50 protein-coding genes and 1 pseudogene (1 of these 51 running past the window's edge) are annotated in these 56,955 nt (G+C 62.7%); 18 read left to right on the forward strand and 33 right to left on the reverse strand.

Annotated elements, in window-relative coordinates:
• The 6 genes in view from GTP45_RS19235 to GTP45_RS19260 are tightly spaced (at most 41 nt apart) and all read right to left on the reverse strand, a layout consistent with a single transcriptional unit that may run on beyond the window.
• On the reverse strand, positions 1–5,271 hold the 5' portion of the coding sequence (locus tag GTP45_RS19235; protein ID WP_161015478.1) for a hybrid sensor histidine kinase/response regulator. 348 nt of this gene lie to the left of the window's left edge; 5,271 of the gene's 5,619 nt are visible here — the first part of the coding sequence; the start codon lies at positions 5,269–5,271; its stop codon lies beyond the left edge, outside the window.
• Positions 5,272–5,286: 15 nt separating this feature from the next.
• The gene (locus GTP45_RS19240) at positions 5,287–7,593 is read right to left on the reverse strand and encodes a methyl-accepting chemotaxis protein (protein WP_161015479.1); all 2,307 of its coding nucleotides are present in this window, start codon (positions 7,591–7,593) and stop codon (positions 5,287–5,289) included.
• A 41-nt stretch (positions 7,594–7,634) separates the two neighbouring features.
• Positions 7,635–8,141 carry a chemotaxis protein CheW gene (locus GTP45_RS19245; protein ID WP_161015480.1) on the reverse strand — a complete coding sequence of 169 codons (507 nt, stop codon included), beginning with the start codon at positions 8,139–8,141 and terminating at the stop codon, positions 7,635–7,637.
• Between the two features lie 2 nt (positions 8,142–8,143).
• Entirely contained in the window at positions 8,144–8,509 is a 366-nt protein-coding gene (locus tag GTP45_RS19250) for a response regulator transcription factor (RefSeq protein ID WP_161015481.1), read from the reverse strand.
• Positions 8,510–8,528: 19 nt separating this feature from the next.
• The gene (locus GTP45_RS19255) at positions 8,529–8,924 is read right to left on the reverse strand and encodes a response regulator (RefSeq protein ID WP_161015482.1); all 396 of its coding nucleotides are present in this window, start codon (positions 8,922–8,924) and stop codon (positions 8,529–8,531) included.
• A gap of 26 nt (positions 8,925–8,950) precedes the next feature.
• Positions 8,951–9,103 (reverse strand): rubredoxin, encoded by a 153-nt coding sequence (locus GTP45_RS19260; RefSeq protein WP_092275808.1) that lies wholly within the window; start codon positions 9,101–9,103, stop codon positions 8,951–8,953.
• Between the two features lie 95 nt (positions 9,104–9,198).
• Here GTP45_RS19260 and thiD point away from each other — a divergent pair, with 95 nt between their 5' ends.
• Together thiD and hemL are read left to right on the forward strand one after the other, a co-directional pair.
• Positions 9,199–10,038, forward strand: a complete 840-nt coding sequence (gene thiD, locus GTP45_RS19265) for a bifunctional hydroxymethylpyrimidine kinase/phosphomethylpyrimidine kinase (RefSeq protein ID WP_161015483.1) — start codon at positions 9,199–9,201, stop codon at positions 10,036–10,038.
• Positions 10,035–11,318, forward strand: coding sequence for a glutamate-1-semialdehyde 2,1-aminomutase (gene hemL / locus GTP45_RS19270; protein ID WP_161015484.1), 1,284 nt, complete (start codon positions 10,035–10,037; stop codon positions 11,316–11,318). Before thiD ends, hemL begins: the two co-directional genes overlap by 4 nt.
• Here hemL and GTP45_RS19275 read toward each other — a convergent pair.
• Both GTP45_RS19275 and GTP45_RS19280 read right to left on the reverse strand, forming a co-directional pair.
• A complete protein-coding gene (locus tag GTP45_RS19275) occupies positions 11,315–12,637 on the reverse strand; it encodes an ABC transporter ATP-binding protein (protein WP_161015485.1) in 1,323 nt (440 codons plus the stop codon). The two genes, hemL and GTP45_RS19275, sit on opposite strands and share 4 nt — an antisense overlap.
• 10 nt (positions 12,638–12,647) lie before the next feature.
• Positions 12,648–14,378 carry an ABC transporter permease gene (locus GTP45_RS19280; protein ID WP_161015486.1) on the reverse strand — a complete coding sequence of 577 codons (1,731 nt, stop codon included), beginning with the start codon at positions 14,376–14,378 and terminating at the stop codon, positions 12,648–12,650.
• 137 nt (positions 14,379–14,515) lie between these two features.
• On the opposite strand from GTP45_RS19280, the gene GTP45_RS19285 reads away from it, so the two are divergent.
• A complete protein-coding gene (locus GTP45_RS19285) occupies positions 14,516–15,019 on the forward strand; it encodes a hypothetical protein (protein ID WP_161015487.1) in 504 nt (167 codons plus the stop codon).
• Here the strand turns inward: GTP45_RS19285 and corA are convergent, their stop codons facing one another.
• The 9 genes from corA to mpl are packed head-to-tail and all read right to left on the reverse strand — an operon-like array spanning position 15,020 to position 23,786.
• A complete protein-coding gene (gene corA / locus GTP45_RS19290) occupies positions 15,020–15,988 on the reverse strand; it encodes a magnesium/cobalt transporter CorA (RefSeq protein ID WP_161015488.1) in 969 nt (322 codons plus the stop codon).
• Between the two features lie 50 nt (positions 15,989–16,038).
• Positions 16,039–16,743 (reverse strand): monofunctional biosynthetic peptidoglycan transglycosylase, encoded by a 705-nt coding sequence (gene mtgA / locus GTP45_RS19295; protein ID WP_161015489.1) that lies wholly within the window; start codon positions 16,741–16,743, stop codon positions 16,039–16,041.
• Entirely contained in the window at positions 16,740–17,558 is an 819-nt protein-coding gene (aroE, locus tag GTP45_RS19300; RefSeq protein ID WP_161015490.1) for a shikimate dehydrogenase, read from the reverse strand. The genes mtgA and aroE overlap by 4 nt, the downstream gene beginning before the upstream one ends.
• 4 nt (positions 17,559–17,562) lie before the next feature.
• The gene (locus tag GTP45_RS19305) at positions 17,563–18,450 is read right to left on the reverse strand and encodes a TonB family protein (protein ID WP_371874478.1); all 888 of its coding nucleotides are present in this window, start codon (positions 18,448–18,450) and stop codon (positions 17,563–17,565) included.
• Between the two features lie 57 nt (positions 18,451–18,507).
• Positions 18,508–19,215 (reverse strand): DUF6445 family protein, encoded by a 708-nt coding sequence (locus GTP45_RS19310; protein ID WP_161015491.1) that lies wholly within the window; start codon positions 19,213–19,215, stop codon positions 18,508–18,510.
• The gene (locus GTP45_RS19315) at positions 19,215–21,248 is read right to left on the reverse strand and encodes a ribonuclease catalytic domain-containing protein (RefSeq protein ID WP_161015492.1); all 2,034 of its coding nucleotides are present in this window, start codon (positions 21,246–21,248) and stop codon (positions 19,215–19,217) included. Before GTP45_RS19315 ends, GTP45_RS19310 begins: the two co-directional genes overlap by 1 nt.
• A complete protein-coding gene (locus GTP45_RS19320) occupies positions 21,245–21,847 on the reverse strand; it encodes a chorismate--pyruvate lyase family protein (RefSeq protein WP_161015493.1) in 603 nt (200 codons plus the stop codon). Before GTP45_RS19320 ends, GTP45_RS19315 begins: the two co-directional genes overlap by 4 nt.
• The gene (locus tag GTP45_RS19325) at positions 21,844–22,422 is read right to left on the reverse strand and encodes a YqiA/YcfP family alpha/beta fold hydrolase (protein ID WP_161015494.1); all 579 of its coding nucleotides are present in this window, start codon (positions 22,420–22,422) and stop codon (positions 21,844–21,846) included. The genes GTP45_RS19320 and GTP45_RS19325 overlap by 4 nt, the downstream gene beginning before the upstream one ends.
• Complete coding sequence (gene mpl / locus GTP45_RS19330) at positions 22,419–23,786, reverse strand: UDP-N-acetylmuramate:L-alanyl-gamma-D-glutamyl-meso-diaminopimelate ligase (protein WP_161015495.1); 1,368 nt, start codon at positions 23,784–23,786, stop codon at positions 22,419–22,421. The genes GTP45_RS19325 and mpl overlap by 4 nt, the downstream gene beginning before the upstream one ends.
• 78 nt (positions 23,787–23,864) lie before the next feature.
• Between mpl and GTP45_RS19335 the strand changes: the two genes are divergently transcribed.
• The 9 genes and pseudogenes from GTP45_RS19335 to GTP45_RS19370 all read left to right on the forward strand — a co-directional run bounded on the left by GTP45_RS19335 (position 23,865) and on the right by GTP45_RS19370 (position 31,103).
• A complete protein-coding gene (locus GTP45_RS19335; RefSeq protein WP_161015496.1) occupies positions 23,865–24,497 on the forward strand; it encodes a hypothetical protein in 633 nt (210 codons plus the stop codon).
• On the forward strand, positions 24,494–25,042 hold the full coding sequence (locus tag GTP45_RS19340) for a TlpA family protein disulfide reductase (RefSeq protein WP_161015497.1): 549 nt from the start codon (positions 24,494–24,496) through the stop codon (positions 25,040–25,042). The genes GTP45_RS19335 and GTP45_RS19340 overlap by 4 nt, the downstream gene beginning before the upstream one ends.
• Positions 25,043–25,126: 84 nt before the next feature.
• Complete coding sequence (aroQ, locus tag GTP45_RS19345) at positions 25,127–25,564, forward strand: type II 3-dehydroquinate dehydratase (RefSeq protein WP_161015498.1); 438 nt, start codon at positions 25,127–25,129, stop codon at positions 25,562–25,564.
• A gap of 53 nt (positions 25,565–25,617) precedes the next feature.
• The gene (accB, locus tag GTP45_RS19350; RefSeq protein WP_161015499.1) at positions 25,618–26,094 is read left to right on the forward strand and encodes an acetyl-CoA carboxylase biotin carboxyl carrier protein; all 477 of its coding nucleotides are present in this window, start codon (positions 25,618–25,620) and stop codon (positions 26,092–26,094) included.
• A 123-nt stretch (positions 26,095–26,217) separates the two neighbouring features.
• Positions 26,218–27,597 carry an acetyl-CoA carboxylase biotin carboxylase subunit gene (accC, locus tag GTP45_RS19355; RefSeq protein ID WP_161015500.1) on the forward strand — a complete coding sequence of 460 codons (1,380 nt, stop codon included), beginning with the start codon at positions 26,218–26,220 and terminating at the stop codon, positions 27,595–27,597.
• Positions 27,598–27,600: 3 nt separating this feature from the next.
• Entirely contained in the window at positions 27,601–28,533 is a 933-nt protein-coding gene (gene prmA, locus GTP45_RS19360; protein ID WP_161015501.1) for a 50S ribosomal protein L11 methyltransferase, read from the forward strand.
• 8 nt (positions 28,534–28,541) lie between these two features.
• Positions 28,542–28,610, forward strand: a pseudogene (locus GTP45_RS29335) (MJ0042-type zinc finger domain-containing protein); the annotation flags it as partial.
• 108 nt (positions 28,611–28,718) lie between these two features.
• Positions 28,719–30,155 (forward strand): DUF3426 domain-containing protein, encoded by a 1,437-nt coding sequence (locus GTP45_RS19365; RefSeq protein ID WP_174821662.1) that lies wholly within the window; start codon positions 28,719–28,721, stop codon positions 30,153–30,155.
• A 9-nt stretch (positions 30,156–30,164) separates the two neighbouring features.
• Positions 30,165–31,103: a carbohydrate kinase family protein gene (locus tag GTP45_RS19370; protein ID WP_161015503.1), complete on the forward strand. Its 939-nt coding sequence runs from the start codon at positions 30,165–30,167 to the stop codon at positions 31,101–31,103.
• A gap of 137 nt (positions 31,104–31,240) precedes the next feature.
• Here GTP45_RS19370 and GTP45_RS19375 read toward each other — a convergent pair whose 3' ends face one another.
• Positions 31,241–31,771: a YggT family protein gene (locus tag GTP45_RS19375; protein WP_443093285.1), complete on the reverse strand. Its 531-nt coding sequence runs from the start codon at positions 31,769–31,771 to the stop codon at positions 31,241–31,243.
• Positions 31,772–31,886: 115 nt separating this feature from the next.
• On the opposite strand from GTP45_RS19375, the gene GTP45_RS29045 reads away from it, so the two are divergent.
• Together GTP45_RS29045 and GTP45_RS28065 are read left to right on the forward strand one after the other, a co-directional pair.
• Complete coding sequence (locus GTP45_RS29045) at positions 31,887–32,012, forward strand: hypothetical protein (RefSeq protein ID WP_267876205.1); 126 nt, start codon at positions 31,887–31,889, stop codon at positions 32,010–32,012.
• A 104-nt stretch (positions 32,013–32,116) separates the two neighbouring features.
• On the forward strand, positions 32,117–33,334 hold the full coding sequence (locus GTP45_RS28065; RefSeq protein ID WP_166454670.1) for a hypothetical protein: 1,218 nt from the start codon (positions 32,117–32,119) through the stop codon (positions 33,332–33,334).
• Positions 33,335–33,847: 513 nt separating this feature from the next.
• Here GTP45_RS28065 and GTP45_RS19385 read toward each other — a convergent pair.
• Positions 33,848–34,318 (reverse strand): MarR family winged helix-turn-helix transcriptional regulator, encoded by a 471-nt coding sequence (locus GTP45_RS19385; RefSeq protein ID WP_166454671.1) that lies wholly within the window; start codon positions 34,316–34,318, stop codon positions 33,848–33,850.
• 84 nt (positions 34,319–34,402) lie between these two features.
• Here GTP45_RS19385 and GTP45_RS19390 point away from each other — a divergent pair, with 84 nt between their 5' ends.
• A complete protein-coding gene (locus tag GTP45_RS19390) occupies positions 34,403–35,860 on the forward strand; it encodes an FAD-dependent monooxygenase (protein ID WP_161015505.1) in 1,458 nt (485 codons plus the stop codon).
• Positions 35,861–36,069: 209 nt separating this feature from the next.
• Here GTP45_RS19390 and GTP45_RS19395 read toward each other — a convergent pair whose 3' ends face one another.
• From GTP45_RS19395 to GTP45_RS19450, 12 genes are all read right to left on the reverse strand, one after another.
• The gene (locus GTP45_RS19395; RefSeq protein ID WP_161015506.1) at positions 36,070–37,182 is read right to left on the reverse strand and encodes a ribonucleotide-diphosphate reductase subunit beta; all 1,113 of its coding nucleotides are present in this window, start codon (positions 37,180–37,182) and stop codon (positions 36,070–36,072) included.
• 71 nt (positions 37,183–37,253) lie between these two features.
• Complete coding sequence (locus GTP45_RS19400; protein ID WP_161015507.1) at positions 37,254–40,172, reverse strand: ribonucleoside-diphosphate reductase subunit alpha; 2,919 nt, start codon at positions 40,170–40,172, stop codon at positions 37,254–37,256.
• A gap of 171 nt (positions 40,173–40,343) precedes the next feature.
• The gene (ampD, locus tag GTP45_RS19405; RefSeq protein WP_371874479.1) at positions 40,344–40,970 is read right to left on the reverse strand and encodes a 1,6-anhydro-N-acetylmuramyl-L-alanine amidase AmpD; all 627 of its coding nucleotides are present in this window, start codon (positions 40,968–40,970) and stop codon (positions 40,344–40,346) included.
• A complete protein-coding gene (locus GTP45_RS28240) occupies positions 40,967–42,403 on the reverse strand; it encodes a sigma-54-dependent transcriptional regulator (RefSeq protein ID WP_161015508.1) in 1,437 nt (478 codons plus the stop codon). Before GTP45_RS28240 ends, ampD begins: the two co-directional genes overlap by 4 nt.
• Entirely contained in the window at positions 42,403–44,100 is a 1,698-nt protein-coding gene (locus GTP45_RS19415) for a sensor histidine kinase (protein ID WP_161015509.1), read from the reverse strand. Before GTP45_RS19415 ends, GTP45_RS28240 begins: the two co-directional genes overlap by 1 nt.
• 12 nt (positions 44,101–44,112) lie before the next feature.
• Complete coding sequence (locus GTP45_RS19420) at positions 44,113–44,415, reverse strand: PP0621 family protein (protein ID WP_161015510.1); 303 nt, start codon at positions 44,413–44,415, stop codon at positions 44,113–44,115.
• Positions 44,412–45,215 (reverse strand): cytochrome C assembly family protein, encoded by an 804-nt coding sequence (locus GTP45_RS19425; protein WP_161015511.1) that lies wholly within the window; start codon positions 45,213–45,215, stop codon positions 44,412–44,414. Before GTP45_RS19425 ends, GTP45_RS19420 begins: the two co-directional genes overlap by 4 nt.
• 21 nt (positions 45,216–45,236) lie before the next feature.
• Positions 45,237–46,028 carry an ABC transporter ATP-binding protein gene (locus GTP45_RS19430; protein WP_161015512.1) on the reverse strand — a complete coding sequence of 264 codons (792 nt, stop codon included), beginning with the start codon at positions 46,026–46,028 and terminating at the stop codon, positions 45,237–45,239.
• Entirely contained in the window at positions 46,028–46,861 is an 834-nt protein-coding gene (locus GTP45_RS19435; protein ID WP_161015513.1) for an ABC transporter permease, read from the reverse strand. Before GTP45_RS19435 ends, GTP45_RS19430 begins: the two co-directional genes overlap by 1 nt.
• Positions 46,861–47,835: an ABC transporter substrate-binding protein gene (locus tag GTP45_RS19440; protein WP_161015514.1), complete on the reverse strand. Its 975-nt coding sequence runs from the start codon at positions 47,833–47,835 to the stop codon at positions 46,861–46,863. Before GTP45_RS19440 ends, GTP45_RS19435 begins: the two co-directional genes overlap by 1 nt.
• 79 nt (positions 47,836–47,914) lie before the next feature.
• Positions 47,915–48,943 (reverse strand): M48 family metallopeptidase, encoded by a 1,029-nt coding sequence (locus tag GTP45_RS19445; protein ID WP_161015515.1) that lies wholly within the window; start codon positions 48,941–48,943, stop codon positions 47,915–47,917.
• On the reverse strand, positions 48,943–49,998 hold the full coding sequence (locus GTP45_RS19450) for a YjgN family protein (protein ID WP_161015516.1): 1,056 nt from the start codon (positions 49,996–49,998) through the stop codon (positions 48,943–48,945). Before GTP45_RS19450 ends, GTP45_RS19445 begins: the two co-directional genes overlap by 1 nt.
• A 160-nt stretch (positions 49,999–50,158) precedes the next feature.
• Here GTP45_RS19450 and GTP45_RS19455 point away from each other — a divergent pair, with 160 nt between their 5' ends.
• The 3 genes from GTP45_RS19455 to GTP45_RS19465 all read left to right on the forward strand — a co-directional run bounded on the left by GTP45_RS19455 (position 50,159) and on the right by GTP45_RS19465 (position 54,362).
• The gene (locus tag GTP45_RS19455) at positions 50,159–52,369 is read left to right on the forward strand and encodes an NHL repeat-containing protein (protein ID WP_161015517.1); all 2,211 of its coding nucleotides are present in this window, start codon (positions 50,159–50,161) and stop codon (positions 52,367–52,369) included.
• Positions 52,370–52,442: 73 nt separating this feature from the next.
• The gene (gene ffh / locus GTP45_RS19460) at positions 52,443–53,810 is read left to right on the forward strand and encodes a signal recognition particle protein (protein WP_161015518.1); all 1,368 of its coding nucleotides are present in this window, start codon (positions 52,443–52,445) and stop codon (positions 53,808–53,810) included.
• Positions 53,811–53,990: 180 nt separating this feature from the next.
• Complete coding sequence (locus GTP45_RS19465; RefSeq protein ID WP_161015519.1) at positions 53,991–54,362, forward strand: SWIB/MDM2 domain-containing protein; 372 nt, start codon at positions 53,991–53,993, stop codon at positions 54,360–54,362.
• Between the two features lie 67 nt (positions 54,363–54,429).
• Here the strand turns inward: GTP45_RS19465 and GTP45_RS19470 are convergent, their stop codons facing one another.
• Together GTP45_RS19470 and GTP45_RS19475 are read right to left on the reverse strand one after the other, a co-directional pair.
• The gene (locus GTP45_RS19470; RefSeq protein ID WP_161015520.1) at positions 54,430–55,035 is read right to left on the reverse strand and encodes a lytic transglycosylase domain-containing protein; all 606 of its coding nucleotides are present in this window, start codon (positions 55,033–55,035) and stop codon (positions 54,430–54,432) included.
• Entirely contained in the window at positions 55,035–56,771 is a 1,737-nt protein-coding gene (locus tag GTP45_RS19475) for a proline--tRNA ligase (RefSeq protein WP_161015521.1), read from the reverse strand. The genes GTP45_RS19470 and GTP45_RS19475 overlap by 1 nt, the downstream gene beginning before the upstream one ends.
• Positions 56,772–56,955 lie beyond the last annotated feature (184 nt).

Raw genomic sequence — 56,955 nt, forward strand, 5'->3', positions numbered from 1 at the left:
CACCATGATGGCGCGGCCCAGCGCCGCTTGCGCCACGCTGGCTGCCGGACTATCGGCTGCCGCCTGCGCGTACAGCGCCTTCACTTCCGGGTGATGCGCCAAGTGCTGCGCCAGCGCCACCGGGTTCAGAATCAGCACGATGTCGCCGCTGCCCAGCACCGTCGCTCCCGCAATCCCCACCATGCGCGACAACTGCGGGCCGATGTTTTTGATGACTACCTCGCGGTTGCCCAGTACTTCATCGACCTGAATCGCCAGCCGGTCATTGCCGTTCTTGAGCATCATCACCGGCGATGAGCGCTGCGCCTGCGGTTGCGCGGCGTCGCCCAACAGCGTTGGCAGGTACTGCATGCCGTTGCTGCGCGCTTCGGCCAGCGCGGCTTCTTTCATTTGCAGCACTTGTTCGACCAAGATGGCCGGCAGTGCATAAGTTTTTCCGCCTGCGGCCACCACCACAACCTGCGTCACAGCCAGCGTCAATGGCAGGCGGATGGTGAAGCGCGAACCTTTGCCAGGTTCCGAGTAGAGGTCTACGCGGCCGCCCAGCGATTGCGCTTCCGACTGCACCACGTCCATGCCGACGCCGCGTCCCGATAGTTCGGTCAGCGCTTCGGCGGTGGAGAAGCCCGGTTCGAAAATCAGGTCGGCGATTTGCTCGTCGGTGGCTTGCTCGTCTTGATCCATCAGGCCGACGCTGATGGCCTTGGCCTTGATGCGGTCTAGATCGAGACCGCCGCCGTCGTCGCTAAAGGCGATCACCACCTCGTTGCCCTCTTGCGCCACTTGCACCAGCAGTTCGCCGGTTTCGTTTTTACCGGCGGCGGTGCGGGCGTCGCGCGATTCCACGCCGTGGGCGATGGCGTTGCGCAGCAGGTGTTCGAACGGTGCGGCCATGCGTTCGAGGACGCTGCGGTCGAGTTCTACGTTGCTGCCCCGGATGTCGAGGTTGACGCGCTTGTCCACGTCTTTCGCGCTTTGGCGGGCGACGCGGAACAGGCGCTCGGAGATGCTGGCAAATGGCACCATGCGCACGCGCATCAGGTCACGTTGCAGGTCGCGCGTGAGGCGGGCTTGCTGCGTCAGGTCGGCGTGGGCGTTGTCGACGCTGCGGGTCAGGCTTTCGTGGAAGCTGGCCACATCGTTGACGCTTTCGGCCATCATGCGGGTGAGTTCCTGCAGGCGCGTGAAGCGGTCGAATTCCAGCGGGTCGAATTCGCGTTCGCTGGAGATGGCCATGCGCGAGGCGATTTGCGATTCGGCTTGCATTTCCACTTCGCGCAACTGGCGGCGCAAGCGGGCGAGGTTGTCGGAGAAGTCGGCCAGCGAGTTACGCAGTGTTTCAACTTCGTTTTCCAGCTTGGAGCGGGAGATCGAGACTTCGCCGGCTTGGGTTACCAGTCGGTCGAGGATGTCGGCACGGACGCGGACTAGTGGCGCTTTGACGCCGGCGTGCTGGTCGTCTACCGGCGGCTGGCCGGTTGGCGATGCGGTGGCTGCGCCGGCGCCTTGGGCGGGATCGCTGGCTGGCGAGAGCTGACTGGCGCCGCCGGTCTGGGTGGTGATGCTGTCGGCTGTGTCGGCGACGGCGGCTGCTTGTGCTGTTTCTGGATTTTGCAGTTGCTCGAACAGGAGCAGTGCGTGGTCGTAGTGGGCCAGCAGTTCATCGAAGGCATGCGGCGTGACCAAGCCGGCATGCACCATGTTTTCGATGTGGGTTTCGATTTCGTGGCAGTGCTGGCCGAGGCGCATCGCGCCGGCCATGCGCGCGCTGCCTTTTACGGTGTGCAGAAGGCGCAGCAGGCTTTGGGCGTGGGTGCTGTCGGTGGGCGTGTGCTGCCATGCACGCAGCGCTTCACCCACTTGCGGCAGCAGGTCGGCGCCTTCTTCGAGGAAGACTGGCAGCAGATCGGCGTCTAGTTCGTCGTTAAAGAGAGCGGGTGCGGCGGTGATGAGTTGCGATTCCGCTGGTGCCAGCGCGATGACTTCGGCGTCTGATTCCAAGAGCGGTTCGGCAGCGAAAGGCGCTGGCTCCTCGATTGGCGCGACTTCGGCGGCGACGGGCTGCGGCTCGTCGTCGGCTGGTTGCTCGGTGATGGGCGCGGGAGCAGGAGCTGGTTCTGGAGCTGGTTCTGGAGCCGGCGCTGGGGCGAGCGGTTCGGCGATTTTTAGCGGCGGCTCGGCGAAGGCGTCGTCGAAGGCGGCGTTGAATAGGTCGTCGATGCCGTCGTCAACGTGCACTTCCGGCTTTTTCTTCGACGGCGGCGCGACCGGCGCTTCGGACTCCGGCACAGTGCCGCTGATGGCGTTGTAGGTTTCGCGGAACAACTGATCGAGCGGCGATTCCTGTTCCACTGGCGGCGTGTTCAAGCCGTCCATGGTTTCCGCCACCAAGTCGTCCAGGCGCGATTCGATCTCGTTGCTGGCTGCTGGTGGCGTGATCATCAGCTCATCGCGCAGCGTTTGCAATGCGCCGATCAACTCCGGCTGCGCTGGCGACAGCTCGCCCGCTGCGAAGCTTTGCAGCATCTGGCGAATGCGCTGGACGGTGAAGTCCAGCAGATCGTGCTGCGCTTGATCCAGATGCGGTGCTGGCGGCAGCAAGACCTCCAGCGTGCCTTCCAGCGCCAGCGCCAGTTCGCGCAGGGCTTTGAAACCGACCGTGCCCGAGGTGCCGGCCAGCGTGTGCGACGCGGCCAGTGCGTCAGGATTCACCGGGCGACGCGGCTCGTGGCGCCATTCGCCGAAGTCTGTTTCCAGCTTGCGTACCAGGTCGTCGGATTCGTGCAGGTAGATGTTGTACAGCGGCAGAGGGATTTCCATGCCGCCGATCAGCTTCACGTTGTCGTCGCGCGGGACGGTCGGCGTGATGGTCGGGAATTCGATGACGTTGCCGTGTGCGACGAGTGACGGCAGGGCCGGTGCGGACGCAGGCGGCTCGTCGTCTACGTCGGCTTGCAGTGAAGGCGTTTCGACGGCCTCGCCGTCAGCGGCAAGATCGGCGCCAGACGGCGCGTCAGCGGGCGGCGCCGTGGCGGATTGCGTCGTCGGCGCGATGGCGGCGAGGTTTGGTTCGTCGCCGGCGGCGGTGGCTTGGGCGGCGGCGATGAGGGCTTCGGCGTTGCGGGTCGAAACGCCTGTAGCGACTAGCTCCGCTACCCATGCGCTCATTTCCTGCTCGGCGCCGTTCAGCAGTTCAAACAACGCATCGGTGGCCGGACGCTGCTCCGCCAGCCACACGTTCATCACCTTCTCAATCGCGTGGGCCGCATCGGCAAACTGGTTCAATCCCACCATGCGCCCACTGCCCTTCAGCGTGTGGAAGGAGCGCCGCAGCATGGTCAAGTTCTCTTCAGTGCGCGGCAACGGCAAGGTGCTGCCGACAAACTCCAGTACTTCCTTCGCCTCGGAGATGAAGATCTCCAGCAGTTCCTCCTCCACCGCAGCATCGCTGGCGGCAGGCGGCGGTGCTGCGGCCGGAATGGACACAGGCGCCGGCGCGGGCACCTGCTCTTCCAGCACCGGTATCGACTCCGATCCCGCCATCTTCTTGAACGGCACCGAACGGAAGCTGCCCTGCGCCGCATCGAACGCAAACCGCTCACGCGCACCAGCCGCGTTCTGCGCCAGCATGTCAACAAAGAAGCCCAGCGCACCAACGTTCTGCGCGATGTCATCCAGCGCCTTCGGCTCGTGCGATGGATCGCCTTCACCACGCGCCAATGCCTGCACAGCGCCCTTCACGTGCTGGGCCGCGTGCATTGCGTCCTCCTGATCCAGCACGGACAAGGCGCCCTGCAGTTGATGCAGCACCGGATCGAGCTCCAGCAGCGATGGGCGTTTGGACGGATCGGCGTAGTAATCGTCCAGCACCTTCTCTACTTGGCGCAGGCCGGTTTTCATTTCCATCGCCAGCGCGACAACGGTATCGTCCTGCTGCATCTGGTGCGCGAGGCCTTTTTGCCATTGGGCCGGCTCGGGTGGCGTTTCGCCGGAGACCAGCGCCAGCAAACGTGCGCCTATCGTGTCTGCATGTGCAGCGAAATCGTCAGGTAGGTGGCGGACGTGTTGCAGGCCGTGCTCCGCGAACAGCAAGGCGGTGGCCATCTCCAATGCCAGTTCTTCGCTGCGGCCGGCGGAAACGGCTTTGCGCGCGACGTCGGCCAGTTGACGCAGCAAGGCGCTTAGGGCATGCAGGTTGAGTTTCTCGCATTCGGCGGCGGTGTCGTGCAGTGCAGCGTTGAAGGCGGCGTCCAGGTCGGGATCGATTTCGGCGTTGGCGAGGCGGTCCCAGTTTGCCTTGGCCTGCACGATGCCGGCCTTGGCGCGTTCCAGTGCCTCGACGTCGATTTGGCCGTAGCGGCGCGTTTCGTAGTCTTGCGGCGCTAGACCGTCCAATGCGAACGCGGTGCGGACTTGCTGCACCGTCGGCGATGCGGAATCCACACCCGCAGTGGCGATGAAGAACAAGGCGTCGCGCAGCATGGCGTCCGGCTGCGCGGCCGTGCCTTGGCTCAGGCGGCGGATTTGCAGGTTGATGAGGCCAAACAGCTGTTTGACGTATAGGCCGCCGGGCAGCTGGCCGCCGGCCACCAGTTCGGCAAAGGCTTGCATCGCCAGCCAGAAGGCGCGCGCCTGGCCGTCCTGCTGCGCGTCAGCCACCAGTTTGATGGCGTCCAGCAGCGCGCCAGCATCGCCCGTGCCTTTCAAATAAGGCAGCAACGCGCGCTCGAAGCGCTGGCGCAAGGCGGCGTAGTCAGGCGCGGCATCGGTTGGCGCGGCATCGGCCAGCGGCAAGCTCACAGGCTGCGACAAATCGGGATAGAACAAATCGGCCGGATGGATGCGCTCCGTGCCCATCATCTCCTGCACCGCGCGGTAATACGGGAACAGTTTGGCCGGCTGCGACGGCGCGCCGCCCAACAGCGCCTCCAAATACTCGACCAGCGCCTGATACAGCTGGGCCACAGTCTGCACATGATCGGTACTGCACTTCAGCGTGCCGGCCTTGAAGCGGTCGAGCGCCGCCTCGGCCACCTCGGTCATCAGGCTCACGCCCTCCACGTCCACCATCTGCAACGCGCCGTGCGCCTGATGCAAATGCGACTTCGCATGTTGCAGCTGCGTGGCCTGATCTTCCGGCGCCCGTCCGCCCGCCTCAAACAGCGCGGTGCGCGAACGTGCCAGCGACTCGCGGATTTCCACCATCACCCACGACAAGGGCCCGGTGTCGAACTGCGATTGCTGTGGAGTCGAAAAATCAGTTGTGGTCATGCTTTATCTCGGTCTTTAAGCGATGCGGAATCGCGCCACGGAGTTCTTCAACTCCTGCGCCAGCACCGATAACTTGTGAATCGATTGTGCGGTTTGCTGCGTGCCGTCCTGCGCCTGCTCGGTCACGGCCAAAATATGCTGAATGTTTTGCGCCACGCCGGACGCCGACGTAGCCTGCTGCCCGGTCGCCTGTGCGATCCCGGAAATCAGCTCGGCCAAGCGGTTGGACACCTGCGAAATATCATGCAGCGCCGCGCCGGCCGCGTCGGACAGGCGTGCACCTTCGACCACGCCCTGCGTCGACTTCTCCATCGCCGCCACCGCATCGTGCGTGTCGGTCTGAATCGTGCGCACCAGCGCGCCGATCTGCTTGGCCGCTTCGGCAGAACGCTCCGCCAGTCGCTGCACCTCTTCCGCCACCACCGAGAAACCGCGCCCCGCTTCGCCGGCCGATGCAGCCTGGATCGCCGCGTTCAGCGCCAGCACGTTGGTCTGCTCGGTAATGTCGGAAATCAGCTCGGTAATCTCGCCAATTTCCTGCGACGATTCGCCCAGCCGCTTGATGCGCTTGGAGGTATCCTGAATTTGATCGCGGATCTCGTGCATGCCCTTGATGGCGTTTTCCACCGCAGTGGAACCCTGGCGCGCCGCCGCCACCGACTGCCGCGCCACATCAGCCGACTCGCTGGCCGAACGCGATACATCGGTAATCTCGTTAGCCATTTTCACCACGGTAGACGAAGCATCCTGGATCTCGCGCGACTGCTGCTGCGACGCCATGAGCAAATCGCTGGAGATGCTTTGCGCGTGGGTGGACGCCTTGGTCACCTGCTCGGCGGTCGCCGTCACCCGGCCCACCAGCCCGCGCAACTCCTCCACCGTGTAATTGACCGAATCGGCAATCGCGCCGGTGATGTCCTCGGACACCGTGGCCTGCACCGTCAAGTCGCCATCCGCCACTTCCTGCAACTCATTCATCAGGCGCAGAATCGCGGCCTGATTTTGATCGTTCATCGACTTGGCTTCTTCTTCCTTCTTTTGCGCCTGCTGGCGCATGGCGTCCGCTTCCTGGCGGCGGCGTTCCGCGCCACGCGTGCGGTTGTGCGAATCCATCAGCAGCACGCGGCCAATCGCCGCCGCCGTCACCAGCGTCAGCATGCCGCCCGCCACCATCAGCCAGAAGGTGATGTCGAGCGAATCCTGGTTCTCGCGGTAAGCCTGCTGCAATACGGTCAGGCGCTGGCGCAGCGCCTCGTTGTCGTTGAAGATCAGCTGCTCGGCCGCCTTGGCCGCGCTGAATTTATCGAGCTTTTCCAGCACCGCCGCCACCAGCTTCTGGTAAGCCTCGAACGCGGCTTGCAGCTCGGTGAACTTGGTGCGCAGATCCGGCTCGCGCACCGCCGCCAAGCCCTGTTGCGAACTGCCGTTAAGGAAGCCGTCCACAGTGTTGCGGAACACTGTAGTGTCGCGTCCCAGCTGGAACGCGGTCTCGGAACTGATGCCGCCCGCAGTGAGGAATTCAGCGGCGCTGCGGCTCATGCGCTGGGTCAGCATGGTCAGCTTGCCCAGCGCCGCGATCTCGCGCGCCGAAGCGCCGCGCTGCACTTTCAGATTGATGATGTCCTCGGTGCGCACCAGCAGGTCGGGCGACAGCTCATTGAGCTTTTGCAGCGTCTTGTCCATGCCGCTCAGGTCAGCCTTCAGCAGCAGGATGGTGCCGGCGGCGAGGTCGGTCGCCGTCCACTGCTTGCGCGCAGCCGCCACCACGACCGCGATGTCGGAACGCGGCTCGCCGATCGAGCGGCCTTGATACTGGCCGCCTCGCGTCATCAGGTTGATATCGTTACTGAGTTCCTTGCGGCTTTCCTCCAGCTGGCGAAAGCCCTCTACGCTGCCTTGCACCGCATTCGGCGCGGCCTTGCCGATACGCTGCGAGTGCATCAGCGCGTCGCTGGCGACCTGCGTTTGCGCCGAGCGGTTGGCGCTGTGGATGTTATTGAAGGCGACGGCCACCGCGCTCAGGCCAAGGCTGACCGCCAGCGCGGTCGATAGCACGCTCAGTTGGCGCTGCGCCGGCAGGTGGCCGATCAGCGGCAGTTTGAAACCGGGGCCGGTGTCGGCGGGAGCGGCGGCGCTGCGGCGGCGGCCCAGTGCATCGCGCAGGCGCAGCGGCGCTTCGTCGCCGTCGTCCGCGGCCGAGGGCGCAGGTTCCGGCGTGCCGCCGATGGCGGTGTGCAGGAACTGCGAATCGCCAAATTCTGAATTGGAGGCTGCATCAGGTGCGGCACTCCGGCTGCCGCGCGAGAAAATCTTAAAAGCCATACACCCTCTTCGGATTTAAGTGTTTGCTATCTGTCTGTTTGCTATACCAAGCCTACCTGCACAAAACGCGGTTCCTGCACCAGCTGCGCAAGATCGACGCGCAGCCATTGTTGTCCTTCGCTGTCGCGGAACTCATCGCCCGCCACCGCTTCCATCTCGGCCAGCTTGCGCAGGCCCAGTACACGTTCGACCAGCAGCGCGCAGTTAAAGCCCAGTCCCGGCGCAAAAGTAATCAGGCGGCGCTCAGCCGGTGCGCTGTCGCCGGCGCTGCGCTGCTGATAGCGCGCAAGGTCGATCACGCCGGTCAAATGGCCGCGAATATTCACCAGGCCGAGATACCAATCCTGCGTCAGCGGCACCGGCGTGGCCGCTTGCAGCGGCACGATCTCGCTGATCTGGGTCAGGTCGAGCAGGCACAAACGCCCGCCGATCATGACGCCGAGTTCCCGCCCGCCTTCGGCCGCACCGGTTTTGGCGGCCTGCATGCGCTCCAAAAGCTGCACCTGGTATTGGCGCAGGCGGCTGCGGCGTTCCGGGATCTCGCTCATCGTTAGCCGAGGGCCGCGATCTTGGCCAGCAGTTCGGCCGGATCCACCGGTTTCACCAGATAGTCCCTGGCGCCTTGGCGCAGCGCCCAAATGCGGTCGGTCTCCTGGCTTTTGCTGGAGCAGATGATGATCGGGATATCCTTCAATTCCGGGTCGCGGGCGATCGAGCGCGTGACCTGGAAGCCGTTCGCGCCCGGCATCACCACGTCCATCAGGATCAGCTGCGGCTTCTCGGCCTTGAGCTTTTCCAGCGCTTCTTCGCCGCTGACGGCGGCCGACACGGCGTAGCCGCTCTTGGTCAGGATGTCGCTCAAGTAGTAGCGCTCCGTGGCCGAATCGTCGACGATGAGAATTCTTTGTATGGCCATATTTCCCCCTGCGGCTCTCTTATTCTGGTGTGGCGACAGCGCCGCCGGTGTGTTCGCGCACGGCGTTCAACAGGCTGTCCTTGGTAAAAGGTTTGGTCAGATAGGCAACGGCGCCCACCATGCTGCCACGCGCGCGGTCGAACAAGCCGTCCTTCGACGACAGCATCAACACCGGCGTGGCATGGAATTTTGCACTCTTTTTAATCAGCGCGCAGGTTTGGTAGCCATCAAGACGCGGCATCAGGATGTCGCAGAAGATCAGCGCCGGATGGTGGTCGTTGATCTTGGCGAGGGCGTCGAAGCCGTCGTCGGCCAGTACCACCTGGTAGCCGGCCTGCGTTAAAAAGATCTCGGCCGAGCGACGAATCGTGCTGCTGTCGTCGATCACCATGATTTTCAGAGCAGTTGTCGTCATAGTCGCAAGGCCGGTTGGCGCCTCAATTAGATGGCTACCATCTCAAAATCGTCCTTGCGGGCGCCGCATTCCGGGCAGCTCCAGTTCATCGGGACGTCGGCCCAGCGGGTGCCCGGGGCGATGCCCTCGTCCGGCAGGCCGGCTTCTTCATCGTAGATCCAGCCGCAGATCAGGCACATCCAGGTCTGGAACTCCTGCGTTGTTTCGTTGCTACTCACGTTTTGCCACCCTCAATCAAGTAAAATGCCGAATTAGGTATCTTAATCTACACGCCGTGCAAAACCAAACTTCTCCGCTTATATTGAGCTTCGGCGCTGCCGATCCGGCCGGCGCCACCGGTGTCCAGGCCGATCTTGCGGCTTTTTCGGCCCTTTCGTGCACCGGCCTGGCCGTCACCACCGCGTTGCTGATCGGCGACAGCGCCCACGTCGAAGACATGCAGGATATCGACCCGGACTGGGTGGCCGATCAGGCCCGCCTGGTGCTGGAAGATATGACCATGGCCGCCTTCAAGGTCGGCGCCATCACCAATATTGAGCAGGTGGCGGCGATTGCCGAGATTCTGTCCGACTATCCCGATGCGCCGCTGATCCTCGATCCCTTCAGTTCCCGCCTGCCGCAGCCGTCCGACGACGATGCGGAAGAACTGCTGACCGCCATCCGCCAATTACTGGTGCCGCAGGCCACGCTGGTGATGCTGTCGCAGGTGGAGCTGGGCCGCTTGGCCGAAACGTGGCGCGAGAGCGGCGACGGCGGCGAAAGCGATGCAGAGACCGAGGCCACGCTGGAATCGGACGTCGAGCACTTGCTGGCCCTCGGCTGCGAATATGTGCTGGTCACCGGCACGCAGGCCGGCAACACGCTGGCCAACACCCTGTACGGCGCCGATGGCGTCATCAGCAGCGACGCGTGGCAGCACCTGGCCGGGCCGTTCATCGGCGCCGGCGGCACCCTGTCGGCCGCGCTGACCGCCTTCATGGCGCGCGGCGCCGAGGTGCCGGAAGCGGTAGCGGCCGCGCAGGAGTACACTGTCGGCGCGCTGGCCCACGCGCAGCGCTACGGCATGGGCAAGCTTGTGCCGAACCGTTTTTTCCATTTTGAGATGCCATCATGACTACTTCCAAGAACGACCAGCTGTTTGCACGCGCCCAGAAAACCACGCCGGGCGGCGTCAACTCGCCGGTGCGCGCCTTCCGCTCGGTGGGCGGCACGCCGCGCTTCATCACCCGCGCCGAAGGCCCGTACTTCTGGGACGCGGACGGCAAGCGTTACATCGATTACATCGGTTCATGGGGCCCGGCGATTGTCGGCCACGCCCATCCGCAGGTAGTGAAGGCGGTGCAGGATGCGGCCACGCGCGGCCTGTCGTTCGGCGCGCCGACCGAAGGCGAGATCGAGATGGCGGAAGAAATCGTCAAGCTGGTGCCGTCGCTGGAACAAGTGCGCCTGGTATCGTCGGGCACCGAGGCCACCATGAGCGCCCTGCGCCTGGCGCGCGGCGCCACGGGCCGCGACAAGATCGTGAAATTTGAAGGCTGTTACCACGGCCACGCCGATTCGCTGCTGGTGAAAGCGGGCAGCGGCCTGCTCACCTTCGGCAATCCAACGTCGGCCGGCGTGCCGGAGGACTTCGTCAAGCACACCTTGGTGCTGGACTATAACAACGTGGCGCAGATCGAAGAGGCGTTCGCCAACTTCGGCGACGAAATCGCCTGCGTGATCGTAGAGCCGGTGGCCGGCAATATGAACCTGATCAAAGGCACGCGCGAGTTCCTGCAAGCGCTGCGCGACCTGTGCACCAAACACGGTGCGTTGCTGATCTTCGATGAAGTGATGTGCGGCTTCCGCGTGGCGCTGGGCGGCGCGCAGGAACTGTACGGCATCAAGCCGGATCTGACGGCGCTGGGCAAAGTGATCGGCGGTGGTTTGCCGGTGGCGGCGTTCGGCGGCAGCACTGAGTTGATGAGCAAGATGTCGCCGGTAGGCGCGGTGTACCAGGCTGGCACGCTGTCGGGCAATCCAGTGGCGGTGGCGGCGGGCATGACCACCTTGAAGCTGATTCAGGAGCCGGGCTTCTACGACAAGCTGGCAGCATCGGCCAAACGTCTGGCGGACGGCTTGACCGCAGCGGCGAAAGACGCCGGCATCCCGTTCTGCGCTGATTCGGTGGGCGGCATGTTTGGCCTGTACTTCAGCGAGACGCCGCCAAACAACTACGCCGAAATGATGGCGGGGAACCGCGAGCGCTTCAACGTCTTCTTCCACCACATGCTGGATGAAGGCGTGTACTTTGCGCCGGCGGCGTTCGAGGCGGGCTTCGTCAGTGCGCAGCACAGCGACGAGGTGATCGACGAAACCATCGCCGCCGCCCGCCGCGTGTTCGCCAAGCTTTAATCTGCTTCTTCCTCATCCTCTTCCGAGCGCTGGATCACGCCGGTGTTGAAGTTGTATTCGAACAGGTCGCCGTAGCGGCCCCACTCGATGGCCACGCGCAGTGCGCGCTCGGCCTCTTCTTCACTGAGCGTGAAGCGCAGCAGTTTGAGGAACAAGTCTTCCGGCAGATCGCCCGATTTGTCCTGCTCCAAACCGTGGCAGATGTAGGCGATCAGCGGCACGTGCTCCAGCAGCTGCTTGCCAAACATCTCCTGGCGCTCGGCGTTTTCCGCTTTCACGTAACGCCCGCCCAGTTCCGTCAGCAGGATGTCGCCGTTGGTCAGATAGGCGAAGCCTAGCAGCAGCAAGGCATTCAGCACTTCCAGCAGTTCGGCGTCGGTCAGCTCGGTCTCTTCGGCGATCTTCGGCAGGTCGGCGCGGCCGTGGAATGGTTCTTCGGCCAGCAGCTCCAGGATACCTTCCATGTGCGCGATGTCCGCTTGCGGCAGGCGGTCGCCCAGTTGCAGCTTGACTTCACGCTCGCTGATCAAGCCACCACCGCCACCGCGACGGCCGGAGCTTGCGGTCATCAACTCGTACACCTTGTCGATCAACTGGCGCACTTCGGCGCTTTCCGCCTTGCGCGGTTGCGCCAAAGAGATCGGCAACTCGGCGCGCACGCGACCCGGATCACTGGCGAAGATCAGCACGCGGTCGGCCATCATCACCGCTTCCTCGATATTGTGCGAGACCACCAGAATCGCCTTGGTCGGAATCTGGCCAGACTGCCACAGTTCCAGAATCTCTTCGCGCAGGCGCTCGCCGGTCAGCACGTCCAACGCGGAGAAGGCTTCGTCCATCAGCAGCACTTCCGGCTCCATCACCAGCGCACGAGCGATGCCGACACGCTGGCGCATGCCGCCCGACAGCTCGCGCGGCAGCGCGCCCTCAAAGCCGGAAAGGCCGATCAAGTCGATCACCTTCTCGGCGCGGCGCGCGCGCTCTTCCGGCGGCATGCCTTGCGCTTCCAGCCCCAGTTCAACATTCTTCTGCACCGTCAGCCAAGGGAACAGCGCAAACGATTGGAAAACCATGCGGATACCGCGCGCGGTGCCGTACAAAGGCATGCCGCGATACAGCACCTGGCCTTCATCGGCCTGGATCAGGCCCGCCATAATGCGCAGCATGGTCGATTTGCCGGAACCGGATTGCCCCAGCAGCGCGACGATCTCGCCTTCGCGCAGGGTGAAGTCGACGCCTTCCAGCACCGAGCGCGCGGAGCCGTCTGCGCTGCGGAAGTGTTTGCCGACGGCTTTCAATTCAACGATAGGAGTGCTCATGATTCTGTTCCTAGAAATGCAGCCGGCTTTCGGCCATGGTGTACAAACGGCGCCAGACGAAGTGGTTAAAGCCCATCACGAAAATGCACATGATGCCGATGCCGAGCGCGATGCGCGGGAAGTCGCCGGCGGCAGTCATCTCGCCGATGTAGCTGCCGATGCCGTGCGCTTTCAAGGTGGTCGGCCCCCAGCTGACGATTTCCGCCACGATGGCGGCATTCCATGAGCCGCCCGACGCGGTAATCGCTCCCGTGACGAAGCTTGGGAAGATGGCCGGCAGCAGGTAGCGGCGCCATTTCAGCCAGCCGGTCAGCCCGAAGTTCTTGGCCGCGTGACGCAGTTCGGTCGGAATGGTGGATGCACCGGCGATCACGTTAAACAGCAAGTACCACTGCGTACCGAGGATCATCAGCGGCGACAGCCAGATGTCCGGGTTCAGGTGATAGCGCACGATGATGATCACCGCCACCGGGAATACCAGATTAGCCGGGAAGGCTGCCAGGAACTGCGCCACCGCCTGCGTGCGCGACGCCCAGCGCGGGTTCATGCCGATCCAGATCCCGACCGGCACCCAGATTATGGCGGCCAGCGCCAGCAGCACCACCACGCGGATCATGGTGTACACGCCCAGCACCACCACGTGTCCCACCTCGCTCCAACCAACCTCGGTGCGGATGAAATGCACCAGGCTCCAAAGCGCGTAGAACACCACGGCGGCAATCACCGCATCCCACACACGCTGCGGCACCAGCGACGGTTTGTCCTTGCGCGCGCGGATCGAGGTGCCATCGTGCGACAGCCGGAACACGGCGATGGAGCGCGACAGCTGGTGGCCGAACCATTCAACGATTTGCTGCGTGCGTTCGGTGCGGCGCAGCCATGTGAGCAGCCATGAAGTTTGGGCAGTGTCGCTGCCGGTTTCCTCGAAGCGGAATTTATCGGCCCACGCCAGCAGTGGGCGGAAGAACAGCTGGTCGTACAGCAGCACCGCGATCAGCATGGCAAAGATGGCCCAGCCGATGGCTTGCAGATTGCTCTGCTCAATCGCCAGCGCAATGTAGGAGCCCATGCCGGGCAGCTTGATCGTTTGGTTGGACACCACGATCGCTTCCGATGCCACCACGAAGAACCAGCCGCCGGACATGGACATCATCATATTCCACAGCAGGCCGGGCATGGCGAACGGCATCTCCAGGCGCCAGAAGCGCTGCCAGCCCGACAGCTGGAACACCTGCGCCGCTTCCGACAGTTCAGCCGGCACGGAGCGGAAGCCCTGGTAGGCCGAGAAAGCCATATTCCACGCCTGCGAGGTGAAGATCGCGAAGATGGCGGCACATTCCACGCCCAGCAGATTGCCGGGGAAGAGCGCGATAAACGCCGTCACGGTAATCGACAGGAAACCGAGAATCGGGATCGACTGCAGGATATCAAGCATCGGCACCATCACCTTTTCGGCGACGCGGTACTTGGTGGTCAGCGCGGCAAACACGCAGCTGAAAATCACCGACGCGCCCAGCGCGATGAACATGCGCAGCGTGGTGCGCAGCACGTAGTACGGCAAGTACCACGGGTCGAGCGTCATCGGCAGCGTTTGGCCGAGTTCATAGGGGCGCGCCATCTGCTGGCTGCCGTAGGCCATCAGCACGAAGAGCGCCAGCACGATGGGCAGCAGCGCCCAGTCCCAGCGGTTACCGCCGGCTTCCACCACTTGGCGGGGGAAAAATTGCCGTTTCTTGTTCATAGCTATTACTTTCTCTGGCGGCCAGAGCGGCCGGGAGGAGCGAAGGAGGGAGCGTTACCGCTGGCCGCCATTCTAATAGGTTAACGGCTACAAAATTATTACAGTCCTGAAAGTTACTTATTATATAATTGCCAGATATGAAACTGATTGCAGAGAAAAGGTCGAAGACCGACAAATACGACGTGCTGCGTTTTGTCCGCAATAACGGCATGTGCACCGACGCGCTGATGCCGCGTCAGGGCATCTTGCCGCATGACCTGGTGCATTACGTGGTGGAGTCTGCCCTGCCCTTGCGGCATGGCTTTTTAAGTCTGCTGGCGCGCGGCGCCGATGCGCAGTTCGTGATGGAATCGGTGCACGACAAGGCCAATCCGCACGTGGAGACCGAGGCAGTGCAGGCGGAAGCGATCGTGGAAGGCTTGCAGGCGCAGCTCTGGTCGGGCGCGTTCGATGAGGAAGCCTTCCTGGCCGGCGCCGCAGCAGCCTGCACCGCCCGCAACAAGCCGCCGTTCGACTTCGGCAAGCTGGCGCTCGACCTCAAGAGCATTCTCTACGACCGCGCCCTCGCCCTGCACCAGCAATGGCACAGCACCCCCTACTACAGCACCCTCTCGCTGGAATTCAGCCCGCAGCCGGTGTAATTATTTAAGCCAGCCGCGGTGGCGGAAGTAGAGGAAGGGGGCGATGGCGCTGGTGACCATCAGGCCCAGGGCGAAGGGGTAGCCCATCGACCATTCCAGTTCCGGGAACCAGCCCTTGAAGTTCATGCCGTAGATGGACGCGATCAGCGTCGGCGGCAGGAAGGCCACGCTGGCCACGGAGAAGATCTTGATGATCTTATTCTGGTTAATGTTGATGAAACCGACCGTGGCGTCCATCAGGAAGTTGATTTTATCGAACAGGAAGGACGTGTGGCCGTCCAGCGATTCGATATCGCGCAGAATCTGGCGCGCTTCTTCAAACTGCTCCGAGTTCAGCAGGCGGCCGCGCATCAGGAAGCTGACCGCGCGGCGGGTATCCATCATGTTGCGGCGGATACGGCCGTTTAAGTCTTCCTCGTGCGCGATGGCATTCAGCGCGGCGGCTGCGTCCTGGTCGGTGAAGGTTTCTTGCAGCACGCGGCCGCTGACTTCTTCCAGTTGCTGGTAGATGCCTTCCAGCGCGTCCGCCGAGTACTCGGCGTCGGTCGCGTACAGGTCCAGCAGCACGTCCATGTAATCGGCAATCGAGCCGGGACGCGAACGGGCGCGCATGCGCACCAGGCGGAACACCGGCAAATCGTCGGTATGCACCGAGAACAGGATTTTGCGCGCCAGGATGAAAGCCACGGTGACGATGCGCGATGGGCCATCCTCTTCCTCCAGCAGGAAGTCGGTGCGCAGGTGCAGGTCGCCGTTTTCCGCCTCGTAGTAGCGGGCCGAGGCTTCGATGTCTTTGACTTCGTCCTCGCCCGGCAGAATCACGCCGTAGATGTTGCGTACCCATGCGCGTTCTTCGTCCGTTGGGTCGGTCAGGTCGACCCAGACAGGCTCCGCTTTTTCCAAGTCTTCGCGCGTGTCGATAGGAACCTGGTTGAGCCGGCCATTCTGGAGAACGAAAACATTAATCATGGATACACGCGCCTTCTGGAAACAGCGCAAGTGTACCTGCAAAGCCCGGATTAAGGTAGATCGGCAGAGCCCATGCGGCGCAAAATCACACCGGTTCGGCGGGCCAGGTAGTTGGAATCGCGGTGTTTATCGAAATAGCGCGGATTTGGCAGCATCACGGCCAGTTTGGCGGCTTGCATGGCGCTCAAATTGGCCGCGCTGACGCCGTAATAATGGCGCGCCGCCGCCTCGGCCCCAAAGGTGCCGGTACCGAACTCCACCACGTTCAGGTAGATCTCGAAGATGCGCTCCTTGTCCATCAGCGATTCCAGCATGAAGGTGATGATCAGCTCCTCGCCCTTGCGCAAATAGCTGCGCGAACCGGACAGGAATAGATTCTTGGCCAGCTGCTGGGTAATGGTCGAACCGCCCGACACCACCTTTTTCTTCTTGTTGTTCTTCTCGTAGGCCTTTTGCAAGGCTTCCCAGTCGACGCCGTCGTGGTCGGAGAAGTTGGCGTCCTCGGAGGCGATGATGGCGCGCTTCAGGTTGTTCGAGATGCGGTTGTACGGCACCCACAGCTGCTGGATATTGGCCTTGGGATTCTTCTCGCGCAGCGCCGATTGCTGCTGGCGCATGAAGGCGGTCATGGATGGATTGTGATCCACCCACCACCAGATTTGCAGGAAGAAGTACAGCTGCACCGCCAGGAACAGCAGGATCGGGATAATGAAGATCCACTTCACCCAGCGCCATTTTCCAGTCGATTTGCTCATAGCTTGGCGCGCAGGTTGCTCAGCACGTCGGCCGTGGCCGGCTGCACGCCGCGCCACAGCTGGAAAGCCTCGGCGGCCTGCTCGACCAGCATGCCCAAACCGTCACGCAACTGTGCGCCGTGCTGGGCTGCGAACTGCAAAAATACAGTGGGAGAGGCTGCGTACATCATGTCCAGCGCCAAACAACCGGGCGCAAAAATCGATGGCGACACCGGCGGCACTTCCGCGCTCAGGCTGGCGGCCGTGCCGTTGATGATGATGTCGTACTCGCCCTCGATCTCGGCAAAGCCGCAAGCCGCGACCACGCCCTCGCCGCCCAGCGCGGCAAACTGCTCGACCAATTCCTCGGCCTTGGACACGGTGCGGTTGGCGATCACCAGCTTGGCCGGGCGATGTTCCAGGATAGGCAGCACCACGCCGCGCACCGCGCCGCCCGCGCCCAGCAGCAGCACGCGCTTGCCGGTAATAGTCACGCCGGCGTTGCTGACGATGTCCGCCACCAGGCCCGCGCCATCGGTGTTGTCGCCGATGATGCCCTCGTCGCTGAACACCAGCGTGTTGACCGCGCCGGCCGCGCGCGCGCGGATGGTCAGCGCCTGCGCCAGCTTGACCGCTTCCAGCTTGAACGGCACCGTCACGTTGGCGCCCTTGCCGCCCTCGGCGATGAAGGCGCGCACGGCGTCGGCAAAGCCGTCCAGCGGCGCCAAACGGCGCTCGTATTGCAGGTCTTGCCCCGTTTGCGCTGCGAACGCGGCATGGATTTCAGGCGATTTGCTGTGGGCAATCGGGTTGCCGAACACGCAGTAGCGATCCATATTGTTAACGTCCTCCGCCGTTCATATCGGCTTGTAATTTATCTTCGCGGGTGAATTTGAAGGTGGTGATGATGACCCACAAATCATCCTTTTCGCTGGACAGCATGTTGGGCGGGAAGCGGCCGAACGGCGCCGAACGGCGCACGATGCGCATCGCCGCCTCGTCCAGGGCCGGGTTGCCGGAGCTGCGCTCGACCTTGATGCCGCCTTCTTTTTCATAGATGGTGCCGTCCTGGAACACCGGGATCGACAGCATCAGCTGGCCATACAGCTTGCGCCCGTTCACGTTCGGGAAGTTCAGCGTACCGAAGTCCTCGATGCGCTTTTGCATGGTCTTGTAATAGCTGGCGTAGCCGGCCTCGCGCGTGCTAGGCGTGATGGTGGTTTTCTTCGGCCGCTTGTTTTGATCTTCGATGGTTTCGCTGATTTCCGCCACGCGGCGGGCGATGGCTTTGCTCGATTCCAGCAGGTCGGCGCCGGTTGGCGTTGGATCCGGCTTGGCTTTTTCCGTGATCGGCGGCGCGGCCACCGGCGAGGCAGAGTTCACCTGGGTCAGCAGGTTTTTCTGGCGTTCTTCCAGCTCGGCGATGCGGCGCTTGGTGGCCTTGACGCTGTCGCCCATCTCGGTCTTGCGCATGTCCGGCATCGGCGACTTGGAGCGGCCCTTGTCGACCGTGCCGCCGCCGTCCAGATTGGCTTGAGCGACGGCGTCAGCCTTGAGCGGAGCCTTGTTGTGCTTGGCGTTGACGAGGATGACTTCCAGCCCCGGATCGGTGGCCTGCACCGGCGCCGGCGTCGGCGCCACGAAGCGCATCGCCAGCAAAGCGCCATGCGCCATCAGCGAGATGGCGAGGGCGGTATATAGCAGGCGATTTTCCTTGAAAGACTTCACGCTGGCAGGTTTCTGGTTACGTCGGAACAGGTCGGTGCGCTGATTTTACTCGATTCGTTAAGCGGCGTTGCGGCGCAGGTTGAAGAAAGCATTGACCGTCAGCCGGCCCGTGTCCACGTCGTCGCGCAGCAGTGCCGGGCTATGGATATCGGCGCTGTGGAATACCGTGCCATGGTAGAAGATCGCCCGGTTCCACGCCGGCTCCGCCGTGTAGATTTTCTCGAAATAATGGTCGGACGCCACAGCATAGCCATCGCCGGCGCCGGTCAGCGCGGAAAAGCCGGCGCGATCCAGCGTACCCGAGCGCACTACCATGTCATGGAATTCAGCCTCGGAACATTTTTTCCGGAAGAAACCGGTGCCGCCCAGGCGCGGATCGTTAAACAGATACAGCACCATGGCGCCGGTGCCCGCCCGGTTCGGCTGGGGCACGGTGTCGCAGTGGCAGACGCGTTGCAGGTTCTGCAGCTGCGGCGGCTGCAGCGTGGCCAGCGCCAGGCGCGTGGCCAGCATGTCGGTGCGCCGCGCGCCCAAGGGCTTGCGCACGTGCTCAACGATGAACTGGCCAAATGCCTGCTCCATCTGCGGCGGCAGGTTGAATTCGGGGCCGGGAAAATAGTTGTGATCCGCATCGGAAAACTCGGCGCGCGATTGCCGGGCCAGCTCGACCAGCTGCTGCGGCGCGCGCAGCAAGTCGTCGACGATGACCAGGTTCTCGCCGTCGTACAGCGGCACGACGCGAATTTTGGGATGCGGATTGAACATCACGGCGCCGGCGTGTCGGCAGCCGGCACCGCGCTGCTCTCGGCCGTGGTTTCCTCGGCGGTTTCAGCATCGGCGACCGGGCCGGTCTCCTCTTCCTCCTCGTAATCCAGGTCGGCATCGGCAGCCACCGCGTCGGTCGGGATTTCGAGGATGCGCGCTTCGACCGTCAGATCCACTTCGTCCCAGCGCAGGATGTCCAGCTTGACGGTCGCGCCGCGCGCCACCGACGGCATGCCCGGCAAGCGAATGATCAGCGGGATATCGGTCAGGCGCAGCACCTCGTCCTTAAGCACCACGGCTTCGACCTGGCGCGCGTTTTCCTGGCCCAGCCAGCGCAGGCACCAGTAGCGTTCCATGTTCGACTGGTGGTCGGCGTACGCGCCATAGGCAGCATCAAATTGCGACACAATCGCGAACAGCCCTGCATCCTTGTGCTTGAAGTGCGCGACCAGCGGCGCCATTACGCCCTTCTCGGCGCAGGCCAGGATCTGCCATTGGTTGACCAGGTCGGTATAGCGGCGCAGCGGCGAGGTGCTCCAGGCGTACTGGTCTACGCCCAGGCCTTCGTGCGGCGCAGCGTGCGTCAGCATGCGCACTTGCATCTTGGCGTTCCAGCCGCCGACGCCACGGCCCTGGCTGCGGTAGATGCCCGGCACGCCGTTGTCATGCATCATCTTGCCCCAGGTGCTGTTGGCGAAGATCATCAGCTCGGCGACGATCTTGTCCAGCGGCGCGCCGCGCTTGCGGCGGGTGACGGTCACCACGTCGTCTTCCACGTAGAAGTTGTAGTCCACGCGGTTGTTTTGTTCCGGCTTGAGGCCGAAGGCTTCGCGTTTGACCATGCGCGCCGCTTCCAGCACTTGCGCCCATTTCCAGATCAGGCACAGATCGTCCTTGTGCGGGTAGTCGCCCTCGCCGCTGGCCAGCGTTTCTTCGTTGACCAGATCGTCCAGATCGTTGTGGCGCAGGTTGTGCGCGATCGGCACCATCTCGGCGCGGGTCTCGCTGGAGATCACCGACCAATCGGCCGGGTTCAGCGTGGCGTACAGCGACAGCGCCGGGCAGGTCTTGCCTTCGGCCAGCGTGAAGGCGTTCACCACCGAGTCCGGCAGCATGGTGATCTTATCGCCCGGCATGTAGACGGTGGACATGCGCGCGCGCGCCATCTTGTCGACCGCGTCGTCCGGCTTGATGCCCAGGCCCGGCGCGGCAATGTGGATGCCGACCTTGACGTTGCCATCGGCCAGATGGGTGACCGAAAAGGCGTCGTCGATCTCGGTGGTGGTCACGTCATCGATGGAGAAGGCTTTCACGTCCGCCAGCGGCAGATTGGTCGGCGCCACCGGCACCGGCACGTCCGGGAAGCCCGCGCCTTTCGGGAAATTCTCGAACAGGAACTTGGCCATGTGCAGCTGCTTCGGCGACTGCACGCCGCCCACCGCCAGCATCAGGCGCTGCGGATTGGTGTGCAGCTCGTTGCAGGCCGCTTCCAGCGCCTTGTACTCGATGCCGTTTTTGTCCGGCTTGAACAGCAGCTGCATGACGATGTTCTGCATCGATTCCGGCAGCTTGTTGGCTTTCAGTTCTTCCACATAGCCGGCTTGAATCAGCGCCTGCTGTTTCTTTTTCTCGATGCCGGCCAGCGCCGCGCGCAGCGATTGCTCGGGCGCGGCCTTGTAGCGGCCACGGCCTTTTTTGTAGAAGTAAATCGGCGACGAATGCAGGCTCAGGATCAGGCCGGCCGCTTCCGCCGGTTGCGGCGCGTGGCCGAAGTACTCGGCGCCCAGCTCGGCAAAGCCGAACTCCTCCTCGCCCGCGACTTCCCACAGGAATTCGAGGTCGATGTCAGCGGAGATGGCCTTGGCTTGTTCCATCAGCTCGCCCGGCGACGGTTTGTCGAACTGCAGCAGCACGTCCTTGGTCTTGACCTTGGTGCGCTTGCCGCTGGCCATTTCGACTTGATAGGCCTCGCCGGCCTGGGTCATTACGCTGCCGACCTTGAAATCGCCGGATTCTTCAAAAAATACATTCATCGTTTATTTGTGTTCGTTTTAATCAGTTCCAGCACGGAAGGCAGGAATACCTCCGTCACCAGCAGAGTACCTTGCCGGCGCCGATATAGACAGCGCCGTGCATATAATATGCGTGTATCCGGGGCCGGCACGCCGTTGGCGATCAGCGCCGCGCGCGCGCGTAGCGCCAGAGGATGCCCTTTCCGCAATCTTGCAAATTCCAACACGCCGCGCTGTACCAGCGGATCGCCAAACAGCGTGGTGCCCAGCGAGCGCTCACCCAGAGCGCTAAACAGCGGCCAATCCGTGGCCGTGGCCGACATCGGCACCACCGTGTGTGCGTACACCACGGGCGTATTATCACATCTCAGCAGCACTTCCCTTTCCCACACGCGGCCGCGATGATGCAGTTCGATCGCCGCCGTTTCGTCGCTGAGACAAACCGCAGTGCGCTGGTGCAGGCATTGCACGCGGAAGCTGTCGCTGTGCGCTTTCAGGCGCATGGTCAGCGAGCCGCCTTCCATCAGCCACGGCACGTAAGCGGACGGAGCATTCAAAGCCAGCACGTGCGGCTGCCATTGCGCCTGCCGTAGCGAGGCGCTGCGTGGCGGCGCCTTCAAGACTGCGCCTCGATGCCGCAAAAGGCCAGCACCGCATCCACGTACTGCGGGAATTCGGAGACGGCGTGGTCGCTGCCTTCAATAAGGTGCTGGCGCGCGCCCTGGTAGTGGGTCAGCATGTCGCGGTAGTCGAGTACTTCGTCGCCGGTGGCGGCGATCAGGAAATAGCGTTCCGGCTTGCTGATCTTCGGCACTTCCAGTGCACGCAGTTCATCGATGTACTCGCGCTTGAATTCAAACGGCTCGTCGGAGTGGTATTGGGTGGTCACGCCGACGTGCTTGTCCAGGTCGAGGCTCGGCACCACGGCTGGATTCAGCAGCACGGCTTTGCAACCGATGCGCTCGGCCAGCCAGGTGGCGTAATAGCCGCCCAGCGAGGAGCCGATGATGCTCAACTCATTGGCCGGGATGCCCTCTATTAAAGACAGCGCCAACTCCATCGCCGCTTTCGGCGAGGCCGGCAGCTGCGGGCTGATAACTTGGTCGGCCAGTCCCAGCGCCGCCATGCGCTCGCCGACCACGCGTGCTTTCATGGAGCTCGGCGAGGAACGGAAGCCGTGCAGGTACAAAATCATGAGGCCAGCGCTTTCAAGAGCTTGTCGTGGATGCCGCCGAAGCCGCCGTTGCTCATCACGATAACGTGGTCGCCCGGCTTTGCGGCCTTGGCGATGGCGGCCACCAGCGCGTCGATATCTTCATAGGCGCTGGCGATCTCACCGAGTGGCGACAGGGCCACGCCCACGCTCCAGCCCAGCGACTTCTCGACGCCGTAGCCGAACACGAGATCGGCCTCTTTCAAGCTGCCCGGCAGCGCATCCTTCATCGCGCCCAGTTTCATGGTGTTGGAGCGCGGCTCCAGCACGGCCAGGATGCGGGTGTCCTTGCCGACTTTCTGGCGCAGGCCGCCGACCGTGGTTTCAATCGCGGTTGGGTGGTGGGCGAAGTCGTCGTACACCGTGATGTTGTTGACCACGCCGCGCACTTCCATGCGGCGCTTCACACTTTCAAAGCTTGCCAGCGACTTGGCCGCTTGCGCCACCGGCACGCCGACGTGGCGGGCGGCGGCAATCGCGGCCAGTGCGTTGGCGCGGTTGTGCTTGCCGGTGAGCTGCCATTCCACGCGGCCGGCCACCTCGCCTTTGAAGATCACGTCGAACGTGCCGTCATCGTGCTCGTTCATCGCCCAATCCGTGCCCTCGCTGCGGCCAAAGCTTTCCCTCTCGCTCCAGCAGCCGCGCTTGAGTACGCGTTGCAGCGAGTCTTCGTCGCCATTAAAGATGACACGGCCGATGCCCGGCACCGTGCGCACCAAATGGTGGAATTGGGTCTCGATTGCGCCCAGATCGGGGAAGATGTCGGCGTGATCGTATTCGAGGTTGTTGAGGATCGCAGTCTTGCCGTGGTAGTGCACGAACTTGCTGCGCTTGTCGAAGAAGGCGGTGTCGTACTCGTCGGCCTCGATCACGAAGAAGATCGAATCCTGATCACCCTGCATGCGCGCCGATACGCCAAAGTTCATCGGCACGCCGCCGATCAGGAAGCCCGGCGCGTAGCCCGCGTCTTCCAGGATCCAGGTCAGCATGGCAGAGGTGGTGGTCTTGCCGTGCGTGCCGGCCACGGCCAGCACCCACTTGTCCTTTAATATATGGTCGCCGATCCACTGCGGGCCCGACACATACGGCAGGCCGCGGTTCATGATTTCCTCGATCAGTGGATTGCCGCGCGTGACAACGTTGCCAATCACATACAGGTCGGGATTCAGCGCGGTCTGCTCCGGGCCGAAGCCTTGGATCAGTTCGATGCCCTGCGCTTCCAGCTGCGTGCTCATCGGTGGATAGACGTTGGCGTCGCAGCCGGTGACGCGGTGGCCCGCTTCTTTTGCCAAGACCGCCAGGCCGCCCATGAAGGTGCCGCAAATACCGAGGATGTGAATGTGCATAGTAAATTAGACGACGTGTGAATACGCGATTTTACCCGACCCGCCGCGCTTTTCCCGGTTCAGAGTATTATCTCGTCCATGACGCCGAATGTTAATGAAGAACTCCAGCTCCTGCGTGCCGAGATTGCGGCGGCCGCCGCGCGCCTGATCGCAGAGGACGGGGCAGACTACAACACGGCCAAGCGCAAGGCAGCCAAGCAAATCCTCGGCGACACCCAGCCGCCGCTGAACCTGCTGCCGGATAACGCCCAGATCGAGGCGGAAGTGCGCATTTACCAATCGCTATTCCACGCCGACACCCAGCCGGCCCGGCTATTCCGGCTGCGCACGCTGGCGGTCGATATCATGGAAGGCCTGGAGCGCTTTCAGCCCTTCTTAACTGGTTCGGTATTAAATGGCACGGCCGGCCCGCACGATGACATCCACTTGCAGCTGTTTGCCGACAGCGCCAAGGAAGTGGAGATCTTCCTGCTCAACCGCAATTTACAAATCGACATCTCGGAAACGCCGCACTTTAAAGGGCCGCGCCACGGCATGGTCGAAACCGTCAGCTTCATGTGGCACAAGGAAGGCGTGCACGCTGCTTTATATGAGCTCGACGATTTGCGCGGCGCTGTGAAAACGCGCGGCGACGGCAAACTGGCCCGGGCCGACATTGCCGCGGTGCGCGCCCTATTAGTTAACAGTACTCACCCACCATCGACACCATGAATAAAAAACACTTGGCGGCCTACGCCGTTGTTGCCGTCCTGTTCGGCGTTGCCGGCGCGTATGTCGGCCTGAATAAAAAAGAACAGCCTGCGCCGCTGACCTCGGTTCCGGCCGGCCCGTCCAGCGGCCCGGTCAACGAACTCTATAAACAGACGCTGCCGGATGCCAAGGGCGTCGCCACCGCGCTGGCCCAATATAAAGGCAAGGCCATGCTCGTCAATTTCTGGGCGCCATGGTGCGGCCCATGCGTGCAGGAGATGCCGGAGCTGTCGGCGCTGGCCGCCGGAGAAGAGGGTAAGAAGCTGCAAGTTATCGGCATTGGCATCGATTCGCCGACAAATATCGCGGAATTTAGCGACAAATATAAGATCACCTACCCGGTACTGGTGGCCGGCATGAGCGGCACCGAGCTGTCGCGCCAGTTCGGCAACAGCGGCGGCGGCCTGCCGTACACGGTGTTGATCGGCGCCGACGGCCAGGTCAAGAAGACCTACCTCGGGCGCCTGAAATTTGACGAGCTGCGCAAAGATTTAGCAAGTCTGTAAATAAATTCATAAGTTTTTTTCTCTTGCCAAATGCCGGTAGTTGGCGTCAAAATGCGTCTCTTTCGCGGAGAAGGCTCAAGAATCATGGCAAAAAACCTTCTACTGCTCAACGGCCCCAACCTGAATTTGCTGGGTTCCAGAGAGCCAGAGGTCTACGGCGCAAGCACTTTGGCCGACATCGAACACGCTGCCCAGGCACAGGCCCAGGCAGCGGGTGCGAGCTTGTCTTGCTTCCAGAGCAACCACGAAGGTGCACTGATCGACCGCATCCACGCAGCCAAGTTGGAAGGCGTGGACGCCATCGTCATCAATCCGGGCGGCTTGACCCATACCAGCGTCGCCCTGCGCGATGCCTTGGCCGGGGTGGCCATCCCGTTTGTGGAAGTGCACATTTCGAATATTTACCAGCGTGAGTCGTTTCGACACCACTCATTCCTTAGCGCGATTGCACTAGGCACGATCTGTGGACTGGGTATCGAAGGATATCGGTTTGCCATCGACTTCGTCCTTAAAAAGCGATAACCTACGCGATCCGCGCGCATTTTATACATACACAAGACATTCCTGGGGGTTACATGGATCTACGCAAGCTGAAGACCTTGATTGATTTGGTCGCAGAATCGGACATCGCCGAACTCGAAGTGACCGAGGGCGAGAGCAAAGTTCGCATCGTCAAGTCGTCCGCACTGCCGCAAAACCAAATGGTCATGATGCAGCCGCAAGCTATTCCTCAGTACCATGCTGCTCCGGCCGGCGCCGCCGCAGCCCCAGTTGCCGCCGCCGCGCCAGCCGCCGCTGCCGCACCAGCAGAGCCAACCGGCCACATCGTCAAATCGCCGATGGTTGGTACCTTCTACCGTTCGTCGGCGCCAGGCGCGGCAGCGTTTGTGGAAGTCGGCGCCGTGGTCAAAGAAGGCGACACCCTGTGCATCATCGAAGCGATGAAGCTGCTCAATGAAATCGATGCCGACAAGTCCGGCACGATCACCCAGATCCTGGTCGAGAACGGCCAACCGGTCGAATTCGGCCAACCGCTGTTTGTGATCGGCTAAGAACGGATCGCGCCCTCCCCATCGGCGACGGGCGCGCCTTCTTGGTCCGCTTTCCTCCTCACCTGACGCAGCCACTGAAGAAGAACTCTACTTCACGGCGCTCACAGACATAGCGAACCTATCATGTTTGAAAAAATCCTCATTGCCAACCGCGGCGAAATTGCCCTCCGTATCCAACGCGCTTGCCGCGAGCTGGGCATCAAGACCGTCGTGGTTCACTCGGAAGCAGACAAAGACGCCAAATACGTGAAGTTGGCGGATGAATCGGTGTGTATCGGCCCGGCGCCTTCGTCGCTGAGCTACCTGAACATGCCGGCCATCATCAGCGCCGCTGAAGTGACCGACGCTGAAGCAATCCACCCAGGCTACGGCTTCCTGTCGGAAAACGCCGACTTCGCCGAACGCGTGGAAAAATCGGGCTTTGTCTTCATCGGCCCGCGTTCGGAATCGATCCGCATCATGGGCGACAAGGTGACGGCCAAGCAGACCATGATCAAGGCCGGCGTGCCTTGCGTGCCGGGCTCGGAAGGCGCCCTGCCGGACGATCCGAAAGCCATCGTGCAGATCGCCCGCAAGGTCGGCTACCCGGTCATCATTAAAGCAGCCGGCGGCGGCGGCGGCCGCGGCATGCGCGTGGTGCACACCGAGGCAGCGCTGATCAATGCGGTGCAAATGACCAAGACCGAAGCCGGTACTGCCTTCGGCAACCCGGAAGTCTATATGGAGAAGTATCTGGAAAATCCACGCCACGTGGAAATCCAGATCCTCGCCGACGAACACAAGAACGCCGTCTGGCTGGGCGAACGCGACTGCTCGATGCAGCGCCGCCACCAGAAGGTGATTGAAGAGGCGCCAGCGCCGGGCATCCCACGCAAACTGATCGAAAAAGTCGGCGAGCGTTGCGCTGAAGCTTGCCGCAAGATCGGCTACCGTGGTGCAGGCACCTTTGAATTCCTGTACGAAAACGGCGAGTTCTACTTCATCGAGATGAACACCCGGGTGCAGGTGGAACACCCTGTCACCGAGATGATCACCGGTATCGACATCGTGCAAGAACAGATCCGCATCGCTGCGGGCGAGAAGCTGCGCTTCCGCCAGCGCGACGTGATGCTGTCCGGCCACGCCATCGAGTGCCGCATCAACGCCGAAGATCCATTCAAATTCACGCCGTCGCCTGGACGCATCACGTCCTGGCACGTGCCGGGCGGCCCGGGCGTACGCGTCGACTCGCACTCGTATGCGGGTTATTATGTGCCACCGCACTATGATTCGATGATCGGCAAGGTCATTTCCTACGGCGCGACCCGCGAGCAGGCCATCCGCCGCATGCAGATCGCGCTGTCGGAAATGGTCGTCGAAGGCATCTCGACCAACATCCCGCTGCACCGCGAGCTGATGGTCGACGCCCGTTTCATTGAAGGCGGCACCAATATTCACTATCTTGAGCAGAAGCTGGCCGACATGCCGGACCTGCACAAACTGAGCTTGAGCAACAAAGGGTAAGAAATGAGCTGGACTGAAATCGTCATCGAAATCGCGCGTGACCACGCCGAAGCCCTCTCCGAGGCGCTGATGGATGTGGGCGCCCTGTCGGTTTCCGTGGAAGACGCCGACGAAGGCACCGACGCGGAAAAACCGCTGTTCGGCGAGCCGGGCATGGAACCTGCCGAAGCTGCGTGGGATCACAGCCGCGTCGTCGCGCTGACCGACGAAGATGACGATCAGGCCGTGATCGTTGCCGCTGCGGCCGGCCAGATCGGCCTCACCACCCTGCCAAAGTTCACCACCCGCAAGGTGGAGGAGCAGGACTGGGTGCGCCTGACCCAATCGCAGTTCGCGCCGATTCCAATCGGTAAGAACATCTGGGTAGTGCCGTCGTGGCACGAAGCGCCGAACCCGGATGCGCTGATCCTGGAACTGGACCCGGGCCTGGCGTTCGGCACCGGCAGCCATCCGACTACCCGTTTGTGCATGGAATGGCTGGAAGCCAATCCGGCGCCGGGCAAGACCGTGCTCGACTACGGTTGCGGTTCCGGCATCCTGGCCATGGTGGCCAAGAAGGTTGGCGCCGGCGAAGTGGTGGGCGTGGACATCGATCCGCAAGCGATCGAGTCGGCGGCCGATAACGCTACCCGCAACAACTGCGAAATCACCTACTTCCTGCCTGATACCTTCGCCGAGTCGAAGCATGCATCGCAGCGTTTCGATATCGTGGTGGCCAACATCCTGTCCAGCCCATTGAAGCTGATGGCGCCGATGCTGTCCGGCCGCGTGGCTGACGGCGGTTCGCTGATCCTGTCGGGCGTGCTGGCGCGCCAGGCGGAAGAAGTGGCGGCAGCGTATGCCCCGTTCATCAAGCTTGGCGTCTGGGCCGAGCAAGACGGTTGGGTGGCGCTGCATGGCCGCCTCGGCAGCGACACTGTCCCGCCTGCGCGTTAATCGCATCGATGGCGCTCGCCACTAAATGCCCCCACTGCAACACGGTATTTCGGGTCGCTCATGACCAGCTGAAATTACGTGGGGGCATAGTGCGCTGTGGCTCCTGCAATGAAGTCTTTGATGGCAATGCGGCCCTGCTGGAGCCGCCTGCCACGCTCCCGCCTCCGCTTCCCTTCGACCAGAAAATGGCCGCGCTCGATACGCGCGCTGCCGAGGCATTGACGGCCGAAGAACCGGAACCAGTACTCGAACTTGACGACGTGCTCGATGATGAGCACGCCGGCGCGCCTGCCGAAGCTGCGACCGAGCCGGAGCCGGAACCGGTGCTGGATGTCGATGCGGCCGGCGAGCCTGAACCTGTCGCCGCCGCACCGATCCCGCTGCCGGCCGAACCGGCCATCCTTCCCGCCAATACCGACGCCCTGTTCGATCTCGATCTCGACATCGAATCCGAGCCTGACCTGGAAGCCAGCATCGAGCCGGAAGTGAGCGCCGCGCCGCTGGAAGACATCATCTCAACCGAAGCGATGAGCGACGACGAGCTGGAAGCCGCGCTCGAAGCCGAACTCTCGGCCATGGAGCAAACGCTGGCCGACGTCCAGCACGACGCCGACGGCCTGCCGACCGAAGACGACGCCTTTGCCAATATGTCCGGCGGCCGCGTCGAACCGACGTGGGGCGAACCGTCATTGGACGACGAGCCGCAAGCCGGCGCCGGCCCCGGCCTCAACACGGCCCTGGCCGCAGCCGCCGACGCCGTGTTCGCCGCCGAGGCGGAACATGCAGCCGCGCCGGCGCCAGAGCCTGAGCAAGCGCCGGCCGCCATCTCCGCGATTGACGACGGCCTCGCCAACTTTCTCGCCTCGCCGGACACTGGCAGCGAGGACGACGACATCCCGGCCGACCGCTCCGCTGCCGCTGCACAAACCGCAGCCCCATCGCGCGACGACCTGGCGGACGACCTCGACGCCGACGAAGAAGCGCTCGTCCAGCTCTCCAGCGGCGGCCTGGCCGAAGCCCAGGCCGAGCGCGCCCACGCCTACCTGCACGCCCAGGCCGACGACGGCCTGGCGCCAGCCAACGAAGAACAAGCCGCGCCGGAAGAACCGGGCTTCGTCAAGCGCGACCGCCAGCGCCAGAAATTCGGCAAGGCCGCCACCATCTTCATGAGCCTCGGTTCGGTGCTGCTGGTGGCCGCGCTATTGGCGCAAGCCGTGACCACCTTCCGCAACTCGCTGGCCGCCGCCATGCCGCCGCTGAAACCGGCGCTGACCGCCGCCTGCCAGACACTGGGCTGCAAAATCGAACTGCCGACGCAGATCGACGACCTCACCATCGAACAAGGCGAGCTGCAAACCCTGAGCGAGACCGCGTTCTCCTTCACCACACTGCTGCGTAACCAGAGTTCAACCGCGCAAGCATGGCCGTCGATCGAACTGGTGCTGGACGATGACAAGGACAAGCGCATCCTGCGCCGCGTGTTCACGCCGCGCGACTATCTGAACGCCGACATCGCGGTCGAGCACGGATTTGCCCCGCACACCGAACAAGCCGTTAAACTGTACTTCGAGCTTCACGATTTGAAAGCATCCGGCTATCACATCGCTGTCTTCTACCCATAAAGAACTATCATGACCCAGACCTCTTTGATTTGCGGTTCGATCGCCATCGACACCATCCTGCAATTCCCTAACCGCTTCGACAGCATCCTGCTGCCGGATCAGCTGCACAAGGTGAACGTGTCCTTCCTGGCGCCGACCATGCGCACGGAGTTCGGCGGCTGCGCGCCTAACATCGCCTACAACCTGCAACTGCTTGGTGGTTCGCCGCGCATCGTCGGCGTGATGGGCCAGGATAACGCCGCCTACATGGCGCGCTTCCGCAAGCTGGGCCTGGCCACCGACAACATCCTGATCAAGGAAGACGCGTACAACGCCCAGTGCTTCGTCACCGCCGACCAAGACAACAACCAGATCAACGCCTTCCACCCGGGCGCCATGTCGTACGCGCACGAGAATGAAGTGGCCAAAGCCGGCCCGGCGCGCATCGCCATCATCTCGCCGGACGGCCACCTGGGCATGAAGAAGCACGCCGCCGATTTGGCCAGCCTGCAAATCCCGTTTATCTTCGATCCGGGCCAGCAGCTGCCGATGTTCAACGGCGAAGAACTGATTGAGTTCATCGACAAGGCCACCTACGTCACCACCAACGATTATGAAATCGAGCTGCTAATCGAGCGTACCGGTTTGTCGCTGGCCGATATCGCCAGCCGCGTCGAAGCGCTGATCGTCACCCGCGGCGAGCAGGGTTCGGAGATTTACACCAAGGGCCAGAAGATCGAGATCCCGGCGGTGAAGGTGGAAGCAGCGCTGGATCCAACCGGCTGCGGCGACGCGTATCGCGCCGGCCTGCTGTTCGGCATCACCAATGGCTGGAGCTGGGAGACCACCGGCCGCCTGGCCAGCCTGCTGGGCGCGATCAAGATCGCGCACAAAGGTGCGCAGAACCACCACTTCACCGCCGCCGAAATCGCGGACAAATTCGAAGCAGCCTTCGGCTACCGCTTCTAACCCGCACGGCGGCATACAAGGGTCTGACACCGTACGGGGTCAGACCCCGCCTTACCGGGTTACGACCGCCGCTCAATCGCGCAGTGTAAAAAAGGCAGACCATCGGTCTGCCTTTTGCTTTTGACGTTGGGGTGGCTTTAGCGGCCGCTAAACGCCATCCCCAACAGCAACTGCGCAATCTGCAGCAGGATCAGCGCCACCAGCAGCGACAGATCCAGATTCCCCACCAGCGGCACCACGCGGCGGATCGGCCGCAGAATCGGCTCGTTCAGCGCGCGCACGAACGGCGCCAGCGGTGCATGCGGGTTCACCCAGCTGAAGATCGCCTCGATCACCAGCAAGGCCATGAAGCCGTACAGAATCCATTCGAGGAAGCGCTGGAACGCCATCAGCAGCACCGCAGGCCACGGCCAGCCGGCAAAGAACAGCACCGACGTCGCCGCCAGCACGATCAGGAAAGCGCCGATCAGGCTCGCCCAGTCATACCCGCCCACACCCGGCACAATGCGGCGCAAAGGGCGCACCAGCCAGTCCGACAGCGTGAACGTGAACTGCGCCACTGACGACGGTGGACGCACGCGGATTGCCTGCATCCAGAACCGCAGCAGCAAGACGCCGCCCAGCAAGGTGGCAATGGCGTCGACTATCAACTTAAGAATACTGAGCACGAATCCCCTCCAAATAAAAAAGCCGCTGTGTGATTGTCTCACACAGCGGCCATTGCCTCAGCAGGCTTCTAAGCGTTTAAGACTTAGGAAGGACGGGTGCTGGTTGGGAACGGCCATGCTGCGGCCGGCGCCAGTACGGTTTTCGCTGCTGGCGCGGCGGCTGGAGCTGCCGGTGCTGCTGGAGCGGCGGCGGCTGGAGCTGCTGGCTTGGCGGCTTCCTTCTTCGGAGCTGCTTTTTTAGGAGCGGCTTTTTTAGCTGCTGGCTTGGCGGCTGGAGCGGCTGCGGCTACTGGAGCGGCTGCTGGTGCTGCGGCGACCGGAGCGGCCGCTGGCTTAGCGGCTGGCTTGGCGGCTTTTTTTGCTGCTGGCTTAGCTACTTTTTTAGCGGCTGGCTTAGCAGCTGCAGGCTTCGCAGCTGCCTTAACCGGCTTTTTTGCTGCTGGCTTAGCCGCAACCTTTGCAGCCGGTTTGGCTGCCGTTTTAGCTGCTGGTTTTTTGGCAGCTACTGCTTTCTTAGCAGCTGGCTTGGCGGCGGCTTTCTTGGCAGCTGGCTTGGCAGCGGCTTTTTTAGCAGCTGGCTTGGCGGCTGCTTTAGGAGCTGCCTTCTTGGCTGCTGGTTTAGCGGCTACTTTTTTCGCTGCTGGTTTTGCGGCTGCTTTAGGAGCGGCTTTTTTAGCTGCTGGCTTAGCGGCTACTTTTTTCGCTGCTGCTTTAGGAGCGGCTTTCTTGGCTGCTGGTTTAGCGGCTACTTTTTTTGCTGCTGGCTTGGCTGCTGCCTTGGCGACGACTTTTTTCGCTGCTGGCTTGGCGGCTGCTTTTTTCACTGCTGGCTTAGCGGCTGCTTTAGGCGCGGCTTTTTTCACTGCTGGTTTAGCGGCTACTTTTTTCGCTGCTGGCTTGGCGGCTGCTTTTTTCACAGCTGGTTTGGCTGCTGGTTTAGCGGCAGCTTTTTTCACTGCTGGCTTGGCGGCTGGTTTAGCAGCGGCTTTTTTCACAGCTGGTTTAGCGGCAGCTTTAGCGGCTGCTGGTTTTTTTGCTGGAGCGGCGGCTTTAGCTGCTGCTGGTTTTTTTGCTGGAGCAGCTTTCTTGGCTGCTGGTTTCTTTGCGGCGGTTGCCATGTTTAGTTCTCCTTCATCGGGGATGGGAAAAATTCGTTTACAAGATTTAAACCCGTCCAACCCAGGTGGGCCAGGCGAATTATTCATCGGCGCAAACCGTACTCCGTTTGCGCTAATGAATTCGGCACTAGCTGAACTGCTGCATCTCCTCACAAGTGCAGCGCTTCAGCCATCGATCCACCCGCCGTCCGAGGCCGGAGCGGCGTGCAGATACAAATCTTGTGGCGACGTTTTGCGGTGGCCCGGGCGTGTCCTCAGCTCCTGTAACCTACGTCGCAGCCACGTCGCAGTTTTCGTTTTCAAACAAAAAACCGCCCGGCCTGAATTGAATCAGGCAAGACGGTTGAACAAAAACGACGTGGTCTTGTGCATATCTGTTGAATCAGTGTCCCGTATCTCGGTCATCTTTGCGCGGTGCGCCTTCAATTTAATTCGCACTTTTTAAATCACGCATTTTCAAGTTCGTAAAGTACACGAAAACCTTGTCGGTGCGCAACCAGCACGATAGAGATTCGCGCGCTTTTTTTACGTTCAACGCGGGCCAACTCACACATGCCTACCGATTCAACGTGTTCGCTTGCGTCGCTGCGCACTCTTCTCGCGCGCTCAATCGGGTTCGGGAAGTGCCGCGCGCATCGCGCCGAAAAATTCGCACTTCAAAGTAAGCCTTATGCTACCTGGGTGTCTGCGATCGCGCCAAGATCGGCTGAAAAATCGCGTGACCCGCTTCCGAATCCGAGAGCGCTTGCGCGTGCTGCGCGCGCCGCTACTACTCGCTGTTTTTAATTCGTCGCGATTATGAGACAGAGTAAGGCGAATAGCAAGCGGAATACAGCGGTGCGCCGCACTGCGCCAGCGTTTTAGAGTGCGTGGTCGAACGCGATGATGCGCGCGAACGGTGCTGTAAATCGGCGTTAAGGTAGACGGGGACAGGCGGCGTTTGAAATGGCTCGCGGCTTTACTCGGCGTCTTCCAGCTTGCGGCGCGCCACCCACTCGTTCATGTCGGCGGCGACGCGCTTGAGCAGTCGCGCGAGATCGCGGCGCTCGGCGTTGGTCCAATCGGCCATCAACTCGCCGACCAGCTCTTCGCGCATGCGGTCGATGGCGTCGGCCATCTCGCGTCCCAGCTCCGTCACCTCCGCTTCGCGCACACGCTTGTCGCGCGTGCCGGCACGGCGCACCACCAGACCCAGTTCATCGAGTCGCGCCACCTGCCGGCTGACGGTGGTGTAGTCGCGGCCGACCAAGTCGGCCAGCTCCACCACGCCGATCGGGCCACGGCGGTCGATGCGCACCAGCAGGGGAAGCAGCGCGCGTTCGAGTGGCATCGCCATCTCGGACATCAGGGCGACGTCGGGCTCGGGACGGCTCATGAAGCCGATGATGTCGAGCAGCGCGTCATGCAAATCGCGGATATCTTTATTCATATGTGCATTATACACATAGTTATTGACACGGTTTTGAGGCCGGAATAATATGTGCAAAATACACTCATTTAAAAGGAGCGCAGCATGCACACCGATATCCTGATCTGCGGCGCCGGCGCGGCCGGTCTTACCCTGGCGTTGGATCTCGCGCGCCGCAATGTCGGCTTTCTGCTGATCGACCAAGTGGCCGAACCGTTCGGCGGCTCGCGCGGCAAAGGCATCCAGCCGCGCACGCTGGAGATCTTCGAAGCGCTGGAGGTGGCCGACCGCATGATCGCTGCCGGCGGACGCTATCCGTCGCAGCGCCACTATGCGGCCGATGGCAGCTACCACGATGAAGTGTCGGTCGCCGCCCGGGCCGCAACGCCTGCCGAACCATATGGCGAACCGCTGATGCTGCCGCAGCACCTGACCGAAGGCATTCTGCGTACGCGCCTGGCGGAACTCGGACAGGCGCCGCGCTATGGCCACGCGCTGCTGGGATTTGAACAGGATGGCGAAGGCGTGACGGCGCGCGTCAGTTCCGCCGAAGGAGAGAGCGTGATCCGCGCCCGCTACCTGATCGGCGCCGATGGCGGCCGCAGCTTCGTGCGCAAAAGCCTGGACATCGGCTTCCCCGGCGAGTCGCTCGGTGCGCGCGCGGTGGTGGCCGATTTGACGCTCAGTGGCTTATCGCGCGAGGTGTGGCATCGCTGGGGTAAAGGTGCGGAGCAAATTAGCTTATGCCCTTTGCAGGGGACGGCGCTGTTCCAGTTACAGATGCCGATTCCGCTGGAGGGCGAGTTCGATCTGTCGGATGAAGGGATCACTGCCGCCATCGCTGCGCGTACGGGGCGCGACGACATCGAGGTACACGCAGTGCATTGGCGCTCCGACTACGCGATGAGCGCGCGGCTAGCAGAGCGCTACCGAGTGGGCCGCGTATTCCTCGCCGGCGATGCGGCGCATGTGCATCCACCGACTGGCGGGCAGGGTCTGAACACCAGCGTGCAGGATGCATGGAACCTTGGATGGAAACTGGCAGCCGTGCTGCGCGGCGCCGACGAAGCGCTGCTCGACACCTATGAAGAAGAACGCCGCGAGACCGCCGCCGAGATGCTGGGTATGTCCACCCGCCTGCTCGACGCGGCACGCGAACGCGGCGATTTGCGGCGTGGGCGAGAACAGCAGCAGCTGGACTTGGGGTATCCGCGTTCATCGCTGTCGCGCGGCGAACGCGCCGGCTTCCGTGCGCCGGATGCGCCGCTGCTAGGGGCTGGCGGCCAGCCGCGCCGATTGTTTTCGCTATTGAATACCGGGGATTGGATAATGCTGCGCTATGAAGCGAGCGGTGAGGCGACGATCGCTCCACGCCGAGGCCTACGCATCATCAACATCGGCGAGCATGCCGAACTGCGCGACCAGGGGCATCACTTGCGAGACGCCTACGCCCTCCAACCCGGCAACATCGCGCTGCTCCGCCCCGACGGCTACCTCGCCGCCCTCACCCACGACGAGCACAGCCCCGCGCTGGCGACATATATTAGTAGATTAGTGCGTTAGCCTTCTTAAGCCAATTGCTTCTGGGTTGACGGTGCTTGGATTTGAAAGCATGCGGCACTCCCCCAACCCGCACACCGCTACGGCCAGGGTCTGACCCCGTACGGGGTCAGACCCTTTCGCTTGGGGTGCTAACAGCTGCGGTTAACCCAAACCCAAAAAAACAAAAGCCTCGCAGTGCGAGGCTTTTTGCTGGGTGCAGCGAACGGAGATTAATCCCAGTTCAGCGCGCCGCCGGTCTGGTATTCGATCACGCGGGTCTCGAAGAAGTTACGTTCTTTCTTCAAGTCGATCATTTCGCTCATCCATGGGAATGGATTCTCTTCCTGATCGAACAGCGCCTCCAGGCCGATCTGGGTGGCACGGCGGTTGGCGATGAAGCGCAGGTAGCCTTTGAACATGGTGGCGTTCAGGCCCAGCACGCCGCGTGGCATGGTGTCTTCGGCGTAGGCGTACTCCAGTTCCACCGCTTTCAGGAACAGCTGCTTGATCTCTTCCTTGAAGGCCGGGGTCCACAGCAGCGGGTTTTCCATCTTGATGGTGTTGATCAAGTCGATGCCGAAGTTGCAGTGCATCGATTCGTCACGCAGGATGTACTGGTATTGCTCGGCGGCGCCCATCATCTTGTTCTGGCGGCCCAGCGCCAGGATCTGGGTGAAGCCGACGTAGAAGAACAGGCCTTCCATCAGGCAGGCGAACACGATCAGCGATTTCAGCAGCTTCTGATCCTGCTCCACGGTGCCGGTGGTGAACGACGGGTCGGTCAGGGTGTTGATGAACGGGATCAGGAACTCGTCCTTGTCACGGATCGATTTGATCTCGTTGTAGGCGTTGAAGATCTCTTGCTCGTCCAGGCCCAGCGATTCGACGATGTACTGGTAGGCGTGGGTGTGGATCGCTTCTTCAAACGCCTGGCGCAGCAGGTACTGGCGGCACTCAGGCGCGGTGATGTGGCGGTAGGTGCCCAGCACGATGTTGTTGGCAGCCAGCGAGTCGGCAGTCACGAAGAAGCCGAGGTTGCGCTTGACCAGACGGCGCTCGTCTTCGGTCAGGCCGTTCGGGTTCTTCCACAGCTCGATGTCGCGCTGCATGTTCACTTCTTGCGGCATCCAGTGGTTGGCGCAGCCAGCCAGGTATTTGTCCCATGCCCACTTGTACTTGAACGGCACCAGCTGGTTCACGTCGGTTTTGCCGTTGATGATGCGCTTGTCGTCTGCGTTCACGCGCAGCGCGACTTGTTCAGCGCTGCCCTCGGAGGTGGCCAGCGCGGCTTGATTGACTGCTTGTTTGGCCGATGCGGCCTCGTCGTCCCAGGACAGCGACATAATAATGAGTTCCTTCTATATATGGGTATTGTGCGCCGTCCCTGCTCAGGACGGCGCACGCTTCTATTGTATTACTGGCAGGCTTCGCATTCCTCGAAACCGTCGTCGCCTGGACGCAGGTAGCAGGCGGCGCCGTCTTCCTCAGCCGCAGCGACTGGCGCCGGGGCAGCTGGCGCAGCGTTGGCCGCAGCCAGGCCGCCGTCCACCGGCACGGCGTTCAGGGCGCCGGTCTTGGTGGTGGATTTCTCCATGTGGGTGGCAGCGATGGTACGCAGGTAGTAGGTGGTTTTCAGGCCACGCAGCCATGCCAGCTTGTAGGTTTCGTCCAGTTTCTTGCCCGAGGCGCCGGCCATGTAGATGTTCAGCGACTGTGCCTGGTCGATCCATTTCTGGCGGCGCGAGGCGGCTTCCACCAGCCAGCTTGGCGACACTTCGAATGCGGTTGCATAAATGTCACGCAGATCTTGCGGGATGCGGTCGATCTTGGCCAGCGAGCCGTCGAAGTATTTCAGGTCGGCGATCATCACCTCGTCCCACAGGTCGCGTGCTTTCAGGTCACGCACCAGGTAGGAGTTGATCTCGGTGAATTCGCCCGACAGGTTGGACTTCACGTACAGGTTCTGGAAGGTCGGTTCGATGCAAGCCGACACGCCGATGATGTTCGAAATGGTCGCGGTCGGAGCGATCGCCACGCAGTTCGAGTTACGCATGCCGAACTTGGCGATGCGCTCGCGCACCGGCGTCCAGTCCATGGCCGACGACAGGTCTTGCTCCAGGTAGCCGCCGCGCTCTTCGGCCAGCAGCTTGATCGAGTCCTGTGGCAGGATGCCGCGATCCCACAGCGAACCTTTGTACGAAGCGTAGTGGCCGCGTTCTTCGGCCAGTTCGGTCGACGCCAGGTAGGCGTAGTAGCAGACAGCTTCCATCGAGGTGTCGGCAAACTGCACCGATTCCATCGACGAGAACGGCACGCGCATCATGTGCAGGCAGTCCTGGAAGCCCATCACGCCCAGGCCGACCGGACGGTGACGCATATTGGCGTTACGCGCTTTTTCAACCGCGTAGTAGTTAATGTCGATCACGTTGTCCAGCATGCGCATCGCGGTGCGGATGGTTTTTTGCAGCTTGACGTGATCCAGCTTGCCTTCTTTCATGTGGGCCGGCAGATTGACCGAACCCAGGTTGCAGACAGCGATTTCGTCCGGGCCGGTGTTCAGGGTGATCTCGGTGCACAGGTTCGAGCTGTGAACCATGCCCACGTGCTGCTGCGGCGAACGGATGTTGCATGGGTCTTTGAAGGTGATCCATGGGTGGCCGGTTTCGAACAGCATCGACAGCATTTTGCGCCACAGATCCAGTGCCTGGATTTTCTTGAACACGCGGATTTCGCCGGCGGCGGCTTTGGCTTCGTAAGCGACGTAGGCTTTTTCGAAGGCTTTACCGACCAGATCGTGCAGGTCAGGCGTATCCGATGGCGAGAACAGCGTCCACTCGCCTTTTTCCATCACGCGCTTCATGAACAGGTCTGGAATCCAGTTGGCGGTGTTCATGTCGTGGGTGCGGCGGCGGTCGTCGCCGGTGTTCTTGCGCAGGTCGAGGAATTCCTCGATGTCCATGTGCCAGGTTTCCAGGTAGGCGCAGACTGCGCCCTTGCGCTTGCCGCCCTGATTGACTGCAACGGCGGTGTCGTTCACCACTTTCAGGAACGGCACCACGCCTTGCGATTTGCCGTTGGTGCCCTTGATGTGGGCGCCCAGCGCACGGACTGGCGTCCAGTCGTTGCCCAGACCACCGGCGAATTTCGCCAGCAGGGCGTTTTCCTTGATGGCGTCGTAGATGCCTTCCAGGTCGTCCGACACGGTGGTCAGGTAGCACGACGACAGCTGCGAGCGCAGGGTGCCCGAGTTGAACAGGGTCGGGGTCGACGACATGAAGTCGAAGGTCGACAGCAGGTTGTAGAACTCGATGGCGCGCGCTTCGCGGTCGCTTTCGTTCAGGGCCAGGCCCATGGCGACGCGCATGTAGAACGCCTGCGGCATTTCGATGCGCACGTCACGCACGTGCAGGAAGTAGCGGTCGTACAGGGTTTGCAGGCCGATGTAGCCGAATTGCAGATCGCGGTCGGCAACGATGGCTTTCGCCAGGCGGGCCAGGTCGAACTCGCCCAGTTTGGTGTCCAGCAGTTCGGCCGCGATACCTTTGGCGATGTACTGCGGGAAGTAGGTCACGTATTCGGCAGCGGCGGCGCCTTGGGCGACTTCCTTGCCGAACACTTCTTTACGGATGGTGTGCAGCAGGATGCGGGCGGTCACTTGCGAGTAAGCCGGATCCTTTTCCATCAGCGCGCGGGCAGCCAGGATGGCCGATTTGTGCAGTTCTTCGACCGGTACGCCGTCGTACAGGTTTTTCAGGGTTTCAGCGACGATGGCGTCGGCATCCACGTGTTTTTCCAGGCCGATGCAGGCAGCGCCGATCAGGCCCGTCACGCGCGACAGTTCCAGCGGCTTGCGCTCGCCGTTTTCCAGCACGCTGATTTGCGGTGCGTTGACAGCAGCGGCGGCGCCCTGGGCTTCCTTGGCGGCGCGGCGTTCTTCCATGTGCTTGGCGCGGTACAGGACGTAAGCGCGAGCGACGTCGTGTTCGCCCGAGCGCATCAGCGCCAGTTCAACCTGGTCTTGCACGTCTTCGATGTGGAAAGTGCCGCCCGATGGCTGACGGCGCACCAGCGCGGTCACCACGCTGCCGGTCAGCTGTTCGACCAGTTCGCGGATGCGGGCCGAAGCCGCGCCTTGACCGCCATTCACGGCCAGGAAGGCCTTGGTCATGGCGACTGCAATTTTCGACGGTTCAAACGCGACAACCGCGCCGTTGCGGCGGATGATGCGATAGTCACCGAGGTCGCTCGCTGCCGTTGCCGGGCTGCTGGCGGTACTCGCAGCCACTGCTGGTACCAGTGCTGGATTGATGGTGATGTCTTGAGTAGATTGCATTTAAGCTCCCCGGTTACAACGCGCAGTCGTTGCTGCCCGCATATGTTTGTTTAACAATAATTAGTGTCACGGCAACCACTATATCTAGTGCCTGATCAAACACGATCCACTGATTGTAGTAGCCGCCATTTTCCCGTGCAAGGGGAAATTTTGTCGTTTACGGCAATTTTTCTATTGACTTTGCGAAAGCCCAATGACGACGCGTAGTCCCGCGATAGCGCTCACTAACGCCGACTCATGCACTGCCTTTTCCTTGAGCAGTTTTTGATAATATTCCCAATCAAACAACGGCCCCGGATCGGTTTTCCGGCCCGGCGCGATGTGCTCATGGCCCTGCACATCGGTCAACGGATAGTGTGCCAGCAGCGCCAAAGTCAGTTCGGCCAGCGCCGCGTACTGGGTCGCCTCGAACGGCACGAAGTCGCTGCCTTCCAGCTCCACGCCGATAGCAAAATCATTACATTTCTCGCGCCCGCAAAAGGCCGACACGCCGGCATGCCAGGCGCGATCGTTAGCAGAAACGTATTGAATGACGCTGCCGTCCCGGCGGATAAAAAAGTGGCTGGAAACCTTCAGGCCACGCAGGTCGGCGAACGAGGGGTCAGCATTATAGTCGATCCGGCCGGTGAACAGGTCGGACACGTGCGGCCCGCCAAACTGCCCAGCGGGCAGCGAGATGTTGTGCACTACCAGCAGGGTGATGTCATCGGGCGCTGGGCCGGGACGGGCATCGAAGTACGGGCTGTCGTAGCGCGCTGCCAGCGGCAGCCAGCCGTCAAAAGAACTCACCGGGTTCACGTATCCGGCTCCTGGATATTCAATTTCTGCATCTGGTAGCGCAGCTGGCGGAAACTGATGCCCAGCAGCTGGGCCGCCTGCGTGCGGTTGAACTGGGTTTGCGCCAGCGCGCGCAGGATGATATCGCGCTCGACCTGGTTCAGGTACTCTGGCAGGCTCGATGGCAGCGTGTCGGGGTTCGGCGGCGGCACGGCTACCGAAGCCGCTGCGGAAGCAGGAGCGGCAGCCGTCCATGCCGGCGTGGGCGTCGGCAGCGGCGCGGCCGCTTCGGCCATGCGCGCGCCTTTCAGCGACAGGTCGTCCACCTGGATCACGCCGTCATTGGCGAAGGCCAGCGCCCGTTCGAGGATGTTTTCCAGCTCGCGCACATTGCCAGGGAAGGAGTAGCCGCGCAGCGCGTCCAGCACGCCGGGGCCGAGCGCCACCTTGTGTTCAAAGGTGCCGAGGCGTTCGAGGATGGCGCTAGTCAGCAGGCCCAGATCATCGAGCCGTTCGCGCAGCGGCGGCAGCGTCAATTCGATCACGTTCAGGCGGTAGAACAAATCCTGCCGGAAGCTGCCCTGCTCCACGCACTGCGCCAGGTTCTTGTGGGTCGCACTAATAATACGCACATCGACCGGCTCCTCGGCGGTGGCGCCGATCTTGCGCACGCGCCGTTCCTGGATGGCGCGCAGCAGCTTGACCTGCATCGCCAGCGGCAGGTCGGCCACTTCGTCCAGCATCAAGGTGCCGCCGTTGGCGGCCTGGAAGAAGCCTTCGCGGTCGTCGGCGGCGCCGGTGAAGGCGCCCTTGCGATAGCCGAAGAACTCCGCCTCCATCAAGGCTTCCGGGATGGCGCCGCAGTTGACGGCGATGAAAGGCTTGCCGGCGCGCGAGCTTTGCGCGTGGATTTCGCGCGCCGCCAATTCCTTGCCGCTGCCCGATTCGCCGTGGATGTAGACCGGCGCCATCGAACGCGCCAGCCGCGCGATCTGCGCGCGCAGCGCCTGGATCACGGCCGACTCGCCGCGCAAGCGGCTCACCGTAGTCGCGGCGCTCGGCGCTTGCACGGCCGCCGGTTCGGCGTTCAGGCGCAGGGCCGACTGCACCATCACCCGCAACTGATCCAGCGCCACCGGCTTGGAGATGTAATCGAATGCGCCGGCCTTGAGCGCCACCACCGCGTTGTCGGCGCTGCCGAACGCCGTGACCACCGCCACCGGCGTGTTCTTGTAAGCGGCCGTGACCTCGCGCACCAGCTCCAGCCCCAGGCCGTCCGGCAGGCGCATATCGGTCAGCACCAGTTGATATTCTGTAGTCAGCAGCGCGCGCGCCTCGGCCAGCGTGGCGGCGCTGTCGACGTCCAGCCCCATTTTCAGCAGGGTCAGTTCCAGCAGTTCGCGCAGGTCGGCCTCATCATCGACCACCAGGACGCGCGGGGAACGTGCACTCATTAAACAGCCTTTCCTTGCTTCTGCCCGGGCGAGGCAAAGGTGATTACAAAGCGCCCGCTTAACGCCGGGCCGCCGTCGGCGCTGTCCTTGTTATCAAAACGGTACTCATAGTCCAGCCGCGCTTCGTTATTCAAGCACAATTCCCGCGCGAGATATAGTCCCAGTCCCGTGCCTTTGCTCGATGTGGTGTAAAACGGTTCAAACAAGTGGGCCCGCACTTCCGGTGAAATGCCGGGGCCATCGTCCTGCACGTGCAGTTCCAGCCGCTGGGCCTTGTCGCGCACCACGTCGAGGCGGATTGAATCGGGCCCGCCGCTGGCGTAGCGCACCGCGTTGTTTAACAGGTTGAGCACCACTTCGCGCATGTGCAGCGCATCGAAGCGCACGTGCGTGCCCGCCTCCACCGCCAGTCCGACGATTTCCGGTGCGAGGCTGTGGGTGTCGATGAATTCCGCGCGCAGCTCGGACAGGAAGCTGTCCAGCGCCAGCGGCTCGCTATGCGCCTGCGCCTTGCGCGACAGCTGCAGGATGTCCTCCACCATGCGGTTCACGCGCGCCACGTTGTCGCCGACGATTTTCAGCAAGCGCTGGTGCACCGGATCGGTGATGTCCTCGCCCAGCAGCGCGGTGGCGTGGCCGATGGCCGACAGCGGATTGCGCACCTCGTGGGCGATGCTGGCGGTCAGGCGGCCCATCGACGCCAGCTTCAGTTGCTGCGCCTGATTTTCAATGCCGGTGACGTCCTGCAAAAAGATCACGCTGCGCTCCGCGCCCAGGCCGTGGGTGTCGGCGGCGGCAAAGCGCACTTTCAAATGCGCGGCCAGGTCGCGGCGGGCGCTCCACGCGGCGGTCGTGCCTTCCAGCGCGGCGTCGTTGAACGGCTTGATGGTGAGGAAGGCGGTGGAGCGCGTGGCGTCCTCGCGCCATTCGTGATATGCCTGCGCCAAGGGCGCCAGCGCCACGGCGGCCGACAGTTTGAACTTCAGCTCCGGCCCGACGAGGCCCAGCATCTGCTGCGCCGCCGGGTTCCCGGCAAACACCTGCCCTTCCGGGTCAACCACCAGGATGCCGTCGCCGATGTTGGCCATCACCAGCCGGTTCACCGCTTGCTGCACATTGATTTCGACCCCGCGCTTGATCGCCAGCTCCTCCTGCCCGATCAATTTGGCGGCCATGCGGTTCACCACCAGCACGGCGGCCAGGAAGGCGGCGCCGTACAAGCCGGCCTGCATCACGTCGCGGTCGCTGTCGGTAATGAAGATCTGCCAGGTGGTGTCGCCTAATAAGAACAGCGCCACCAGCGAGGCGCAGAACAGGGAAATGATCAGCGGCGCCAGAATCGCCAGGCCGGCCAGCGGGAACAGGTAGAGAATCGCCAGGCCGCTGCGCATGCCGCCGCCGGCCAGGTACAGCAAGGAGATGAAGGCCAGGTCGCAGGCGATCTGCGACAGCAGTTGCAGCACGAAGCGGCGCTGCACGTACACCGCCGACAGCGCGAAGCCGATCGCCAGCCCGAGATACGCCAGGCAGATTTGCAGGTACAGGTACTGGCCCGAGGCGCGCAGGCCGCGGTTATCGAAACTCAGATAAACCAGCAGCACCAGCGCGATCACCACGCGGGTGGCGTTCAGCGTTTGCAGCGAGCGCCAGAAGGTAGCGCGCGATTCGGCCGAAAGGGCTTGCAGGCGCGCGATCACGGTCGCGGGGAGTTATGCGGACGGCAGCGCCGCATGGGCCGCGCTGCAATAGTCACGGCCATTGGCCTGCACCGTTTCCGAGGCAGGATAGAACACGCCGCAGTGCGCGCATTGCAGCATCACCTCGGCGTCGTTGGCCGCTTGGGCGGCGGCGCGCGCCTTGTAGGTTTGCTGCTGCGCCGCTTGCGGCGGCTGTTGCGCCGCTTGCTGCTGGCGGAACTGATCCTGATAGCGCTTTTGCGCCTGCCGGATCTTGGAGCGGATCGCGAAGATCACCAGGAAGATCAGCGCCAGCCACATTAATAACTTCGTCATGCCCAACCCTTATGCAAAACCACTTCAAATACAAAACGGCTGCCGACGTAGGCCAGCAGCAAGGTCGCAAAGCCGGCCAGCGTGAAGCTCAACGCGGTCTTGCCACGCCAGCCTCGGAAGCGGCGGCCGGCCAGCAGCGCGGCAAACAGCACCCACGATAGCAAGGTGAAGACCGACTTGTGATCCCATTTCAGCGCCTGGCCGAACAGCTGTTCCGAGAACACGATGCCCGACAACACGGTCAAACTTAACAGCGCGAAGCCGAAGCCTATCATGCGGAACAACAGCTTTTCCATGGTCAGCAGCGCCGGCAGCTGATCCAACGCGCCGGACAGGAAGGACTTCTTCTCGCTGCGCGCGTGCAGGCGCGACTCCTGCAACGCCATCAGCACGGCGTGGAAGGCGGCGATGGTCAGCGTCGAATAGGCCATGGTGGCAATCGCGATATGCCAGCCAAACAGCGGCGATTTGCCGCCCAGGGGCACCACGTTACCGGGGAAAACCGCTTGCAGCGCAGCGGCGACGGCGGCGCTGGGCATGACCAGCCGTCGCAAGCCGTCGAGGCTAAAGTTCTGGTTCTCTATCCAGTAGGCGGCCACCGACACCCACAGCGCCGACGACAGCATGGCGGCAAAGCCGAAGCGCAACTCGCCGCCGCCGGCGATTTCCGCCCACAGGCCGACGCCGTGCAGCAGCCAGGCGGCCAGCGTGACGGCAGAAATCAAGCCGCCGCGGCGCGAAGGCAGCGCGGCGCACACGATGTACAGCACGATGGCTGCGATAAAAGAATAGGTCTGCATCCCGGCAGTTTACACCATCGATCAATCCACGGCTGCCATGCGCAATTCGTCGTGGTGGTGGCGCTGCTGCTCCTCCATCACCAGTTGCCCCAGCTCGCGCTTGAGGGCATTGAATTCGGCCGATGCCGGGTCGCGCAGGCGCGGCAAGTCAATCACGATGTCGCGCTTGACGGTGCCGGGGCGGTAAGTCATCACCACGATGCGGTCGGCCAGGTAAATCGCCTCCTCGATCGAGTGAGTGACGAAGATGATGGTTTTTTTCAGCTCGGCCCAGATGCGCAGCAATTCATCTTGCAGGTTGCGCCGGGTGAGCGCATCCAAAGCGCCGAACGGTTCGTCCATCAGCATGATCGGCGAATCGAGCGCCAGCACGCGCGCAATCGCCACCCGCTGGCGCATGCCACCCGACAGGTCTTTCGGGTAGCGGTTGCGGAAGTCCTGCAAGGACAGCATGTTGAGCAGCTTGTCGACTGTGGCCGCGATCTGCGCTTTGGGCTGGCCCTTGATCTGCAAGCCGAAGGCGATATTGTCGGCCACCGTCATCCACGGGAATAGCGCGTACTCCTGGAACACCATGCCGCGCTCCGGGCCGGGCGCGCGCACCAGCTGGCCGTCCACCGTGATGCTGCCGGACGACGGCGGCGCAAAGCCGGCCACCGCGTTCAGCAGGGTCGATTTGCCGCAGCCCGATGGCCCGAGCAGGCAGACGAACTGCCCCTGCGGGATCTCCAGGTTGATGTCCTTGAGCGCCACCACTTCGCGCTCGGCGGTCTGGAACACCTTGTTCACTTGCGATACGAGGATGTGCGTCATCAGTTTTCCAATCCGCGGTGCCAGCGCAGCAGGTAGTTATTCAGCTTGTTCATGCCGACGTCGATGGCTAATCCAATCAGGCCGATGGTAATCATGCCGGCGATGATTTTGTCGGACCAGAAGTACTCGCGCGCTTCAAGGATGCGGAAACCGAGGCCGTTATTCACCGCCACCATCTCGGCCACGATCACCACGATGAAAGCGGTGCCGATGCCGATCCGCACGCCGGACAGGATGTAAGGCACGGCGGCCGGCAGAATCACGCGGGTGAACATGGTGAAGCCCGACGCGCCGAGATTGCGGGCGGCGCGGATGTAAATGCCGTCCACCTGGCGCACGCCGGCAATGGTATTCATCAGCACCGGGAAGAAGGCGCCCAGCGCGATCAGGAACACGGCCGGCGGATTGCCCAGGCCGAACCACAGCATCGACAGCGGAATATAGGCAATCGGCGGGATCGGCCGCACCATTTGCACCAGCACGTTGAACCAGTCGTAGACGCGGGTGCTCATGCCCATGGCCAGGCCTAGCGGCAAGGCCAGCCCGCCGCCGATCAAAAAGCCAACCACCACGCGGTACAAGCTGCTGAGAGAATCGGTAATCAGCTCGCCGGAGACGGCCCAATGCAGCCAGCTACCGGCGGCCGGATCATACGGCTGCAGCGGCAGCAGGTAGGCGATCCACTTCTCCGCCACCGCCAGCGGCGACGGCAGCACTTGTGGATTGACCCATCCCAGCATCGCCACCGCCTGCCACGCGGCCACCACCACGGCCGGCAGCACCAGCCCGATGCCGATCTGCCGCAAGGAAGACGCGCGCGAATTGGCCGTCATTATTTAACGCCCAGCGATTTCTTGGCCGCTTCCAGCAAGTCGGTCTTGACCCAGTCCTTGGCCACCGGCGGCTTGGCCATCTTGCCGACGCCGGTCTTGACCATCACGTCGGTGGTGATCTGGATGTGCTCGGGCGTGATGTCGTAGCTGTACGGCGAATTGCCGATGGCGTCGTCGAAATCGTCCTTGGTGATCTGGCCTTTGAAGATCACCTCGCGCACATACTTCTCGGCCACCGCCTTGTTCTCGATGAACAGCTTGGTCGACTGGACGAAGCAGTTCATGAATTTCTCGGCCAGCGGGCGCTTCTCTTTATAGAATTTTTCGGTCATCACCATGGTGCGCACCGGCTCGCCGATCGGCGTGTCGTAGGGCTTGATGATCTCGGTGCCGAAGCCCTTGTTGATGGCTTGCGACGATTGCGGCTCGGACTGCATCATGGCGTCGATCTGCTTGCCGAGCAGCGCCTGGTTCAAATCGGCGTAGGCCAGGAACACGAGTTGCACGTCCTTGCCCGGCTGGTCGGACACGGTCAGGCCGTTTTGCTGGAGTTCGGCCAGCAGCAGCACTTCCTGAATGCCGCCGCGCGTGACGCCGACTTTCTTGCCCTTCAGGTCTTTGACGGTTTTGAGTTTCAGGTCGGCGCGGCTGACCAGCTGCGCGCCGCCCTTGGCAAAGCCGGCCACCACGAAGATCGGCGCGCCGCCGGCGCGGCCCGAGATGGCGGCCTCAGACGCGGTGGTGCCGACATCGAGCTCGCCGGCGATAATCGCCTGCATCACGTCCAGCCCCTTGGCGAACACGCGCTCCTCGACCTTGATGCCGCACTTCGGTGCGATTTCCTTGATGTACGAGACGGCGCCGTAGTGGGCGAACTTGAGGTTGCCTAATCGAACCACTTCCTGCGCCTGGGCGTGAGTGGCGCCCAGCATGGCGGTCATGACTACGGCGGTGCAAATCGCTTTCAGTTTCATCCGTCTCTCCCAAGGTGTTGTTTCGAGAAATCATACCAAGCCCGGCAGGTCTTGCCTATCAGCGTATTCTTACCCGCAGCTAGCGGCGCAGGACGGCGCGCACGTGGGCGATGCGTTCCTCGGTAGCCGGATGGCTGGACAGGTAGTCGGCCATTTCCACGCCGTGCGCTTGCTCTACCTGCTGCAAGCGCTCGAACACGTGCAGCAGATGCTCCAGCGGGATGCCATTGCGCTGCAACATGGCGATTGCGTAGTCGTCGGCATCGCGCTCGGCGTCGCGCGAGTACTTCATGTCGACGATGGCCGGAGCGGCCGTGGTCAGCAGCGAGGACACATCGCCGACCAGCACCGCCGCGCCCGCCGTCACCACCGCCCCCTGGATCACGCGGCGCGTGATGTGGTGCTGATGCAGGTGGCCCAGTTCGTGCGCCAGCACGCCCATCACGGCGTCCTCGTCGTCGAGCAGGCGCACCATTTCGTCGGTCAGCACAATGTCGCCGGACGGCAGCGCGAAGGCATTGGGGCCGTAGCGGCTCTTGCGGAATACCAGCCGCCATTGCGGCGCTTCGCCGCTCGGCGGCCTGAGCTCGCGGAAGCGCGCGCTCAGTTCATCCATGCGCTGATCGGAAAAACGCGACGGTTCGAACATTTGCCGGTCCAGCACCGCCAGCACGCCCTGCCCCAGCTTGTGCTCCATGCTGGGCGGCATGGCGCGCGCGATCCAGTCGGCCACCGCCGGCAAGGCGTAAGCGTAGCCCAGGCCCAGCACCGCCAGCGTGCCGGCCGCCGCGGCCAGCGCACCGCGCCAGCTTTGCTGGATGCGCACTACCCAGCTATCGCCGTGGCCGGTGCTGTGCAGCAGCGCGGCCATGCCGGCGAGGTCGCGGACTTCGAGATAGGCGCCGTCGGGGAAAGTGACTTTGCGCAGCGCATGGCGGCTGCGCTCGGACACGCGCAATTCGCCCAGCGGCGCATCGCGCTCGCACTCGCCGCGCACCTGCGCCACGCCGTCCTGCACTTGCAGCGTGACGCGGTACAGGCGCGAAGTGCGGCCGTCGAAATAGCTGCCCGCGACTGGTTCGACTGCTTCGCTCACTGGTTCGCTCATTACATCGACAGATCGAAGTCCAGCATATCGGTCGCGCCAACGCCGGTGGCGTCGACTGCGGCATCCTCGCCGGCCACGAAGTCATCGAGGCTGCCGGCTGGCAGCAGCGTGATCGATTCGAGGTGGTAGCGGGTCCAGCGCACGATAGCAAACGGCGTGAACAGGCCGACCGTGCACAAGATGCCCAGCACATTGGTGACCGACAGCCACGCCACCGTGCCCCACTCCATGTCCGAGTGGAAGCGGTGCGCGCCGATGCTGGTGTGGTTCCACACCAGGTTCTGGATCATATTCATAAACACCGGAATCAGCAGCGCGAACCACAGGTAGCTCAGCACCAGCGTGCCCAGCACCGCCTTCGGCCCGAGGGCCGCGCCCAGCAGCGCGCCGATAACACCGGTGACCAAGCCGCCGGCCAGCATCAAGCCAAACAACATCAGGTAGCGCTTGTAGAACGCGCCTACCGTGGCGTCAAAATTAAAGTGCTGGGTGCCGTAGCGGCTCTCGGTGTGCTGGAAGCGCTTGATGCGCTGGTGCACGAACGGCAGCGCCAGCATGAAACTCACCACGTACAAAATCGGCAGCAGCAGGAAGTGCAAGTACGCCGACTTCAGCGAGCCATCAAAGCCGAAGCGGATGCCGCGGTAGCTGGTGTAGTGCAGGCGGAACTTCAAGCTATTCCACACCAGGAAGGGCATCACGCCGGCCAGCAGCAACAGCATGACGACGCCGGCCACCGGCGAAAACTGGAATGCCAGGTTGTAGCCGCCGATCAGCACCAGCGCGACGATGCGGCCCTTGAGGATGGCCAGCGGCTTGCCGTGGTACTCGAAACTGGCCCCGGCCAGCTCGGTGCTGGAGTAGAAGTACTGGTTGCGGCGCACCTTGGCCCACGCCGAGTAGATGCCCAGCGTGGCCATGGTCAGCAACAGATTGACGATCCAGATGCGGAAGTACTCGCTGCCGCTGGCGTGGAAGATGATGCGCTGCGGGCCCGGTTCCTCGGCGGCCGGCGCCGGCGGCGCGGTGGGCGCCTCGTCCAATAACTGCTCCATGTATTCCTCTGAAAGATTAAATAGATAGCAATAAGATGCACTCTTGAAAAAACATTGTCAATGAGAAATTATGTTTTTTGTTACTACCCGTGACAATGTGTGAAGATCGTGTCGGGTGGAATCGTTATCATGATTTGCAATATTACTTTTGAGGCAAAATATGACTACTCGCCCGCTCACCGTCCTTCTTCTCGGCAGCTTGCTGGCCGCCTGCGGTGGCGGCGGCGGCGGCGCGCCGGCCACTGTGACGCCACCACCACCGGCCACGCCGCAATCGCTGACCTTGAGCGGCGACACCGGCAAGGTGGTGCTGGGCGGCGCACCGGTGACCTTGAGCGCAACGCCGGCCGTGGCCGCCACCGTGAGCTGGACGCTGGCGGAAGGCCCCGGCACGCTGTCGGCGAGCTCCGGCAACAGCGTCAGCTACACGCCGCCGGTCAGCATCGCCGCCAACAGCAACAATCCCCACGTCAGCATCAGCGTCAAGGCCGGCGATGTCAGCAAGACGTTTGACTTCTGGGTCTACCCGCCGGCCGGCACGCCCGGCCTGAGCCTGATCGCCGGCACCATCGGCGGCGCCGGCAATCTCGACGGCCAGGGCGACGCCGCCCGCTTCAGCAATCTGATCGATCTGGCGGCCGACAACGCCGGCAACCTGCTGGCGCTCGACCAGGCCTCCGGCAGCGTGCGCATCCGCCGCATCAGCGGCAACGGCGTGGTGACTACGCTGCCGGCGCTACCGGCCGACCGCGGCAAGCCGCGCAGCATCAGCGTCGGCGCCGACAACATCGCATTTGTGCTAACCAGCAACGACAACGGCACGGAAGCCGTCTACAAGATGCAGCCGGACGGCAGCACCACGCTATGGTTGGCGCCGGAACGCACCGACCAGACCGCGCAGCGCGTGGTGGCCGGGCCGAACGGCACGGCCTACCTGCTCAGCCCACACTACGTGCGCAGCGTGGAGGCCGACGGCAAGAGCAGCACGGTGCTGGCCGGCGACGGCGGTGATCCCGCCGCCGGCGGCTGCGTCAACGGCGCCGGCGGCGCCGCCCGCCTGCCCTACCTCGACGACGCGGTGGCGGACGCGGCCGGCAACCTGCTGGTGCTCAATTGCTACAGCGTGCGCAAGATCAGCCCGGCCGGCGTGGTCAGCACCATTGCCGGCGACATGCACGACAGCGGCGCGGCCAAGGACGGCGTCGGCGCAGCAGCCCACTTCGGCGGCGGCCACAGTTCGCTGGCGGTCGATAAAAATGGCGAACTGCGCACGCTCGACTATGAATTCCAAAGTGCCTCAACCATCGCCGACTTCCGCGACGCTTACCGCCTGCGCAAAGTCAGCAGCAGCGGCACAGTCACCACGCTGTTGAGCGGCAAGCTGCCGGCCGACTACAACGACCCGTTCCATACCAACTTCAACGACGCGATCATGCCGGGCGCCGCCACTGCCTACAAATGGGTGCGCTACCTGTCCGACGGCACCGCCATCGTCGCCAGCGCCAGCCAGATCTATAAATGGGACGGCAGCACCCTGGCCCGGCTGGCCGGCAACGAGGGCGACATCACCGGCGCGCTGGAAGGCGCCGTTGCCACTGCCCGCATCGTGCGCCCGCGCTGGCTGACGGCCCGGCCGGACGGCACTCTGTTCGTGCTCGACGTGCAAGGCAATGTCTACCAGATTACCCGCAGCGGCCAGGTAAGCAAGCTGTTCCGCGACACCCTGTACAGCAACGCGCCGGCCACCCAGATCCTCGCCACCAGGGATGGCTTGTATGTCAGCCACGAAATCCCGGTGGCGACATTCGACAAATGGGGCTTAGGCGGCGCTAACATCGAGCTGCGCCGCGCAGCCGACAACTACCAATCCAGCACGCTGGTGGCCGGCACGCTGGCGTCGATACGCAACATAGAACCAATGATCGATGGCCCCGGCAGCAGCGCCACCTTCTGGACCGTCAACCTGCTCGGCCTGGACCGCGACGGCAATCTGTATGTCGGCGGGGCGGGCAATACCTACCGCAAAATCACGCCGTCCGGCGTGGTCAGCACCATCAGCGCCTTGCCGGCCGAGGTCGGAGTCGAGCAACCTGCCAGCGGCGCGCGCAGCGCCTACCGCTACGTGTACGAATCCAGCACCAATCTGGTTTACCGCATCGCCGCCAATGGCGACAAGAGCGCGGTGGCCGGCGTGGCCGGCCAGAACGGCATCCAGCTCGGCGCGCTGCCGGGCAGCCTAGCGCGCACCGGACCGGTGGGCTACAACCGGCTGACCGGCACCGACCTGGTCATGCCGCTGACGCCGACCGGCATCAACACCTACGCGCTGATCTCCGGTGGCGCCATCGTGCAGCTGGTGCTGCCCGACTAACGCAATGCGGTAAAATGGCGGACTTGGTCCGGCCGCGCGCCGGACGCCACTTTCTGCCCACAGGTTCAACAACATGCTAGACAATCTGACACAACGCCTCGCCAAGGTCGTCAAGACCATGCGCGGCGAGGCCCGCCTGACCGAAGCCAACACCGCCGAGATGCTGCGCGAAGTGCGCATGGCGCTGCTGGAGGCCGACGTCGCCCTGCCGGCCGTGCGCGAGTTCATCGCCCGCGTCAAGGAAAAAGCCCTGGGCGAGGAAGTGATTTCCTCGCTGTCGCCGGGCCAGGCGCTGGTCGGCGTGGTGCAGCGCGAGCTGGCCGCCATCATGGGCGCCGACCTCGGCCCGGAAGCGGCGCAGATCAGCTTTGCCCAACAGCCGCCGGCCATCATCCTGATGGCAGGTTTGCAAGGTGTGGGTAAAACCACCACCGTCGGCAAGCTGGCCAAGTACCTCAAGGAACAAAAGAAAAAGAAAGTGCTGACGGTGTCGGCCGACGTGTACCGTCCGGCCGCGATCGCCCAGCTGCAATCGGTGACGGCGCAAGTGGGCGCCGACTTCTTCCCGTCGACCGCGCAGGACAAGCCGGTCGAGATCGCGCTGGCCGCGCTGGACTGGGCCAAGAAGCACTACCACGACGTGCTGATCATCGACACCGCCGGCCGCCTTGGTATCGATGAAGCGATGATGCAGGAAATCGCCGCCGTGCACGGCGCGGTCAAGCCGATCGAGACCCTGTTCGTGGTCGACGCCATGCTGGGCCAGGATGCGATCAACACCGCCAAGGCCTTCAACGACGCGCTGCCGCTGACCGGTATCGTGCTGACCAAGCTGGACGGCGATTCGCGCGGCGGTGCGGCGCTGTCGGTACGCCACATTACCGGCAAGCCGATCAAGTTTGCCGGCGTCTCGGAAAAACTCGACGGCCTGGAAGCGTTCGACCCGACCCGCATGGCCAACCGCGTGCTGGGCATGGGCGACATCCTGGCGCTGGTGGAAGAAGCGCGCAAGGGCGTCGACGCCAAGGCCGCTGCCGACCTGGCCGCCAAGGTCAAGTCGGGCGGCAAGTTCGACATGAACGACTTCAAGGCGCAGCTCAGCCAGATGAAGAACATGGGCGGCATGGCCAACTTGGTCGACAAGCTGCCGGCCCAGTTCCAGCAAGCGGCCGGCAACGCCAACATGGACCAGGCCGACAAGCAGGTGCGGCGCATGGTCGGCATCATCGACTCGATGACGGCGGCCGAGCGCGCCAAGCCGGAACTGATCAAAGCCACCCGCAAGCGCCGCATCGCGGCCGGCGCCGGCGTGCAAGTCCAGGAAGTCAACCGCATGCTGACCCAGTTCGAGCAAATGCAAACCATGATGAAAAAGCTCTCGGGCGGCGGCATGATGAAGATGATGCGCTCGATGAAGGGCATGATGCCGGGCCTGCGCTAAGCGGCGCAATCGGCCTCCGCCACAGGGAAAAACCGCGTAAACCCGGGCTACGCCCCGTGTTTACGTGGTGTTTCCGGGAAAAAACGCAAAAAACAGTTGCGTAAGGGTTAAATCCCCACCAATATTACCCGGTGCGATCAATTGCGCAATTTTCCATGTGTTCGTTAAGGAGGCTCGAATATGGCAACAGCCAAAAAAGCAGCACCAGCTAAGAAACCGGCAGCGAAGCCTGCCGCGAAGAAAGCAGCAGCACCAGCAAAAGCAGCAGCCAAACCAGCGGTGAAAAAAGCACCGGCAGCACGCAAACCTAACGCCGCCTTCATGAAGGCACTGACGCCATCCGCCTCCTTGGCTGCCGTCGTGGGCGCCGCCGCCCTGCCGCGTACCGAAGTGACCAAGAAAGTGTGGGACTACATCAAGAAGTTCGACCTGCAAGATCCGGCCAACCGCCGCATGATCAATGCCGACGACAAGCTGAAAGCCGTATTCGGCGGCAAAGCCCAAGTGTCCATGTTTGAAATGACCAAGCTCATTTCCGACCACCTGAAATAAGGCGGGCACTGACAAAAAAAGAACCGGGGCAATCCCCGGTTTTTTTTCGCCCACTCGCCTGGCGGCCTCACTTCCAGTTATTCCACGCGGCCAGTACCGCGTTCGGGTATTCGGGCTTGCCGCGGCTACCGTTGTAGCGGCCGAGGGCGAGGTAGAGATTGCCCGCTTCCATGTCGAGGTACATGCGCAGGATGGCGCAGCCGTAGCGCAGGTTGGTCTGCATGTCGAACAGGGCGCGGCGGTTGCTGTCGCCGATCACATTGGTCCAGAACGGCATCACCTGCATGTAGCCGCGCGCGCCGACGATGGAGACGGCGTACTTGCGGTAGGCCGATTCGACCTGAATCAAGCCCAGCACCATGCCCGGATCGAGGCCGGCGCGGCGCGCTTCGTACCACACGGTGGCGAGGAATTCCTTGCGGGTCTGCTCGTCCGGCAGCTTGCGCTTGAGCCGGTAGGACATGGTTTCCAGCCAGTTCTGGTAGCGCGCCTGGTCGGAGGGATTGCGGAAGGTTGGCGTCGGCGGCGTGGCGTCCTTGATGGCGTTGGACAGCGCCAGCCGCACCGAGTCGGCCAGCGCTTCTTCTTTCTGGTTGCCGGCCAGCGCCAGCGGCGCGGCCGGCAACAATCCCGCTAGCGCCACCGCCCCCAGCCAGCGGGACAACAGGCTCATCACTGCGCCATTTTGCCTTTGATGAAGCCGAGGATGTCGGCCACCGGCACGGCGGTCGCTTCGGTGTCGCGGCGGCCCTGGTACTCGAGGTTGCCCTCTTTCAGGCCGCGGTCGCCGATCACCACGCGGTGCGGCACGCCGATCAGCTCCCAGTCGGCGAACATCTGGCCCGGACGGTGGCCGCGGTCGTCGATGATGACGTCGATGCCGGCCGCCACCGCGTCAGCGTACAGCTGCTCGGCCGCTTCCTTGACCGCCTCGCTGCGGTCCATGCCCATCGGGCACAGCACCAGTTCAAACGGCGCCAGCGCGGTTGGCCAGATGATGCCCTTGTCGTCGTAGTTCTGCTCGATGGCCGCGCCCAGGATGCGGGTGATGCCGATGCCGTAGCAGCCCATTTGCAGCGGCGCCGGTTTGCCGTTCTCGTCGAGGAAGGTGGCTTTCATGGCTTCCGAGTAGGCGGTGCCGAGCTGGAACACGTGGCCCACTTCGATGCCGCGCTCGATCGCCAGCACGCCCTTGCCGTCCGGCGAGGCGTCGCCTTCCACCACGTTGCGCAGGTCGGCCACAATGGCCGGCTCGGCGCAGTCGCGGCCCCAGTTGGCGCCGGTGTAGTGGTAGCCGGCGTCGTTGGCGCCGCACACGAAATCAGCCATATTGGCCACGGTGCGGTCGGCCACCACGGTGACCGGGGCCTTGGTGCCGATCGGGCCGAGGTAGCCCGGCACGCAGCCGTACACTTCGAGGATTTCCGCCTCGGTCGAGAAGCGGTGCGCGGCCAGGCCCGGCACTTTGCCGACCTTGACTTCGTTCAGTTCGTGGTCGCCGCGCAACAACAACATGAAATACTGTTTAGTCTGTTTTCCGTCTTTGTCGGCTTCGACGGTCAGGGCGATGGTCTTGACGGTCTGCGACAACGGCAGCTTGAGCAGCTCGGCCACGGCCTCGCACTTGGTGGCGTTCGGCGTTTCGGTCTTGGTCAAGGCCTGGGCGGCGGCCGGGCGGGCGGCCGCCAGCGGCAGCGCCTCGGCCGCTTCCATATTGGCCGCGTAGTCCGAGGTCGGGCAGTACACCAGCGCGTCTTCGCCGGTGGAGGCGATCACGTGGAATTCATGCGAACCGGTGCCGCCGATGGCGCCGTTGTCGGCCGCCACCGCGCGGAACTTCAGGCCGAAGCGGTTGAAGATGCGGGTGTAGGCGTCGTACATGATTTTGTACGAGGCTTGCATGCCGGCCAGGTCGCGGTCGAACGAGTAAGCGTCCTTCATGGTGAACTCGCGGCCGCGCATCAGGCCGAAGCGTGGGCGGCGTTCGTCGCGGAACTTGGTCTGGATGTGGTAAAAATTCAACGGCAGTTGGCGGTACGATTTAATTTCCGAACGAACAACATCGGTGATCACTTCTTCAGCGGTCGGCTGGAACGCGAACTCGCGGCCGTGGCGGTCTTTGATGCGCAGCAATTCGGCGCCCATTTTGTCCCAGCGGCCGGTCTCTTGCCACAGCTCGGCCGGCTGAATCAGGGGCATCAGCAGCTCAATTGCGTTCGACTGGTTCATTTCTTCGCGCACGATGGCTTCCACCTTGCGGATGATTTTCAGGCCCATCGGCATGTAGGTGTAGATGCCCGAACCCAGTCGTTTGATCATGCCGGCACGCATCATTAACTGATGGCTGACGATCTCGGCATCGGAAGGTGCTTCTTTAAGCGTGGAAATAAAAAAACGTGACGCGCGCATACGGTGAATTCTTTTTAAAAAGAGAGGGTTATAATCAACCTAATTTTAAAGGATTAGCTGGCTGATGCGTCCATACTTTATACAAATGCGTTCAATAATAGGCTGTCGCAGCGCTTTCCTACCCGGAAATCGGCGGCGGGCAGCTGTTTTGTGGGCAAAAAGATAAGACCGGGAGCTCAGCCGC

Origin of the sequence: Duganella rivi (genome assembly GCF_009857435.1) — a bacterium.
GTDB classification, from domain to species: domain Bacteria; phylum Pseudomonadota; class Gammaproteobacteria; order Burkholderiales; family Burkholderiaceae_D; genus Rugamonas; species Rugamonas rivi.

Excerpts from the sequence above, each read along its gene's own strand:
- GTP45_RS19240 (WP_161015479.1), bottom strand. The coding sequence starts at position 7,593 with ATGGCTTTTAAGATTTTCTCGCGCGGCAGCCGGAGTGCCGCACCTGAT.
- GTP45_RS19245 (WP_161015480.1), bottom strand. The coding sequence starts at position 8,141 with ATGAGCGAGATCCCGGAACGCCGCAGCCGCCTGCGCCAATACCAGGTG.
- GTP45_RS19250 (WP_161015481.1), bottom strand. The coding sequence starts at position 8,509 with ATGGCCATACAAAGAATTCTCATCGTCGACGATTCGGCCACGGAGCGC.
- GTP45_RS19255 (WP_161015482.1), bottom strand. The coding sequence starts at position 8,924 with ATGACGACAACTGCTCTGAAAATCATGGTGATCGACGACAGCAGCACG.
- GTP45_RS19260 (WP_092275808.1), bottom strand. The coding sequence starts at position 9,103 with ATGTGCCTGATCTGCGGCTGGATCTACGATGAAGAAGCCGGCCTGCCG.
- hemL (WP_161015484.1), top strand. The coding sequence starts at position 10,035 with ATGACTACTTCCAAGAACGACCAGCTGTTTGCACGCGCCCAGAAAACC.
- GTP45_RS19275 (WP_161015485.1), bottom strand. The coding sequence starts at position 12,637 with ATGAGCACTCCTATCGTTGAATTGAAAGCCGTCGGCAAACACTTCCGC.
- GTP45_RS19280 (WP_161015486.1), bottom strand. The coding sequence starts at position 14,378 with ATGAACAAGAAACGGCAATTTTTCCCCCGCCAAGTGGTGGAAGCCGGC.
- GTP45_RS19285 (WP_161015487.1), top strand. The coding sequence starts at position 14,516 with ATGAAACTGATTGCAGAGAAAAGGTCGAAGACCGACAAATACGACGTG.
- corA (WP_161015488.1), bottom strand. The coding sequence starts at position 15,988 with ATGATTAATGTTTTCGTTCTCCAGAATGGCCGGCTCAACCAGGTTCCT.
- mtgA (WP_161015489.1), bottom strand. The coding sequence starts at position 16,743 with ATGAGCAAATCGACTGGAAAATGGCGCTGGGTGAAGTGGATCTTCATT.
- aroE (WP_161015490.1), bottom strand. The coding sequence starts at position 17,558 with ATGGATCGCTACTGCGTGTTCGGCAACCCGATTGCCCACAGCAAATCG.
- GTP45_RS19310 (WP_161015491.1), bottom strand. The coding sequence starts at position 19,215 with ATGTTCAATCCGCATCCCAAAATTCGCGTCGTGCCGCTGTACGACGGC.
- GTP45_RS19315 (WP_161015492.1), bottom strand. The coding sequence starts at position 21,248 with ATGAATGTATTTTTTGAAGAATCCGGCGATTTCAAGGTCGGCAGCGTA.
- GTP45_RS19325 (WP_161015494.1), bottom strand. The coding sequence starts at position 22,422 with ATGATTTTGTACCTGCACGGCTTCCGTTCCTCGCCGAGCTCCATGAAA.
- mpl (WP_161015495.1), bottom strand. The coding sequence starts at position 23,786 with ATGCACATTCACATCCTCGGTATTTGCGGCACCTTCATGGGCGGCCTG.
- GTP45_RS19335 (WP_161015496.1), top strand. The coding sequence starts at position 23,865 with ATGACGCCGAATGTTAATGAAGAACTCCAGCTCCTGCGTGCCGAGATT.
- GTP45_RS19340 (WP_161015497.1), top strand. The coding sequence starts at position 24,494 with ATGAATAAAAAACACTTGGCGGCCTACGCCGTTGTTGCCGTCCTGTTC.
- aroQ (WP_161015498.1), top strand. The coding sequence starts at position 25,127 with ATGGCAAAAAACCTTCTACTGCTCAACGGCCCCAACCTGAATTTGCTG.
- accB (WP_161015499.1), top strand. The coding sequence starts at position 25,618 with ATGGATCTACGCAAGCTGAAGACCTTGATTGATTTGGTCGCAGAATCG.
- accC (WP_161015500.1), top strand. The coding sequence starts at position 26,218 with ATGTTTGAAAAAATCCTCATTGCCAACCGCGGCGAAATTGCCCTCCGT.
- prmA (WP_161015501.1), top strand. The coding sequence starts at position 27,601 with ATGAGCTGGACTGAAATCGTCATCGAAATCGCGCGTGACCACGCCGAA.
- GTP45_RS19365 (WP_174821662.1), top strand. The coding sequence starts at position 28,719 with ATGGCCGCGCTCGATACGCGCGCTGCCGAGGCATTGACGGCCGAAGAA.
- GTP45_RS19370 (WP_161015503.1), top strand. The coding sequence starts at position 30,165 with ATGACCCAGACCTCTTTGATTTGCGGTTCGATCGCCATCGACACCATC.
- GTP45_RS29045 (WP_267876205.1), top strand. The coding sequence starts at position 31,887 with ATGCTGCGGCCGGCGCCAGTACGGTTTTCGCTGCTGGCGCGGCGGCTG.
- GTP45_RS19385 (WP_166454671.1), bottom strand. The coding sequence starts at position 34,318 with ATGAATAAAGATATCCGCGATTTGCATGACGCGCTGCTCGACATCATC.
- GTP45_RS19390 (WP_161015505.1), top strand. The coding sequence starts at position 34,403 with ATGCACACCGATATCCTGATCTGCGGCGCCGGCGCGGCCGGTCTTACC.
- GTP45_RS19395 (WP_161015506.1), bottom strand. The coding sequence starts at position 37,182 with ATGTCGCTGTCCTGGGACGACGAGGCCGCATCGGCCAAACAAGCAGTC.
- GTP45_RS19400 (WP_161015507.1), bottom strand. The coding sequence starts at position 40,172 with ATGCAATCTACTCAAGACATCACCATCAATCCAGCACTGGTACCAGCA.
- GTP45_RS28240 (WP_161015508.1), bottom strand. The coding sequence starts at position 42,403 with ATGAGTGCACGTTCCCCGCGCGTCCTGGTGGTCGATGATGAGGCCGAC.
- GTP45_RS19420 (WP_161015510.1), bottom strand. The coding sequence starts at position 44,415 with ATGACGAAGTTATTAATGTGGCTGGCGCTGATCTTCCTGGTGATCTTC.
- GTP45_RS19425 (WP_161015511.1), bottom strand. The coding sequence starts at position 45,215 with ATGCAGACCTATTCTTTTATCGCAGCCATCGTGCTGTACATCGTGTGC.
- GTP45_RS19430 (WP_161015512.1), bottom strand. The coding sequence starts at position 46,028 with ATGACGCACATCCTCGTATCGCAAGTGAACAAGGTGTTCCAGACCGCC.
- GTP45_RS19435 (WP_161015513.1), bottom strand. The coding sequence starts at position 46,861 with ATGACGGCCAATTCGCGCGCGTCTTCCTTGCGGCAGATCGGCATCGGG.
- GTP45_RS19440 (WP_161015514.1), bottom strand. The coding sequence starts at position 47,835 with ATGAAACTGAAAGCGATTTGCACCGCCGTAGTCATGACCGCCATGCTG.
- GTP45_RS19445 (WP_161015515.1), bottom strand. The coding sequence starts at position 48,943 with ATGAGCGAACCAGTGAGCGAAGCAGTCGAACCAGTCGCGGGCAGCTAT.
- GTP45_RS19450 (WP_161015516.1), bottom strand. The coding sequence starts at position 49,998 with ATGGAGCAGTTATTGGACGAGGCGCCCACCGCGCCGCCGGCGCCGGCC.
- GTP45_RS19455 (WP_161015517.1), top strand. The coding sequence starts at position 50,159 with ATGACTACTCGCCCGCTCACCGTCCTTCTTCTCGGCAGCTTGCTGGCC.
- ffh (WP_161015518.1), top strand. The coding sequence starts at position 52,443 with ATGCTAGACAATCTGACACAACGCCTCGCCAAGGTCGTCAAGACCATG.
- GTP45_RS19465 (WP_161015519.1), top strand. The coding sequence starts at position 53,991 with ATGGCAACAGCCAAAAAAGCAGCACCAGCTAAGAAACCGGCAGCGAAG.
- GTP45_RS19470 (WP_161015520.1), bottom strand. The coding sequence starts at position 55,035 with ATGAGCCTGTTGTCCCGCTGGCTGGGGGCGGTGGCGCTAGCGGGATTG.
- GTP45_RS19475 (WP_161015521.1), bottom strand. The coding sequence starts at position 56,771 with ATGCGCGCGTCACGTTTTTTTATTTCCACGCTTAAAGAAGCACCTTCC.